Origin of the sequence: Mesorhizobium sp. B264B1B, from assembly GCF_020165765.1 — a bacterium.
In the GTDB taxonomy this organism is placed as follows: Bacteria; Pseudomonadota; Alphaproteobacteria; order Rhizobiales; family Rhizobiaceae; genus Mesorhizobium.
The window spans coordinates 57,672-113,860 of the sequence record NZ_JAIUIS010000001.1; the positions used below are offsets into that span (position 1 = coordinate 57,672).

Annotated in this window: 53 protein-coding genes and 1 other RNA gene (2 of these 54 cut by a window edge); 40 read left to right on the plus strand and 14 right to left on the minus strand. The window is 63.7% G+C overall.

The window, feature by feature from the left end; all coding sequences use genetic code 11:
* From ettA to LB547_RS00225, 3 genes are all read left to right on the plus strand, one after another.
* A protein-coding gene (gene ettA, locus LB547_RS00215; RefSeq protein ID WP_140495150.1) for an energy-dependent translational throttle protein EttA crosses the window boundary here: on the plus strand, positions 1-1,221 show its 3' portion. 429 nt of this gene lie to the left of the window's left edge; only the last 1,221 of its 1,650 coding nucleotides appear in the window; its start codon lies beyond the left edge, outside the window; the stop codon is at positions 1,219-1,221.
* Positions 1,222-1,336: 115 nt separating this feature from the next.
* The gene (gene tam, locus LB547_RS00220) at positions 1,337-2,119 is read left to right on the plus strand and encodes a trans-aconitate 2-methyltransferase (protein ID WP_224646765.1); all 783 of its coding nucleotides are present in this window, start codon (positions 1,337-1,339) and stop codon (positions 2,117-2,119) included.
* A gap of 221 nt (positions 2,120-2,340) precedes the next feature.
* Positions 2,341-3,462: a beta-ketoacyl-ACP synthase III gene (locus tag LB547_RS00225; RefSeq protein ID WP_140761242.1), complete on the plus strand. Its 1,122-nt coding sequence runs from the start codon at positions 2,341-2,343 to the stop codon at positions 3,460-3,462.
* A gap of 15 nt (positions 3,463-3,477) precedes the next feature.
* Here LB547_RS00225 and LB547_RS00230 read toward each other — a convergent pair whose 3' ends face one another.
* On the minus strand, positions 3,478-4,044 hold the full coding sequence (locus tag LB547_RS00230) for a methyltransferase family protein (RefSeq protein WP_140761239.1): 567 nt from the start codon (positions 4,042-4,044) through the stop codon (positions 3,478-3,480).
* 180 nt (positions 4,045-4,224) lie between these two features.
* Here LB547_RS00230 and LB547_RS00235 point away from each other — a divergent pair, with 180 nt between their 5' ends.
* The gene (locus tag LB547_RS00235; protein WP_140559511.1) at positions 4,225-4,851 is read left to right on the plus strand and encodes an MOSC domain-containing protein; all 627 of its coding nucleotides are present in this window, start codon (positions 4,225-4,227) and stop codon (positions 4,849-4,851) included.
* Positions 4,852-4,896: 45 nt separating this feature from the next.
* Here the strand turns inward: LB547_RS00235 and LB547_RS00240 are convergent, their stop codons facing one another.
* The 4 genes from LB547_RS00240 to tsaA form a co-directional block, all read right to left on the minus strand.
* Positions 4,897-5,736 (minus strand): SDR family oxidoreductase, encoded by an 840-nt coding sequence (locus LB547_RS00240; RefSeq protein WP_140761236.1) that lies wholly within the window; start codon positions 5,734-5,736, stop codon positions 4,897-4,899.
* Positions 5,737-5,871: 135 nt separating this feature from the next.
* Complete coding sequence (locus LB547_RS00245; protein ID WP_140559513.1) at positions 5,872-6,828, minus strand: aminotransferase class IV; 957 nt, start codon at positions 6,826-6,828, stop codon at positions 5,872-5,874.
* A 130-nt stretch (positions 6,829-6,958) separates the two neighbouring features.
* Complete coding sequence (locus tag LB547_RS00250; RefSeq protein ID WP_140495859.1) at positions 6,959-7,273, minus strand: DUF2293 domain-containing protein; 315 nt, start codon at positions 7,271-7,273, stop codon at positions 6,959-6,961.
* On the minus strand, positions 7,273-7,794 hold the full coding sequence (gene tsaA, locus LB547_RS00255; protein WP_140495164.1) for a tRNA (N6-threonylcarbamoyladenosine(37)-N6)-methyltransferase TrmO: 522 nt from the start codon (positions 7,792-7,794) through the stop codon (positions 7,273-7,275). The genes LB547_RS00250 and tsaA overlap by 1 nt, the downstream gene beginning before the upstream one ends.
* 178 nt (positions 7,795-7,972) lie before the next feature.
* On the opposite strand from tsaA, the gene LB547_RS00260 reads away from it, so the two are divergent.
* Positions 7,973-8,995 (plus strand): ArsR/SmtB family transcription factor, encoded by a 1,023-nt coding sequence (locus tag LB547_RS00260; protein WP_140495166.1) that lies wholly within the window; start codon positions 7,973-7,975, stop codon positions 8,993-8,995.
* On the plus strand, positions 8,995-9,912 hold the full coding sequence (gene metF, locus LB547_RS00265) for a methylenetetrahydrofolate reductase [NAD(P)H] (protein WP_140495168.1): 918 nt from the start codon (positions 8,995-8,997) through the stop codon (positions 9,910-9,912). The genes LB547_RS00260 and metF overlap by 1 nt, the downstream gene beginning before the upstream one ends.
* A 372-nt stretch (positions 9,913-10,284) precedes the next feature.
* On the opposite strand, the gene LB547_RS00270 is transcribed toward metF, so the two are convergent.
* The gene (locus LB547_RS00270) at positions 10,285-11,214 is read right to left on the minus strand and encodes a DMT family transporter (RefSeq protein ID WP_140761233.1); all 930 of its coding nucleotides are present in this window, start codon (positions 11,212-11,214) and stop codon (positions 10,285-10,287) included.
* A 207-nt stretch (positions 11,215-11,421) separates the two neighbouring features.
* On the opposite strand from LB547_RS00270, the gene LB547_RS00275 reads away from it, so the two are divergent.
* Positions 11,422-12,642 carry an alanine racemase gene (locus tag LB547_RS00275; RefSeq protein WP_140761230.1) on the plus strand — a complete coding sequence of 407 codons (1,221 nt, stop codon included), beginning with the start codon at positions 11,422-11,424 and terminating at the stop codon, positions 12,640-12,642.
* A 64-nt stretch (positions 12,643-12,706) separates the two neighbouring features.
* Here the strand turns inward: LB547_RS00275 and LB547_RS00280 are convergent, their stop codons facing one another.
* Both LB547_RS00280 and LB547_RS00285 read right to left on the minus strand, forming a co-directional pair.
* Positions 12,707-13,885, minus strand: a complete 1,179-nt coding sequence (locus LB547_RS00280) for a lytic murein transglycosylase (protein WP_140761227.1) — start codon at positions 13,883-13,885, stop codon at positions 12,707-12,709.
* A 186-nt stretch (positions 13,886-14,071) separates the two neighbouring features.
* A complete protein-coding gene (locus LB547_RS00285; RefSeq protein WP_140516622.1) occupies positions 14,072-14,866 on the minus strand; it encodes a GH25 family lysozyme in 795 nt (264 codons plus the stop codon).
* Between the two features lie 316 nt (positions 14,867-15,182).
* Between LB547_RS00285 and LB547_RS00290 the strand changes: the two genes are divergently transcribed.
* A complete protein-coding gene (locus tag LB547_RS00290) occupies positions 15,183-16,562 on the plus strand; it encodes a serine hydrolase domain-containing protein (protein ID WP_140521219.1) in 1,380 nt (459 codons plus the stop codon).
* 4 nt (positions 16,563-16,566) lie between these two features.
* On the opposite strand, the gene LB547_RS00295 is transcribed toward LB547_RS00290, so the two are convergent.
* Both LB547_RS00295 and LB547_RS00300 read right to left on the minus strand, forming a co-directional pair.
* Positions 16,567-17,232, minus strand: coding sequence for a class I SAM-dependent methyltransferase (locus LB547_RS00295; protein ID WP_140557525.1), 666 nt, complete (start codon positions 17,230-17,232; stop codon positions 16,567-16,569).
* The gene (locus LB547_RS00300) at positions 17,229-18,476 is read right to left on the minus strand and encodes a DUF3419 family protein (RefSeq protein WP_224518994.1); all 1,248 of its coding nucleotides are present in this window, start codon (positions 18,474-18,476) and stop codon (positions 17,229-17,231) included. Before LB547_RS00300 ends, LB547_RS00295 begins: the two co-directional genes overlap by 4 nt.
* A 235-nt stretch (positions 18,477-18,711) precedes the next feature.
* On the opposite strand from LB547_RS00300, the gene LB547_RS00305 reads away from it, so the two are divergent.
* The 7 genes from LB547_RS00305 (at position 18,712) to LB547_RS00335 (ending at position 22,701) form a co-directional block, all read left to right on the plus strand.
* Positions 18,712-18,921, plus strand: a complete 210-nt coding sequence (locus tag LB547_RS00305; RefSeq protein WP_140495184.1) for a hypothetical protein — start codon at positions 18,712-18,714, stop codon at positions 18,919-18,921.
* A gap of 152 nt (positions 18,922-19,073) precedes the next feature.
* Complete coding sequence (locus LB547_RS00310; protein ID WP_140761224.1) at positions 19,074-19,793, plus strand: J domain-containing protein; 720 nt, start codon at positions 19,074-19,076, stop codon at positions 19,791-19,793.
* On the plus strand, positions 19,790-20,545 hold the full coding sequence (locus tag LB547_RS00315; RefSeq protein ID WP_140761221.1) for an N-acetylmuramoyl-L-alanine amidase: 756 nt from the start codon (positions 19,790-19,792) through the stop codon (positions 20,543-20,545). Before LB547_RS00310 ends, LB547_RS00315 begins: the two co-directional genes overlap by 4 nt.
* Before the next feature lie 211 nt (positions 20,546-20,756).
* Positions 20,757-21,473 carry a lytic transglycosylase domain-containing protein gene (locus LB547_RS00320; RefSeq protein WP_140623121.1) on the plus strand — a complete coding sequence of 239 codons (717 nt, stop codon included), beginning with the start codon at positions 20,757-20,759 and terminating at the stop codon, positions 21,471-21,473.
* A gap of 65 nt (positions 21,474-21,538) precedes the next feature.
* Positions 21,539-21,948, plus strand: an RNA gene (gene rnpB / locus LB547_RS00325) — RNase P RNA component class A.
* A gap of 178 nt (positions 21,949-22,126) precedes the next feature.
* On the plus strand, positions 22,127-22,402 hold the full coding sequence (locus LB547_RS00330) for a type II toxin-antitoxin system ParD family antitoxin (RefSeq protein ID WP_140516612.1): 276 nt from the start codon (positions 22,127-22,129) through the stop codon (positions 22,400-22,402).
* Positions 22,399-22,701, plus strand: a complete 303-nt coding sequence (locus LB547_RS00335; RefSeq protein WP_140761218.1) for a type II toxin-antitoxin system RelE/ParE family toxin — start codon at positions 22,399-22,401, stop codon at positions 22,699-22,701. Before LB547_RS00330 ends, LB547_RS00335 begins: the two co-directional genes overlap by 4 nt.
* Positions 22,702-22,709: 8 nt before the next feature.
* Here the strand turns inward: LB547_RS00335 and LB547_RS00340 are convergent, their stop codons facing one another.
* Positions 22,710-23,825, minus strand: coding sequence for a cystathionine gamma-lyase (locus tag LB547_RS00340; RefSeq protein WP_140516714.1), 1,116 nt, complete (start codon positions 23,823-23,825; stop codon positions 22,710-22,712).
* Positions 23,826-24,233: 408 nt separating this feature from the next.
* On the opposite strand from LB547_RS00340, the gene mraZ reads away from it, so the two are divergent.
* The 23 genes from mraZ to LB547_RS00455 all read left to right on the plus strand — a co-directional run bounded on the left by mraZ (position 24,234) and on the right by LB547_RS00455 (position 51,466).
* The gene (gene mraZ, locus LB547_RS00345) at positions 24,234-24,692 is read left to right on the plus strand and encodes a division/cell wall cluster transcriptional repressor MraZ (RefSeq protein ID WP_140495198.1); all 459 of its coding nucleotides are present in this window, start codon (positions 24,234-24,236) and stop codon (positions 24,690-24,692) included.
* A complete protein-coding gene (gene rsmH / locus LB547_RS00350) occupies positions 24,689-25,720 on the plus strand; it encodes a 16S rRNA (cytosine(1402)-N(4))-methyltransferase RsmH (protein WP_140580014.1) in 1,032 nt (343 codons plus the stop codon). The genes mraZ and rsmH overlap by 4 nt, the downstream gene beginning before the upstream one ends.
* Positions 25,721-25,724: 4 nt before the next feature.
* Positions 25,725-26,120: a hypothetical protein gene (locus tag LB547_RS00355; RefSeq protein ID WP_140580013.1), complete on the plus strand. Its 396-nt coding sequence runs from the start codon at positions 25,725-25,727 to the stop codon at positions 26,118-26,120.
* Positions 26,117-27,826: a peptidoglycan D,D-transpeptidase FtsI family protein gene (locus LB547_RS00360; protein WP_140495205.1), complete on the plus strand. Its 1,710-nt coding sequence runs from the start codon at positions 26,117-26,119 to the stop codon at positions 27,824-27,826. The genes LB547_RS00355 and LB547_RS00360 overlap by 4 nt, the downstream gene beginning before the upstream one ends.
* 54 nt (positions 27,827-27,880) lie before the next feature.
* Positions 27,881-29,335: a UDP-N-acetylmuramoyl-L-alanyl-D-glutamate--2,6-diaminopimelate ligase gene (locus LB547_RS00365; protein WP_140630911.1), complete on the plus strand. Its 1,455-nt coding sequence runs from the start codon at positions 27,881-27,883 to the stop codon at positions 29,333-29,335.
* The gene (locus tag LB547_RS00370) at positions 29,332-30,813 is read left to right on the plus strand and encodes a UDP-N-acetylmuramoylalanyl-D-glutamyl-2,6-diaminopimelate--D-alanyl-D-alanine ligase (protein WP_140495209.1); all 1,482 of its coding nucleotides are present in this window, start codon (positions 29,332-29,334) and stop codon (positions 30,811-30,813) included. The genes LB547_RS00365 and LB547_RS00370 overlap by 4 nt, the downstream gene beginning before the upstream one ends.
* 24 nt (positions 30,814-30,837) lie before the next feature.
* A complete protein-coding gene (mraY, locus tag LB547_RS00375) occupies positions 30,838-31,920 on the plus strand; it encodes a phospho-N-acetylmuramoyl-pentapeptide-transferase (RefSeq protein ID WP_140495211.1) in 1,083 nt (360 codons plus the stop codon).
* A gap of 9 nt (positions 31,921-31,929) precedes the next feature.
* Positions 31,930-33,330, plus strand: a complete 1,401-nt coding sequence (murD, locus tag LB547_RS00380) for a UDP-N-acetylmuramoyl-L-alanine--D-glutamate ligase (protein ID WP_140495213.1) — start codon at positions 31,930-31,932, stop codon at positions 33,328-33,330.
* On the plus strand, positions 33,330-34,481 hold the full coding sequence (ftsW, locus tag LB547_RS00385; RefSeq protein WP_140516599.1) for a putative lipid II flippase FtsW: 1,152 nt from the start codon (positions 33,330-33,332) through the stop codon (positions 34,479-34,481). The genes murD and ftsW overlap by 1 nt, the downstream gene beginning before the upstream one ends.
* Position 34,482: 1 nt before the next feature.
* A complete protein-coding gene (murG, locus tag LB547_RS00390) occupies positions 34,483-35,610 on the plus strand; it encodes an undecaprenyldiphospho-muramoylpentapeptide beta-N-acetylglucosaminyltransferase (protein ID WP_140559522.1) in 1,128 nt (375 codons plus the stop codon).
* On the plus strand, positions 35,607-37,007 hold the full coding sequence (gene murC / locus LB547_RS00395; protein ID WP_140495219.1) for a UDP-N-acetylmuramate--L-alanine ligase: 1,401 nt from the start codon (positions 35,607-35,609) through the stop codon (positions 37,005-37,007). Before murG ends, murC begins: the two co-directional genes overlap by 4 nt.
* A complete protein-coding gene (gene murB / locus LB547_RS00400; protein ID WP_140495221.1) occupies positions 37,004-37,969 on the plus strand; it encodes a UDP-N-acetylmuramate dehydrogenase in 966 nt (321 codons plus the stop codon). Before murC ends, murB begins: the two co-directional genes overlap by 4 nt.
* Before the next feature lie 301 nt (positions 37,970-38,270).
* Positions 38,271-39,197, plus strand: a complete 927-nt coding sequence (locus tag LB547_RS00405) for a D-alanine--D-alanine ligase (RefSeq protein ID WP_140495223.1) — start codon at positions 38,271-38,273, stop codon at positions 39,195-39,197.
* Positions 39,185-40,126, plus strand: coding sequence for a cell division protein FtsQ/DivIB (locus LB547_RS00410; protein ID WP_140495225.1), 942 nt, complete (start codon positions 39,185-39,187; stop codon positions 40,124-40,126). Before LB547_RS00405 ends, LB547_RS00410 begins: the two co-directional genes overlap by 13 nt.
* Positions 40,123-41,430 (plus strand): cell division protein FtsA, encoded by a 1,308-nt coding sequence (ftsA, locus tag LB547_RS00415; RefSeq protein ID WP_140553117.1) that lies wholly within the window; start codon positions 40,123-40,125, stop codon positions 41,428-41,430. The genes LB547_RS00410 and ftsA overlap by 4 nt, the downstream gene beginning before the upstream one ends.
* Before the next feature lie 66 nt (positions 41,431-41,496).
* On the plus strand, positions 41,497-43,179 hold the full coding sequence (gene ftsZ, locus LB547_RS00420) for a cell division protein FtsZ (RefSeq protein ID WP_140495229.1): 1,683 nt from the start codon (positions 41,497-41,499) through the stop codon (positions 43,177-43,179).
* A gap of 283 nt (positions 43,180-43,462) precedes the next feature.
* A complete protein-coding gene (lpxC, locus tag LB547_RS00425) occupies positions 43,463-44,413 on the plus strand; it encodes a UDP-3-O-acyl-N-acetylglucosamine deacetylase (protein WP_140761215.1) in 951 nt (316 codons plus the stop codon).
* Positions 44,414-44,675: 262 nt separating this feature from the next.
* On the plus strand, positions 44,676-45,545 hold the full coding sequence (locus LB547_RS00430) for an outer membrane protein assembly factor BamD (protein ID WP_140495233.1): 870 nt from the start codon (positions 44,676-44,678) through the stop codon (positions 45,543-45,545).
* 13 nt (positions 45,546-45,558) lie between these two features.
* Positions 45,559-47,232, plus strand: a complete 1,674-nt coding sequence (recN, locus tag LB547_RS00435; protein ID WP_140761212.1) for a DNA repair protein RecN — start codon at positions 45,559-45,561, stop codon at positions 47,230-47,232.
* A gap of 211 nt (positions 47,233-47,443) precedes the next feature.
* Complete coding sequence (gene ligA, locus LB547_RS00440; protein WP_140559528.1) at positions 47,444-49,648, plus strand: NAD-dependent DNA ligase LigA; 2,205 nt, start codon at positions 47,444-47,446, stop codon at positions 49,646-49,648.
* Complete coding sequence (locus LB547_RS00445) at positions 49,648-50,340, plus strand: DUF2461 domain-containing protein (RefSeq protein ID WP_140521269.1); 693 nt, start codon at positions 49,648-49,650, stop codon at positions 50,338-50,340. The genes ligA and LB547_RS00445 overlap by 1 nt, the downstream gene beginning before the upstream one ends.
* A gap of 104 nt (positions 50,341-50,444) precedes the next feature.
* On the plus strand, positions 50,445-51,173 hold the full coding sequence (locus LB547_RS00450) for an AzlC family ABC transporter permease (RefSeq protein WP_140761209.1): 729 nt from the start codon (positions 50,445-50,447) through the stop codon (positions 51,171-51,173).
* Positions 51,170-51,466: an AzlD family protein gene (locus LB547_RS00455; protein WP_140761205.1), complete on the plus strand. Its 297-nt coding sequence runs from the start codon at positions 51,170-51,172 to the stop codon at positions 51,464-51,466. Before LB547_RS00450 ends, LB547_RS00455 begins: the two co-directional genes overlap by 4 nt.
* 46 nt (positions 51,467-51,512) lie before the next feature.
* Here the strand turns inward: LB547_RS00455 and LB547_RS00460 are convergent, their stop codons facing one another.
* From LB547_RS00460 to LB547_RS00470, 3 genes are all read right to left on the minus strand, one after another.
* Positions 51,513-53,357, minus strand: coding sequence for an aminopeptidase P family protein (locus tag LB547_RS00460; protein WP_140761202.1), 1,845 nt, complete (start codon positions 53,355-53,357; stop codon positions 51,513-51,515).
* Positions 53,358-53,443: 86 nt separating this feature from the next.
* Positions 53,444-54,316, minus strand: a complete 873-nt coding sequence (locus tag LB547_RS00465) for a 50S ribosomal protein L11 methyltransferase (RefSeq protein WP_140761199.1) — start codon at positions 54,314-54,316, stop codon at positions 53,444-53,446.
* Positions 54,317-54,326: 10 nt separating this feature from the next.
* Complete coding sequence (locus LB547_RS00470) at positions 54,327-54,905, minus strand: SCO family protein (RefSeq protein ID WP_140761196.1); 579 nt, start codon at positions 54,903-54,905, stop codon at positions 54,327-54,329.
* A 220-nt stretch (positions 54,906-55,125) separates the two neighbouring features.
* Between LB547_RS00470 and LB547_RS00475 the strand changes: the two genes are divergently transcribed.
* Together LB547_RS00475 and LB547_RS00480 are read left to right on the plus strand one after the other, a co-directional pair.
* On the plus strand, positions 55,126-55,629 hold the full coding sequence (locus LB547_RS00475) for a CreA family protein (RefSeq protein ID WP_181168350.1): 504 nt from the start codon (positions 55,126-55,128) through the stop codon (positions 55,627-55,629).
* A gap of 79 nt (positions 55,630-55,708) precedes the next feature.
* Positions 55,709-56,189, plus strand: the 5' portion of a protein-coding gene (locus LB547_RS00480; RefSeq protein ID WP_140670172.1) for a DapH/DapD/GlmU-related protein. 161 nt of this gene lie beyond the right edge of the window; only the first 481 of its 642 coding nucleotides appear in the window; its start codon is at positions 55,709-55,711; its stop codon lies off the right edge, out of view.

Consider the following 56,189-nt stretch of genomic DNA (forward strand, 5'->3'; position numbering starts at 1 on the left):
GCGCTGCAGTGCCCGCCGGCCGATTCCGAGGTGACCAATCTGTCAGGCGGCGAGCGCCGCCGCGTGGCGCTGTGCCGGCTGCTCCTGGAACAGCCCGACCTGCTTTTGCTCGACGAGCCGACCAACCATCTCGACGCCGAGACCACGGCGTGGCTGGAAAAGCACCTGCGCGACTATCCGGGCTCGGTGCTGATCATCACCCACGACCGCTACTTCCTCGACAACGTCACGGGATGGATCCTCGAGCTCGATCGCGGCCGTGGCATCCCTTACGAGGGCAACTACACCAAATATCTCGACGCCAAGGCCAAACGCCTGATCCAGGAAGGCCGCGAGGACGACGCCCGCCAGAAGTCGATCTGGCGCGAGCGCGAGTGGATCCAGTCCTCGCCGAAGGCGCGCCAGACCAAGTCCAAGGCCCGTATCAAGGCCTATGAGGAACTGGTCGAGCAGTCGCAGAACCGCAAGCCGACCGACACGCAGATCGTCATTCCGTCGGGCGAGCGCCTCGGCAATGTCGTCATCGAGGTTGAAGGGCTCACCAAGGGCTTCGGCGATGAGCTTTTGATCGAGGACCTGTCGTTCAGGCTGCCGCCGGGCGGCATTGTCGGCGTCATTGGCCCGAACGGCGCCGGCAAGACGACGCTGTTCAAGACCTTCACTGGCCAGGAAAAGCCTGATGCGGGGTCGATCCGCATCGGCGAGACGGTCAAGCTCGGCTATGTCGACCAGAGCCGTGACGCGCTGGACCCGAACAAGACGGTGTGGGAAGAAATCTCCGGTGGCGCCGAAGTCATCAAGCTTGGCAAGCACGAGGTCAACAGCCGCGCCTATTGCTCGTCCTTCAACTTCCGTGGCGGCGATCAGCAGCAGAAGGTCGGCAACCTTTCGGGCGGCCAACGCAACCGCGTGCATCTGGCCAAGATGCTCAAAGGCGGCGGCAATGTGCTTTTGCTCGACGAACCGACCAACGACCTCGACACCGAGACGCTGAGCGCACTCGAAGATGCGCTGGAAGCCTATGCCGGCTGCGCTGTCATCATCAGCCACGACCGCATGTTCCTCGATCGCATGGCGACCCACATGCTCGCCTTCGAGGGCGACGCGCATGTCGAATGGTTCGAAGGCAATTTCGAGGAGTATGAGAAGGACAAGCTTCGCCGCCTGGGCGCGGAGGCGGCGGCCCCGCACCGCATGACGCATAAGAGGCTGACGCGGTAAGGGCCGTTATTGCAGTGGCGGTTCCGGGTCGGCGACGACGGGATCGTCACCCAATTGGGATAGCCGGCTTGTCGCGCCGGTCATGGAAGGTGGCAACCGCCGCGAGGTCTTACCGTTGAACAGCCCAGCAAAGCCCGATTGGTCCGCCGCCCAATATTTGAAGTTCGAGGACGAGCGCACGCGTCCTGCGCGCGACTTGGTGGCGCAGGTGCCGGTCGACTTCCCCCGCAGGGTTGTCGACATAGGCTGCGGGCCGGGCAATTCGACGGAGCTTCTGGTCGCGCGCTGGCCGGATGCACAGGTGAGCGGCTTCGACACGTCTCCCGACATGATCGAGAAGGCTAGGGCACGCCTGCCCAATGTCAGCTTCGACCTTGCCGATGCCTCGACATGGGCGCCGGCTCAACCGGTCGATGTGATCTTCGCCAATGCCGTGTTCCAGTGGCTGCCGGAACATCCTGATGTCTTCCAGCGGCTGATGGGTTTTCTTGCGCCCGGCGGCGCGCTCGCCGTGCAGATGCCAGACAATATGGGCGAGGATTCCCACAGGCTGATGCGCGAGACCGCCGCCGAAATGCCGTTCGCAGCCAAGCTGAAAGGGGCGGCGCGCGCGCCGCTGCCGCCGGTGTCGTTCTACTATGATCTGTTGTCGCCGCTCTCGGACCGGCTCGACATCTGGCATACGATCTACAACCATCCGCTGGCCGACGCCGAGGCGATCGTCGAATGGGTGAAGTCGACGGGCTTGAAGCCTTTTGTCGACCCGCTCGATGCGGACGAGAAGATGCTGTTCCTCGAAAGCTACACGGCCAGGATCGCCAAGGCCTATGAGAAGACCGCAAATGGCAAGGTGCTGTTGCGTTTCCCGCGCATCTTCATTGTCGCCAAGCGGGCTTGAACGACCAACGTCGATGAGAAGCCGAGGCAGTTCGTGTGCAGCCGCGACGACGGCGCATGCTGGAACAACTCACAGACCAACACCAAACTGTGCGCATGGTGAGGGGACGCGGGAACCGGTTTAAGCTGGCATAAACCGGCTCAATGCGACAAGGGTTGCGCCGGGCCTCCCTTACGCCCACATCAAAGCCCCTGAACGCCTGCGGATGGGACGGACTGGACATGCATCGCGTCATCATCAGCGGTATCGGCGTCGAAATCCCCGAGCCTGAGATCAGCAATGAGGAACTGGTCGCCAGTTTCAACAGCTGGGTCGACACGGAAAACGCGCGCCGGTCGGGCACGGACCAGCCGCTGCTGCAGAAATCGGACAGCGATTTCATCGTCCACGCCTCGGGCGTGCGCAGCCGTCATGTGATCGAGCGCGAAGGCATACTCGACCCGACCCGTATGGCACCGCGCCTTCCGGCGCGGCCGGACGATGCGCTGTCGCTGGAGGCCGAGTTCGGCATCGCTTCGGCCCGCAAGGCGCTTGACCATGCCGGGTTGCTGCCCTCCGATATCGACCTAGTGATCTGCTCGGCCTCGCACCACCAGCGGCCCTATCCGGCGATCGCCATCGAGATGCAGCAGGCCCTGGGCACCAAGGGGGCGGGCTTCGACATGGGGCTCGGCTGTTCCTCCGCCGCGGCAGCATTGCACATGGCGGTCAATCTCGTGCGTGCGGGCGCCCACAAGCGCATCCTAGTGACGACGCCCGAGATCATCACCGGCCATCTCAATTTCCGCGACCGGCAGACGCATTTCATCTTCGGCGACGCCTCGGTGTCGATGGTGGTCGAAGGGCTGGCACTCGGCGAGAAACGGCCGGGACGTTTCGAAGTGCTCGACACGCGCATCTGGACGCAGATGTCGAACAACATCCGCACCAATCTCGGCTACCACACCCGCACCGCACAGGACGATCCCTACAGGATCGATCTGGAGGGCAATCTGATCAAGCAGGTCGGCAACAAGGTGTTCAAGGAAGTCACCGTCGCCGGGCACAAATTCATCGTGGAGTTCCTGGCCGAGCACGGCCTGACGCCGCAGGCGGTGCGACGTTTCTGGCTGCACCAGGCCAATGCGCGCATGAACGCCATGATCCTGAAACTCTCATTCGGCCACGAGGTCGATCATGACCGCGCGCCCATGGTGCTGGAGCGTCTCGGCAACACAGCGGGCGCCGGCGCCATCGTCGCGCTGTCGGAGAACCATGCCGACATGAAGGCGGGCGACTTCGGGCTGATCTGCGCTTTCGGCGCGGGGTATTCGATCGGCGGCGCGCTGCTGCGGATGCTGTAGGACGCGCTTGCCGCTTCAGGCCGGCGAAAAGGGAACGAGCATCGGCACGCGGCGCGCGTAATCGTCATAGGCGGGCCCAAGCTCGCCGCGCAGGAAACTTTCCTCCAGCCTCGCCTTGATGACGATCCCGACAAGCAGCAGGGCAGCGCCCGCGACGCCCCATACCGTGCCCTTGACGGCCGTGGTGGCGAGGACCGAAAGCAGCAGGCCCGTATAGATCGGATGACGGACAAGCGCGTAAGGGCCGGTGTCGATGATGCGATGATCGGCCTTGGCCGTTACCGTGCTGGACCACAGCCGGCCGAGATGCAGGCGGGCCCACCATGCAAAGGCGATGCCGATGGCGATCAGGGCGACGCAAATCCAGGCTTGGGTGAGCGTCGGCGTCCAGAGCCGAAGCCGACCCACATAGCCGTGCGCCGGAACGAACAGCAGGACGGTACCGGCGAGCCAGAGAACCCGATATCGCGCCTCCGCCCTGAAATCCGCCCGCTTGCGCACGGGATCCGCCCATGAAGCGGCAAGGATCCACGATACCAGCCAGAACAACCAGAGCGCGGCAACGGCGTGTCCCACCTGCATGACCCGAACCTCCTCCCGATCTGGCGCCCTCGTCTATGCCGGCCGCGCGGCGGCAATGCGGCGCGCTGAGGACGGCAACGGCGTTTCCGGTAAGAAAGTCGTGATCGGCATCAAACGGCGTGATCGGATCATCAGCGCTTTCGACTGGACCGCATTGCGCAGGGCCTCTAGACGAGACTGATGCAGGAAACCAACTTCGAGCTTTTTCCGGCGGACCTGACGGTCGACATCGTGCCGGGCCGCAAGCTGGCGGCAAGGGCGGTGGCGCTCTATGCCGCTCCGTTCGACCATTTCGAAACCAAGGCGGTCGAGAAATTGCAGATGGGCTTCGACGGCATAGCCGGCGATTTTCATGCCGGGATAGCGCGACGCTCCGGCGGGCGCGAACCCTGGTATCCGCGCGGCACCGAGATGCGCAACGAGAGGCAGTTGTCGCTGGTGGCGGCGGACGAACTCGCGCTGGTCGCCGAACGCATGGGCCTAGAGGAGATCAAGCCCGAGTGGATCGGCGCCAATTTGCTGATCGAAGGGGTGCCGCATCTTTCGATGTTGCCATCCGGCTCGCTGCTGTTCTTCCAGGGCGGCGTGACGATCAAGATCGATGCCCAGAACAAACCATGCCGCGTCGCCGGGCAATCGATCGCCGAGCATGTCCGGGCGGCGGACCATGACGCCACCGCGCTGCTCTTTCCGAAAGTGGCCAAGCGGCTGCGGGGCCTTGTAGGCTGGGTCGAGAAGCCCGGAATCGTCAGGTCCGGCGAGGAAATCTCCGTGCGGGTGCCCGAGCAGTGGATTTATCGCGCCTGACGAGGTAGCCACGCCGCTCGAAACGGCGTGGCTGAGCGACCCGGACTAGGCCTTGCGGTTCTTGTTGGCGCCTTGCGCCATGACCGAAACATGGTCCCACTTTTCCCAGGTGGCGATGCGGTTGGCGTATTCCTGCTTGATCATCGGCAGCCCGCCGTCGCCGAAGAATACTCTGAGAGGTGGCTCGGCCGCGTCGACGATGGCCAGCATCGCCGGTCCGGTGGCCTCGGGATCGCCGGCCACGGCGCGGCTGCGGCGCTCCGCCATGGCAGCGCGGACGGGCGCATAGGCGTCCAGCGCTTTGGAGACCTTGGCCGACGGACCGGCCCAGTCGGTGGAGAAGCCGCCGGGCTCGACCAGCGTGACATGGATGCCGAACTCCGCGACCTCGAGGCTCAGCGACTGGCTGAAGGCTTCCAGCGCCCATTTCGAGGCGTGGTAGAGGCCAAGCGAGGCGAAGGCATTGACGCCGCCGATCGACGAGATCTGGATGATGTGGCCGGAGCGCTGCGCCCGCATGATCGGCAAGGCGGCCTGGGTGACCCACAGCGCGCCGAACACATTGGTTTCGATCTGGTCGCGGGCTTCCTGCTCGCTGACCTCCTCGATGGCGCCGAAATGGCCATAGCCGGCATTGTTGACGACGACGTCGAGCCGGCCAAAGCGCTTGTGCGCCCCGGTGATTGCGGCATCGACGGCTTTCTTGTCGGTGACGTCGAGCTTTATCGCCGCGATGTTGTCGCCACACTTCTCGACGAGATCGGCGAGTGTGCCGGCATCGCGGGCGGTTGCCGCGACGCGGTCGCCGCGAGCGAGCGCGGCCTCGGCCCAGACCCGGCCAAAACCTTTCGACGATCCGGTGATGAACCAAACCTTGTTTGTCATGATGAAGTCCTTGCCCGTGCAAGCTGGAATTTTTTCAGAGATAAGTGGAGGCCTCTCCGCTTTGTGCCATATACGGTGCGTCCCGCGACTTTCCAGAGGCGGTGGCGGAATTATTTGGACGGGAGCGGCGACCGGTCAGGGGTAGCGTACAGCGCTCGACCAGGCCGGATCCTTATGCTTGTCCCAATAGAGCGCCATCAGTCGGCCGGTAATCGCGCCGGGCCTGCCGTCCGCGACTGGGCTGCCGTCGATCATCGTGACCGGCATGATGCCGCCGGCGGTAGAGGTGATGAAGACCTCGTCGGCCTCGCGCAATGCCGCGACACTGACGTCCGCCGGGGTGGCGAAGAGGCCTTCCAGCGCACAGAGATCGAAGACAGTGCGGCGGGTTATGCCGGGTAGCACGCCGATCGCCGGCGTCGAGAGCTTGTTGTCCTTGATACAGAAGACGTTGAAGCCCGGACCTTCGGCGACATTGCCATTGAAGTCGAGAATGAGCGCTGTCTCGGCGCCGCGGTCATAGGCATCGTAAAGGCCGCGCACCAGGTCGAGCCAGTGGTAGTTCTTGATCGCCGGGTCGATCGAGGCCGGCGGAATGCGCACCTTGTCGCTGATGGCGACATTGAGGCCGCGCTGTAACTGCTCGGGATTGGCGACCGAGCCGAACGGCACGGCAAACGCCATGAAGCGGTTGATCGCCTGGCGCGGATCGCGGCTGAAAGTAGGGGAAGCGCCGCGCGTGCACAGCATTTCGACATAGGCGGCGCTGTGTCCCGACAGTGCCACGCAATTGTGCAGGATCTCCGTCACGCCATCGCGGTCGAACGGGATCGTCATGCGCAATTTCTCCAGTCCGCCGAAGAAGCGGTCGAGATGCAGGTCAAGCCGGAAGAAGCAGCCGTTCCAGACATGCACCGTGTCGTAAGTAGCATCGGAATGCAGGAATCCCCAATCCAGCACCGAGATCTTGGCCTGCGACATCGGCAGGTACTGGCCGTCGAGGAAGGCGATGCCGTCGGGATAAGCATGCGGGTCGACGTGGCGGTCGCTCACCACAGGCAGCGGCCGTGTATCCTGTGCGGTCTGGCTCATCGGCACCTCCTTGCATCACAGGCTATCGGTGTCAGCAGAGGGCATAGAGCCAGTCATCCGGCGTCGTTCGTCCTCGAAGTGAAAAGCTGCCAGCCATGCTACCGAGCACCGTGCCGGACCGGCAACAGCTTCAATCATCCTCGTCGTCGGCGTCGAGCAGGCGGGTGGCGCGCCAGCGGGTAAGCACGACATTGGTCTGCTCGATGACGAAGAAACGCGCCGAGTCGCGGTCATAACCTTCGGCGAGCAGCTTTTCGTAGTCGGTATGGGCGTGGCGGATATGGGCAACCGTCGCCAGCCACACGGCAATGGTCGGCGGCAAGGTCTTCATGTGGACGGAGCCGGCATCCGCTCGGATCTTCTCCATATCGGCATAGGGCGCCAGCGGCAGAAGCGCGGTCAACGCCTTCGCGACGGCGCGGCGGCGGCCGGTCGGCGCCTTCATCATTCGTCGCGCCCTTCGATGGTCGCCTCGGCGAAGGCATCGGTCGATGCGAAATAGGGTTTTATGTCGACCACCGGGGTGCCGTCGAGCACGTCGATGGCGTCGATCTCGATGCGCCCGGTGGCGAGGTCGAGCGCAACCAGTTTCGCCACATGCAGGCCGATCGGGTTCGGTCGGGCAGGGGAGCGCAGACCGAATACACCTTTTGCTTCAGCCGCATGGCGCGGTTTCTGCACGATCAGAGTCCGCGGCGCCTGGTGGAGCCACGACAGGATGACGAGATGGCTGGCGCGCTCCAGCCCTTGCAGGCCGGCGCGGTAGGGTGGGTCGATCGTCAGTGCTGCCGGCTGTCGGGTCTCGCGCGCTGCGCGCATGTTTTTGGGGCAGGTTTCGCGCGTCGTCCATGGCGAGGCGATACGGCCGATGAAGACGACGCCGCCATCCGCCGGCATCAGCGCCGGATCGATCTCCAGCCTCTGCTCGCCCTCCCGTGCCTCGAACATCTCACGTCGCCCGGTCATTTTATCCATCTTTTTGTTGACGCATGTCTTGCCCTGAAACCGCTACACATTTTTAGGCAACATGCATCGAGAAATCACGCCTGCGGCATTTTCTTGTCCGGAAGCGACATAGCGCTTGCAAGGCTGCTAAAATCGACATAAACATATGTTTATATCTTTTTTCAAAGAGAATACGCTGATGCATGTCGCGCTCGACACCATGGTGGATACATTGAAGGCGGCGGCCGAATCGAGCCGCTTGCGCATACTGGCGCTGCTGTCGCGCGGTGATCTCACCGTGTCCGATCTTACCGAGATTCTCGGCCAGTCGCAGCCGCGCGTGTCACGCCACCTGAAGCTGCTCCTGGAGGCCGGGCTGATCGGCCGTTACCAGGAGGGGTCGTGGGCCTTCTTCCGGCTGTCGGATACGGATTCCGCGCGCGACTTCGTGCTGCGGCTGGTCGCCGGCATTCGCGGCGCCGATCCGCAGGTCGAGCGCGATCTCGAGCGGCTGGCCTCGGTCAAGCGCAAGCGGCAGGACCGCGCGGCGGAGTATTTTTCGCAGAACGCGGCAAGCTGGGACCATATCCGCTCCCTGCACGTGCCTGACCGTGCGGTCGAGGCAGCCCTCATGAAGCTCGTCGGCAAGCGGCCGTTCCAGTCGATGCTCGATCTCGGCACCGGCACCGGACGCCTCTTGGAGATATTCTCGCCGCTCTACCGGCGCGGCATCGGCATCGACATGTCGCGCGAGATGCTGACCGTCGCGCGCGCCAACCTCGACAAGGCCGGCGTCTCCAATGCTCAGGTGCGGCAGGGCGACATCTTCTCGCCGCCGGTCGAGCGCGACGCCTTCGATCTCGTCACCATCCATCAGGTGCTGCATTATCTCGATGATCCTGCGCGCGCCATCCATGAGGCGGCGCGGCTGCTGCGCCCTTCCGGACGGCTGGTGATCGTCGATTTCGCGCCGCATACCCTGGAATTCCTGCGCGACGAGCACGCGCATATGCGCCTCGGCTTTTCCGACCGGCAGATCGGCGAGTGGTTCTCCGAAGCGGGCCTTGATCTCGAAGATGCCCAGGAGTTCGAGCCGCGCGGCGGCACCGAGGCCAGGCTCACGGTCAAGCTCTGGCTTGGCCGCGACCGGCGCCTGCTGATCGCCGATCCTGCCAATGACAGCCAGCAGACCAAAGTGAGTTCGATAGGGGAAATCGCCTGATGAACCAGTTCCGCTTTTCCCGCCGCCCCGACATTGGCGACAAGGTCAGGGTTTCCTTCGAATTCTTCCCGCCAAAGTCGGACGAGATGGAAGCGAGGCTGTGGGACACGGTCACCCGACTGGAACCGCTGAAGCCGAAATTCGTCTCGGTGACCTATGGCGCCGGCGGTTCGACTCGGGAGCGCACGGCACGCACCGTAGGCCGCATCCTGAAGGAGACCAGCCTGACGCCGGCAGCGCACATGACCTGCGTCGACGCCCCGCGCCCTCAGGTCGATGCGGTGATCCAGGAATTCGCCGACATGGGTGTGAAGCGGTTCGTCGCCCTGCGCGGTGATCCGGCCGCGGGCGTCGGCACCGCCTATCGTCCGCACCCGGACGGCTATGCCAATGGCGCCGAGCTGGTCGGTGCGCTGAAGAGCGCCGGCGATTTCGACATCTCGGTCTCGGCCTATCCGGAAAAGCATCCGGAAAGCCCCGACTTCGCCACCGACATCGACATGCTGAAGCGCAAGGTCGATAATGGCGCGACGCGGGCGATCACCCAGTTCTTCTTCGACAACGATCTCTACGAGCGCTATGTCGAGCGCGCGCGTCGAGCCGGCATCTACATTCCGATCGTGCCGGGCATCCTGCCGGTGCACAATTTCACCCAGGTCGCCAATTTCTCGGCACGTTGCGGCGCGCTGGTGCCGGCATGGCTGGCCGAACGTTTCGATGGCCTGCAGAATGATCCGCAGACGCATGCGTTGGTCGCGTCGGCGGTGGCGGCCGAGCAGGTGCTGGACCTGGTCGAGCGGGGCGTGGGCGATTTCCACTTCTATACGATGAACCGGGCCGACCTCGTCTTTGCCGTCTGCCACATGATCGGCATCCGCTCGCATGAGGCGGAAGTGGCTGGCTCCGCAGCCGCCTGAACCGGGCTTGATTTGCAGAAAGGCCGGGTAAAAACCCGGCCTTTCAAACTGGTTGATTATTGGGTGCTGGTCTTCCCCGTTTTTGGCGGGTTCAGGGAAGAACGCCTATAATGAGGGCGCCGATGAATGCAAACGCAGCACAGATCATCAATGCGTTGATTGGCCTCGTAAGTCCCATGACATAGCCTCCTCTTAAAGAGCTATGGCCGGAGTCTAGGGTCATTTGTGCCACAGGCAAGCGGAAAATGTGCTGCATTGCGACGCGATTGTGGAGTTTGCGACCTCGTTTTCGCCGTTAGGCGTTGAAACTTCTAGGCAAAAACCAGATACGAACCTGTGAATAAATTATGGCGGCTTCGTGTCGTTGGCATGTCATGGCAGCGCTACCCTGCGGATGAACAGGCGCCCGTCTATGGTCACCAGGCCGAGACCGATCAGCATCATGCCGCCGATTTCGAACAATTCCAGCCGCTCGCCGAGGAACAGGAAACCGAGCAGCATGGCACTCACCGGCACGATCAGCGTCACCAGGGAGGCGTTGGTGGCGCCGGCCGAGGCGACGAGGTTGAAATAGAGGATATAGGCGAAGGCGGTGGACAGCAGCGCCAGCGCCAGCACCGCCGCCCAGACCGGCGGCGAGGCCGAGAACAGGCCCGCGGGACCGTGCGCAAGCAGCACCACCGGGATCATGATGATGGTCGAGGCGGTCAGCTGCCCGGTGGCAATGACCGGCGAGGGCACGCCCTTGAAGCGACGGGCGACCATCAGTGCGACGCCGTAGGACAACGATGCTCCGATCAGCGCGAATTTGGCCCAGACCGGGCCGCCGAGGCCGGCAACCAGGCCGGGGCCGATCATCACAGCCGTGCCGGCGACGCCAAGCGCAATGCCGGCCAGCTTGTTCCAGGAGAGCTTCTCGTCCGATGTCAGGGCGTTGGCGAGGATCAGCGTCCAGAACGGCGTGGTCGCATTGAGCACCGAGGCGACGCCGGCGCCAAGCTCAGTCTGGCCGGCGAAGATCAGCGAAAAAGGCACGACGTTGTTGGTGAAGGCCAGCAGGAAGAACAGTCCTGCATGAGGAAGGGCAAGGCGGAAGGATGGGCCGCGCAGGAAGAGATAGAGCTGTAAAGCGAGTGCCGCGATGGCGACGCGAAACAATACCAGCACCAGCGGGTGAAGCTCCGCCACGGCAATGCGGGCGAAGAAAAAGGAGCCGCCCCAGATCGCGCCGAGCAGCAGAAGCTGCGCCCAGTCCTTGAGCGCCATCGGTCCGCGCGGTGCTGATGTCGCGGCTATTGCCATGTGATGCGTCCTCCCCGGACGGCCGAATGCAGGCAGCCAGACAGAAGCCATATCGGGTTCGCAGGCAAGAACCACCCGAAACCTGCCCGATGGCCTGTCTCCCCTGACAAGCCTAGCGCCCTGCCGCCAGGCGCAAGAGACACAGAATTGTTTTCATTGGCCGCTAGCTTGGATTAATTGTGCGCAGGCTAGGTCAAGGATTCGTCCATGCAGCGATTCGAGAATGCCCGCGAGGCGGCACTGGCGCTTCGCCCGGACGATCCGGTCTACTGCTTCCGCCCGCAGGTGCTGAAGGCCGATGCCTTGCAATTCATGGGCATGTTCCCCGGCAAGACGGCCTATGCGGTCAAGACCAATGGCGAGCAGATCGTGCTGAAGACGCTGGTCGAGGCCGGTGTCTCCGCCTTCGACGTGGCCTCGCCCGGCGAGTTCGCCGCCGTGCGCGCGGTCTCGGCCGATGCCGAGATGCTCTACATGCATCCCGTCAAGGCGCAGTCGGACATCAAGCTGGCGCTGGAGAAATACGGCATCCGCGTCATTGCGCTCGACCACGAAGACGAGATCACCAAACTGACGCGGGTGGTCAGGGCACTCGACATTGACCCGGGCGCAATCAGCGTGTTCGTTCGAGTGCAGACCAAGGGCCATGCGGCCTACGAGCTGTCGAAGAAGTTCGGCGCCGGCCCAGCCTATGCGGTCGAGCTCGCCGAACGGCTGAACCGCACCGGCTACAAGGTCGGCCTGTGCTTCCATGTCGGCAGCCAGATCGAGGACCCCGACACCTACGAAAGGGCATTGGCTTCCGGCGACTGGGTGCGCAACCGGCTGACCTTCGACCTGGCCGGTCTCGATGTCGGCGGCGGTTTTCCGGCCGAATACGGGCATGATCCCAACCGCAAGCAAGTCGCGATGCCGTCGCTCGGCCAGATCATGTCGCGGCTTTCTGGAGACCTCAAGGAATACCAGTTCGACCAGATGCCGCTGGTGGCCGAGCCCGGCCGGGTGATCGTGGCGCGCTGCCTGTCGCTGATCGTGCGGGTGCTGTTGCGCAAGGGCAAGCGGCTCTACATCAATGACGGCATCTGGGCGTCGCTATCGGATTCATGGACCGGCAAGATCACGCTGCCGGCACGCTTCATTCCCGATCCGGCGATCCGCACGCGCAATGGCGACGAGAAGACCATCGTGCCGTTCAAGGTCTGCGGCGCGACCTGCGATTCCGTCGACATATTGTCGCGGCCGTTCTGGCTGCCGGAAACTGTCGACACCGGCGACTGGATCGAGATCGGCCACATCGGCGCCTATTCGCTGTCGCTGAGAACCCGTTTCAACGGCTTCTATCCCGACACTTTCGTCGAGGTGGCGACGTCCTTCGACGAGGGCGATGCACCGGTGGGTTTGGCGAGTCTGGAGACGATGGCGGATTAAGTAGTGAGTGATGAGTAGTGAAATGGGTCCGTCACTATTCCCTACTCACAGCTTCATTCCCTATTCACAGCTTCGCTAAAAGCTCCGGCGTCGGCCACCCGTCCACGGGCAGTCCCAGCCGCGTCTGCTCCTTGCGGATTGCTTCGCGGGTGTTGGTGCCCAGGATCCCGTCGACCGTGCCAACATCGTAGCCCTTGGCTTCCAGCTTGGTCTGCAAAGCCTTCATCTGCTCGTTGTTGAGGCCTGGTTCAGGATTGCGCGGGTCGATCGGTGGCGCGCCGGCAAGCCGCGCGGCAAGATTGGCCGCGGTCAGCGCGTAGGTGAAGGACTGGTTCCATTCGAGATAGACGTCGAAATTGTCGTAGGTGAGGAAGGCCGGGCCCTTGCGGCCCATGGGCAGCGCCAGCCCGGCCTTCAGGCCCTTGTCGACCAGCGGCGAGCCGTCGGGATTGGTGACGCCCCACTGCGCCCATTGCGTCAGCGGCAATTTGTTGGTGCGGCCCGTCTGGTCCCAAGGCATCTCGTCGGGCACGCGCACTTCCTGGATCCAGGGCTCGTCGCGCTTCCAGCCGCGCGACAGCACCTTGTTGGCCGTGGTCATAATCACGTCCGGCACGCTGCCCCGCAGGTCGATCTTGCCGTCACCGTCGCCATCGACGCCGCGGGCAAGATAATCCGAAGGCAGGATCTGCGTCTGGCCGATCTCGCCAGCCCAGGCGCCGTTGACGTCGGCCGGCAGCACGCCATGGTCGATCAATTCCAGTAACGGCACCAGCTGCTGCCGGAACAGTTGCGGGCGGCGGCAATCATGGGAAAGCGTCACCAGCGCGCTGAGCGTATGGAAATCGCCCTGCACGGCGCCGAAATCGGTCTCCAGCGCCCAGAAAGCGGTGATGACCGGCGCCTGGACGCCGAACTGCTGGTCGGCGCGGGCGAAGATATCGGCATATTTCTTCATGTTCGCCGCGCCCTGCTTCAGCCGGTAGGCCGAGATCATCCGGTTGGAGAACTCGATGAAGGTCTGGGTGAAGACGCCCTGCGCACGGTCGCGCGCCAGGGCCCTCTCGTCGAAGCTGGCATCCTCGAGCGCTTCGAGGCCGACAGGGCCGACACCCGCCGCCTTGGCTTCCGCTGCCACGCCCTGCTTCCAGGTTTCGAAGTCGCCGCCACATTCCTGCGCCATCGCCGGCAAGGCCGTGGCGCACAGGAACAGCACCGCGAGGGCTTGGGGACGCAGTCGCATAGACTTCCTTTCGACATTCAGGATTCCCGGGCGGCCTTGCTGTCCATCTGGATGCGCGTCGCCCCGGAATACCGGCGGTTGCACTCTTGGCCGCCGGCCGTGTCGAAAGCAGGCGGCAGGCCCGGTGTCAACGGGTGTTCTGCAGCAACCCTTCCTCCGGGCGGCTTGGCACCCGTTGACACGGTGTCAACGGGTGTTCTGCCTCAACCATTTGTCCCAGGCGGCTTGGCTGCCGTTGAAGACGTTTATATCGGACTTGCCGATCATGCCGGGAACGATGCCGGTTCCCGTATACTGCCAGAAGGTGAAGGGGTGGCTGCCATATTTCTGACGCGGGTGGCCGGCGACGGAGCGTAGCCAGTAGGGATAACCGCGGAAGGTCGACAGCTCGTTGTCTTCAAAGAAGTCTACCGACGTGTAGATGATCGGCTTCTTGCCGTAATGCCGCTCGACGATTTCGAGGAAGGTGGTCATCTCCGCGCGCACGGTGGCCGGGTCGGGGCGCAGCCTGCAGGTCGGCGATTTCGGGTTCCATTCCATGTCCAGCACCGGCGGCATGGCCGAACGGTCGACGGGGACGTTGCGGATGAACCAGCGCGCCTGTACCGCCGCCGGAGTGCAGAAATAGAAGAAATGATAGGCGGCACGAGGAACGCCGGCGGCTTTGGTGCGCGCCCAATGCTCGTTGAAATAATCATCGAAACGGTCGCCGCCCTCCGTCGCCTTGATGAAAGCGAAGGAAATACCGCTGGCCTTGGCGGTCGGCCAGTCGACCGAGGTCTGGTATTTTGAGACGTCGGTGCCGTGAACTGCGTAATTCCAGGGCGCGCCGCTGTCCCATTCATGCGGCTTGGAATCGGCGAAGCGGGGCGCGCGCACCGCAACCGAAGGGGTGCTGGATGGCGACAGTGGCGACAGATCCTCCACGGTCGAGCATGCGCCGAGCAGCGTCAGCATGAAAAGGGCCGCAAGACGGCGCATCACAACTCCCGAGCCGGTTGCAGCCGGTCGCTGATGGGTCTGTGCACTGATGGCCGGCGCTTGGTCTGGCCCCCGCCGGACGATCGCCCCACAGCATCGCCCGGTATATCGCCAAAACGCGCATTGTTTCGGCGCGCTTTGATTTTGTTTCCTGCCGTGATCCCAAAAACGCGGCGCGCTGTTGGGCGACATGCACCTGTGATCGCCGATCATGGTTGATATCTGGTTGACGACGCTCGACAAGGCCCATGATTTTGCGGAAGCAATGGCGGCAAATCGATGACATGGATCGAGCCTGGATTCGGGGGCGGGAAAGATGCGGATCATTGCCAAGATCGTCAAACGGCTGCTCGGCCTGGTGGTGCTGGCGGTCGTGGCGCTGTTTGGGTGGCTTTATTTCGCGCCGCCCGAACTGATCCGGGTCGGCTCGGGCTATTCAGCAAAGATCGTCTGCTCGAACGTTTTCGTCGCCGGGCGCGATGCCAACGAGGTGCTTGCCGTCGATGTGCAGGCGCCCGGTCATCCCTTGCTCAAGCTGATGCGGGTCTCGGTCGACAAGAACCGGGGCACAGTCTCCGCCGGCCTGCTTGGCTTCCTCGGCAAGAGCATCGCGGTTTTCCGCGACGGGCTGGGCTGCGCCTCGGTCCCGGATGGCGATGTCGGCAAGGCGCGGCGCACGGCGATCCATGTCGAACCCTCGGCGACAAGACAGGACGCGCTGTGGCCGGAAGGCGAGCGGGTCGAAGCCTCGCAGAACCCGGAGGTGGTGAAGATCGTCGACGATGCCGCCATGACCGGCGCCGGCATGCGCGCCGTGGTGGTGGTCAAGAACGGCCGCGTCGTGGCGGAACGCTATGGCGAGGGCTTTTCCGCCCGGACGCCGTTGCTCGGCTGGTCAATGACCAAGACGGTCAATGCCGCCATGGTCGGCACGCTGGTCAAGAACGGCAAGATGGCGATGACCAACCAGGGCCTTTTCGCGCCGTGGAAGGCCGATGGCCGCGCCGCGATCAGCCTTGCCGACATGATGGCGATGTCGAGCGGGCTGGAATTCAACGAAGACTATGGCGACGTCGCCGACGTGACGCGCATGCTCTATCTCGAACCCGACATGGCGGGCTTTGCCGAAGCCAAGCCGCTCACGGGCGAGGTGGGCAAGGTGTTCTCCTATTCGAGCGGAACGGCGGTGATGCTGTCGCGGCTCTGGCAGGATGCGGTCGGCGACAAGGCCAAGGCGTTGACGTGGCCGCGCACCGCGCTGTTCGAGCCGCTGGGCATGCACAGCGCCGTGCTCGAGACCGACGAACAGGGCACGTTCGTCGGCTCATCCTATCTCTACGCCACCGCCCATGACTGGGCCCGCTTCGGCCAGTTCCTGCTGCAGGGCGGGGTCTGGAACGGCAACCAGATACTGCCGGCCGGTTTCGTCGACTGGATGCGCGAACCTGCGTCGGCCTCGAAAGTCTACAGCAAGGGGCAATTGTGGATCGAGGCGCCGGGCGACGAGGAAAACCCCGGTGCCGGCGTGGCGGCGGGCCTGCCCAAGGACACCTATTGGATGGAGGGGCATGATGGGCAGACCGTCGCCATCATTCCATCCGAGCAATTAGTGGTGGTGCGGCTCGGCCTGACGCCGGCCAAGCTGGGCTACAGGCCGCAGACCATGGTCGGGGCATTGGTGAAGGCGCTGCGCTAGCCAATCAGCTGCTCGGCCGGACCACCGCCAGCCAGGCGTAGCCGCGATAAAGTGTGCGGAAACGGAAGGTTGCGCCGATTTTTCGCGATTCCGATTCCAGCACCTCGCGCAACATTTCACGGGGCGTGACGTGGAATTTTCTGAGCCAGCCGCGAAGCAGGGTCCGAAACCAGTCCGGCAGGCCTTCCTGCTGGCCGAAGTCGACGATGTGCAGGGAACCGCCCGGAGCGAGCGTTGCCAGCGCGGCGGAGACCGTCTTTTCCCAGCCTGGGATCATCGACAATGAATAGGAGACGAAGACACGGTCGAAGCTGTCGCGGCCGAACAGCGCCTTTACGTCGAACTCCGTGGCGTCGCCCCTTGCCAGCATGACGCGATCGGACAGGCCTTCGCGGGCAATCGCGGTGCCCGCGGTCTCCAGCATCTCTGCCGAAATGTCGAGGCCATAGAAGCGCGCGCCGGGAAAGCTGCGGGCGGCGAGGATGATGTTTCGCCCGGTGCCGCAGCCGAGCTCCAGCACCGTGCCGCCCGGCGGAACGTCCAGCCCTGATATCAGCCGGTCGCGGCCGAGCAGATAATATTTGCGGGTCAGGTCGTAGATGTGACGCTGCCAGCGGTAGACACCGTCCATCAGTTCGGCGTGATTGGCCGGCAGCTCGGTAGTGCTCATGAGGCGCGCTTCACGTACAGATGAAAGCCGCCATAGATTGCCGAGCGGTCGCGGGTGGAGAATTCGCGCGAGGCATCGCTCTCGTAGCTCCACTGGTCGAGCAGGGAAGCGGAGACGCGGCCCGGCAGCAGACTTGGCTCGGCCGCAGTGCGGAAGATGACACGCGCGCCGGCGGAGGCGGTGCGGGTGATTTCCGACCACAGCGCATTGAGCTGGTCGTCGGTCATCCAGTCCTGCGCGTCGAGCAGGATGAAACGGTCGACGGAACCCGCGTCCTTGCCTGCCAGGAATTCGATCAGATTGGCATGATGAATGGCGACGCGGTCTACATTGCCGCGAATGGCCTCATAGTTCTGCCTTTCAAGATAGGCGGGCAGGGCGGCTTCGCCGGGTTGGGGGTAGCGCCTGGCAAAGGCTTGCCAAGCGAAATAGTTGTTTTTCAATGGAAAATCGCAGGCGAGCTTTTCCAGCCGGGCTTTCAGCACACTGGCCATGGTGCCGTCGCCGGACGTGATGAGAGAGTCATATTGCGCCGGCGGGATGCCGAGGCCGAACAGCGAGGCCTTGCGCGAGGTCGCCCATTTCAAAAGCGGCTTTTCGAACACCGGGGCCAGCTCCTGGTGGAAGAAGCGGCGCTGCTCGCCAATGTTCCTGGCCTGCATGATGCCGGCGGGGTCGACGCCGAAGAATTTAGCCGTGCGGTGGCCCATGGCGATGAACAGGCCAAGCAGGCCGGTCTGGTAGAAATTGCGGTCGAAGACGGCGATGCGCCTGATGCCGCGCCAGTTGCGGCGCTCCCAATAGTGGCGGCTGACCGGATCGAGATGCGGCGCGATGAAGCGGTCGTAAGCCTGAGAATTGTGGTCGTTGCCGGCGGCACCGAAGAAGCGAAACAGGTCGCCCTGCGAAGGCAGGTGGCGCACCGCCTCCAGCTTCATGCGGTTCAGGGCTATGTGAGCGGCATTGAGATCGACGGCGTCGATCCTGGCCGGCGACCGGGTGAGATAGGCCAGGATATTGCAACCGCCGGAGGCAATAGTGACGACGCGGTGGCCTTCGCCAAGCTGCATTGCGTCCATGTCGACATCGGGATCTTCCCAGATCTGCGGATAGACCAGGCCCGAAAACAGGAAGGCGAACAGCCGTTCGGAAATTCCTGCCTTCGACAGGGGGCGGTTCTGGTAGACGGCTTTTCCAACTTCCTTGCCACGGCGAAAGATCAGATCTGCGGAAACGTCCGTCATGGCAAGGTGATTCCCCATTTGCTTTGCCGCAAGCGGGTAACGCCCGGCTATGACAGGTGGATGACAGCGATCCGCACAGGGGAGCGCAAAGCTGTTTCACCCCCGGGGAGGCGCAAGGGGAGGATGCGAGCGATGTTACATGCGGAAACGCATCGTTACGAAACCCATGGCTGAGTGATGCATTTCCTTCTCGACCGTTCACTGCAACGTGAGCGTGTGTTGAAGGAGAGATATCATGAAAAAACTCATTCTTGCGTCGGTGTCCGCGCTTGCGCTGCTCGGCGTCGCTGCATGCAGCGACAGCGGCACGGGGACGGATAACACCACCACCCAGAGCACCAATCCGCCGGCCGAGCAGCCTATGAAACCTGCGGCGCCCGCGGATAATTCGACCAAGCCTGCCGAGCCGGCTCCGGCAACGCCCGCTCCTGCGCCCGCGCAGTAGTCCATAGTACCTGTGTTCTGGTGAGGGCCGACGTCTTGTCGGCCTTTCGCCAGGCGGGTAGCGGTTCCGATACGAGATCGATTGCCGCCGGAGGTATGATGCAGGCCGTTATTGGCTTGATAGCGGGGACCGGTTGGCTCTAAGAAGCGGCCATGTCGATTTGGGACCGCCTCGGCGACTTCATCACGCGGATTTCGTCTTCAGCCTCGTCGGGCGTTGCCGACGTGGTCGAAGCCGTGCGCACCGTTTTTTCCGGCGATGCGGATTTGCGTCGTCGCGTCGCATTCTCGGTGGCGATGATTGCGCTCTCGGCCAAGATGGCCAAGGCCGACGGGGTCGTCACCCAGGATGAGATACGCGCCTTCCAGGAAATATTCGAGGTGCCGCCAAAGGAGACGCGCAACGTGGCGCGGCTCTATGATCTGGCCAAACGTGACGTTGCCGGCTTCGAGACCTATGCCGAGCGCATGGCGCAGCTTTGTGGCTCCGGCCATTCGAACTGCATGATGCTGGAGGATATACTCGACGGCCTGTTCCATATCGCCAAGGCCGACGGACTGATCCATGAGCGTGAAGGCCAGTTCCTGCACCGCATCGCCGAAATCTTCCGCATAGACGAGGTGCATTACGAGGCGATCCTCTCCAGGCACGTCAACCTTGGTGCGGCCGACCCCTATGTCGTGCTCGGCATCGAGCGCGGCAAGCCTTTCGAGGAGATCAGGAAACGTTACCGCAAGCTGGTTTCCGACAATCATCCCGACCGGCTGATCGCGCGCGGCCTGCCGCAGGAATTCATCAAGATCGCGACGACGAGGCTCGCGGCGATCAACACCGCCTACGAGATGATCGAGCGGGGCCTGCGGCACGCATGAGCGGCTTCCTGCCCGACGAGCCGAGCGCCGAGGTCAGGGTATCGCCGAATTTCGGGCCACGGCGCGAGACGCTGAAGCCCGAGATGATCGTGCTGCACTATACCGGCATGCCGACAGGCGCCGGGGCCGAGGCGTGGCTGTGCGACCCGGCCAGCGAAGTCTCCTCGCACTATCTGGTGCATGAGAACGGCCATATCGTGCAGATGGTCCGGGAAAGCGACCGCGCCTGGCATGCTGGGAAGAGTTCGTGGTTCGGACGCACCGACATCAACTCCTGTTCCGTCGGCATCGAGATCGTCAACCCGGGGCATTCATTGGGTTATCCCGGTTTTCCCAAGCGACAGATCGATGCGGTGATCGGCTTGTGTGCCGGAATTGCCAACCGGCATGCGATTGCCCCCCAGCGGGTGCTGGCGCACTCCGACGTGGCGCCGGGGCGCAAGATCGATCCGGGCGAGAAGTTTCCCTGGCGGGCCCTGTTCGAGGCCGGCGTCGGCCACTTGGTGGCGGCGGCACCGATCAGGCGCGGCGCCGTGCTGAAGACCGGCGACGCTGGCGCCGATGTCGAGGCGCTGCAATCGATGCTGGCGCTCTACGGCTATGGAGTCGAAATAACGGGTGTTTTCGACCAGCAGACGCGGGTCGTGGTCGAGGCTTTCCAGCGTCATTTCCGGCCACGCCGGATCGATGGAGTGGCGGACGGATCGACGATGCGCACGCTTCAACGGCTGCTCGCTTTCCACCCAACTTGACCCTGGGTCAGGATGCCGTCCAAGTAATGCTTTTCCGACATTAAGTTACAAACTGTCACTTAAAGTGACTTGCCCCGCCTTCATTGCGCGCAATTCGGGCTTCAAAGGGCGATCCGTACAGCTTGTCGGATGTCTAACCCCCCGGATGATCCGACATTAATCAAGCAATGCCGCGCGGAAATCTTCGCGCGTTCAGACAGAACAGGATCACATGCAGAAATTGACCGTTGTAACGGCAGCTCTTGCTGCCGGCGTAATGACTTTTGCCTTCGGGGCGGCGAGCGCCGCGCCGCTGAGCCCACGGGCCGATCAGGGGCTCGTCGCAGCGACCGCCAAGGGCAAGGCCATTTCGGCCAAAAGCAGCAAGGATGTGAGGGCGGCGAAGCGGTCTTCCGCGAAAGTGGAGAAGGCGAGCTGGACCAAGGCCAAGAAGCCGAGCACAAAACAGAAGACCAGACGAGGCCGCAAGGCCGTCGACAAAACGACGACGGCATCGATCGGGATCAAGGACGCAGCAGCCTCGACGGCAGCGGTGGCCAGTGGCGATCAGTATTCGGCCATCGTGGCGCGCTATGCCGCGAGCTATGGCGTGCCGGCGTCGCTCGCTCATGCCGTTATCAAGATCGAGAGCAACTATCGGCCGAACCTCGTCGGCGGCGCCGGCGAAATCGGCTTGATGCAGATCAAGCCGGCGACGGCGCGGATGATGGGCTATAGCGGCTCGGCCAATGGGCTTTTCAATCCGGACACCAACATCAAATACGGCATGAAGTATCTTGCCATGGCGCGGGATCTCGGCGGCGGCACGACGTGCGGCACGATCCTGAAATACAATGCCGGCCACGGCGCCACCCGGATGAACCCGGTTTCGGCCGCCTATTGCAGCAAGGTCAAGGTGCAACTGGCGGCTGTCGGATCGCCGGCGTGACAAGAACCGGTCGTAACCGGCTTTTTTGGTTGCGTTTTGTGGCGTGAACCCCTTTATACGCTTGGCCAGCTGGCCGGGCGGCCGCACCAGCAAAAGCCGAAAGGCCGCGGGTGAGGAAAGTCCGGGCTCCATGGAGACACGGTGCCGGCTAATGGCCGGCGGGGGCGACCCCAGGGAAAGTGCCACAGAAAGCAAACCGCCACGACTTGGCTTTGCCGGGTCGGGGCAAGGGTGAAAGGGTGGAGTAAGAGCCCACCGCGCGACTGGCAACAGGAGCGGCACGGTAAACCCCACCGGGAGCAAGACCGAATAGGGGCGGTGCGAGGGGAAACCCTCGAGGGCTGTTTCCGGCTCACCGTCCGGGTAGGTTGCGTGAGGCGCATGGCAATATGCGCCCAAGATGAATGGCCGCCACGTTCTCGCGCCGCAAGGGGCGAGGGCCATACAGAACCCGGCTTACAGGCCAGCTGGCAGTTTTTCTCCGCGATATCGAAAAGAGGCCTTTGCGATCAGCAGGTTGCGCCCTGGGGCGCGCCTGTTGATTCAACGGCTTTTTTGTCGCCTGCCAATCTGCATCCACGGCCGCAGGGGACTTTCTTGAATTCGGTACGATTAAATCGTACCATGCTTCAGCAAGTGGACGAGGAGCGGTCATGGGACAGGTCGATAAACGCAGCATCACCCTCTCGCCGGAACTGGCGGCGGCGGTCGACGATGTGGTCGCCGCTGGTGAATACGCTTCGGCTAGCGAGGTGATCCGCGATGCACTCCGGCAATGGAAGGATCGGCGCGACCTCTTCGGCTATACGGTCGAGGAGTTGCGGAGGCTAGTTCAGGAAGGGATCGACAGCGGGCCGGGACGATTTGAATCGATGGAGGAAATTAAGGCCGAAGCGCGGAGACGCTTGCGATCTGACGGCGCCGCATGAATTTGCTCTCTATCGTCCGGAACGCGCGCGCTGAAGACGATCTGATCACGATTTGGCTGCATATTGCGCGCGACAGCGAGGCTGCAGCCGACCGGCTGCTCGACCGCATCGAGGCACGGTGGCAGCAAGTGGCTACCTATCCTTTCTCAGGCGCGCCACGAGACGATATCGCACCGGGTGTTCGCCATCTAATAGTCGGCAATTATCTCACTCTGTATCGAGTTAGGGACGATGTGATCGAAATCCTTCGCGTGCTGCACGGCCATCGCAATGTCGAAGCCAATGACCTCGGTTCGTAATCGTCCGGTCAGTCGCCGATCCTGTCCAGCGACGCCTCGATCGCCGCCCAAAGCTCTTCAACTGGTTCGCAGCCGACCGAGAGGCGGACGAAGCCGGCTGGAACCGCATCGCCTCGTTTCGAACGCCGCTCGGCGGAGGTGTGGACGCCGCCGAAGGATGTCGCGGCCTGCATCAATTCGCAGTTGTTGATGAAATCCTCGGCCTTCTGCTCCGAAGCGAGTTCGAAGGAAACAAGGAAGCCGAAGCGTTCCATCTGGGCACGGGCAAGATTGTGCGAAGGATCGCCTTCCAGGCCGGGATAGCGCAGGCCCGTGATCGCCGGGTGACCTTGCAGGCGCCGCGCGATCACTTCCGCCGAGGAGCACATGCGGTCGAAGCGCACATCGAGCGTTTCGAGGCCACGATGCACAAGCCACGCTTCGAACGGCCCTGGAATGCCGCCGGACGTTTCGCGCCAATCCGTCACCGCGGCGATGATGTCGGCGTTGCGGCTCGCGACATGGCCGAACAGCACGTCGGAGTGGCCGTTGGGCGCCTTAGTGTCCGCGGCGATGACAATATCCGCGCCATGGTCGAGCGGGCGCTGGCCGAAAGGCGTCATGGTCGTATTATCAACGACAAGCAGTGCGCCCGCTTTGTGTGCGGCTGCGGCCACCGCCGCGATATCGCATATGTCCAGCCCCGGATTAGCTGGCGTCTCTACGAAAGCGAGACGATAGCCTTCGAAACCGCCATCGAGGAAGGTCGAGGTTGGCCTCACATCGTAGGCGATGCCGAGTGGTTTCAAGAAGCGTTCGGCCAGTGCCCTTGTCGTGTGATAGCCATCCGAAGGCAGAAGAATGCGGTCGCCGGTCTTGAGGACAGCGAAAAATGCCGCCGAAATCGCCGCCATTCCGGAAGGAAAGGCGACGCAGGGCGCGTCTTCCAGATGCGCCAGCATATGTTCTACCGCATCCCAGGTCGGATTGCTGAAACGGCCATACTGGTTGAAACCGGTGGCGTCGCCAGGCGCGTGAAAGATGGCAGCCATGGTGAGTGGCAGGGGGATGGAATCGCCGACGGCAAGTGCGTTGCGACGGAGGTGGGCAAGAGCCGCGGCGCGCGACCGTGCTGTTTCAGACATCGACATTCCAACCCTCTTGGTGACCCTGGACGTGTGGTGAGACGCTATGCCCGGCAACAGCTCGCGACAAGGCGCGTCCGGTTGGGCCAAGCGGCTCTAAACGCTTCGTTAGGCTTAATGATCCATAAAGACGAGACGTGTTTTCAAAGCCGCTTCCATCGGTCGCGACTGCATGTTGTGAAGCCTGTTCCCGTTGACGCCCATAACACCCCATGATATCCCATATCGATACCAAAGCCTTCGTTCCGCGTCAGAGTGAAGCGTACGCCAATCGGGCAGCCGCGGCGGCTGCGCGTTTGCCGGTTTTCGCCCCTGTCACGGAGGCGGGTTCAGGGCAGGGAACGCGTAGCGGTGGCGCGTGCAACACGACGAAGAGGGGTGCGGCGGCGCAAGCGGCCGTGACGTGTGATGGACCGGTTTCTGTCGAACACGGTGAGCAGGATCGATGCGAAGGGGCGGGTGTCTGTTCCTGCGCATTTTCGCGCCGTCGTTCAGAAACGCGGCTATTCGGATCTCTACGCGCTGCGTTGCCTGGATCTGCCGGCCATGGATGTCGGCGGGCCCGACCTGCTCGACCGCTACGAGCAGCGCATCGCGCTCGAGGATCCGTTCCAGCAGACGGCGGACGACATGTCGTTCTTCTGCCATGGCGACGGAACATTCCTGAAGCTGGACCAGGATGGTCGCATCACGATCAGCGACTTCATCCGCGAACATGCCGGCCTTTCGGCGGAAGTAGCCTTTGTCGGGCGCGGCAATTTCTTTCAGATCTGGGAGCCGGGACGGCTTGCGGCCTACGGAGCGCAGGCGCGGGCCCGGCTTTTGCAGCTTCGGCAGGGGACGAAGCCTGGGGAGCGACCGGAATGACGGTGGGCCACGGCGATGATATCAACGCCGTTGGCGGACCGGCCCGCCACATTCCGGTCCTCCTTGCCGAAGTGTTGCAGGCGCTCTCGCCAGCGGAAGGGGACGTCATCGTCGACGGCACGTTCGGCGCCGGCGGCTACACCAAGGCCATCCTGGCGGCCGGCGCGTCCGTGGTTGCCATTGATCGCGATCCGGATGCCATAGCGGCTGGTCGCAATCTCGAAGCCCAATCAGGCGGCCGCCTGCGATTGGTGCAGGCGCCATTCTCGATGCTGGATCAGCATGTCGAAAGTGCCCACGGCGTCGTGCTCGACATCGGCGTTTCCTCGATGCAGCTCGACCAGGCGGAGCGCGGGTTTTCGTTCCGCGCCGATGGGCCTCTCGACATGCGCATGGCGCAGGCGGGCCTCAGCGCCGCAGATGTCGTCAACAACTTCAAGCCGGGCGATCTTGCCCGCATCTTCGGCTTCCTCGGGGAGGAGCGCCACGCCGGGCGCATCGCGCGCATGATCGAAGCGCGTCGCGAAAAGCGTCCGTTCGAGCGCACGCTGGAGCTTGCCGACGCCATCGAGACGCATATCGGCCGGGCGCCGAAGGACAAGATCCATCCCGCCACCCGCGTCTTTCAGGCGCTGCGCATCTTCGTCAATGACGAGCTCGGTGAGTTGGCCAAGGCGCTGTTCGCCGCCGAGCGGGCGCTGAAGCCGGGCGGACGACTTGCCGTGGTGACATTCCATTCGCTGGAGGACCGCATCGTCAAGCGCTTCATTGCCGATCGCTCCGACGCCGCGAGCGGCTCGCGCCACATGCCGGAGGCACGGGCACGCAGTGCCACCTTCAGCAAGTCCGGCGGCGGCGTGACGCCGGGTGATGCCGAGACTGCGGCCAACCCGCGCGCCCGCTCGGCAAGGCTGCGCGCCGCCATCCGCACCGATGCGCCGGCGCGTGCCGTCGATTTTTCGATTTTCGGCCTTCCAAAACTTCCCGGCCCAAAACTTCCCGGCATCGAGCGGCCGGGGGAGAGGTAAGCACGTGTTTCGTTCCAGCGACATCGTCCTCATCGCCGTCATGGTCTCGGCGGCGGCCCTGACCTACAAAACCAAGCGCGAGGCCGAGGACCAACTGGCAGCCGTGCAGAAGATCCATGCTGAGATACGGTACGAGGAGGACACGATCGACCTGCTCAAGGCTGACTGGAGCCTGCTCACCCAGCCGTCGCGGCTACAGAAGCTCGCCGAACTCTACAAGTCGCAGCTTGAACTGGAGCCGGTCAGCGCGCACCAGATCGTCGGCCTCGGCGACCTGCCAGCCAAAGCCCTCGACATCCAGGACATCCTGAACGGGCGCCAAGGCGGCATGGCAGACAATTCCGGCAACACACCCTCGGACGGCAAGGATCCCATCGTGACCGGAGGCATCGCCCAATGATCGGCAAACTGCTGAAACGTCGCCCCAGGGCCAGCGAAGACGGTTCGATCGTGGTCGATGGCGCCCGCAAGGCGACCGGAGGCAAGGGCAAGGCGCGCATCGTCATGACGATGGCGGTGTTCTTCGGCATCTTCTCGATCATTTCCGGGCGGCTGGTCTATCTCGGCTTCCAGACCCCCGACATGTCGGGCGGCCCGCAGAGCCGGGTGACGGCCTCGCGGCCCGACATTGTCGATCGAAACGGCGAGGTGCTGGCGACGGACATCAAGACGGCATCGCTGTTTGCAGAGCCGCGCCGCATCGTCGACGCCGACGAGGCGATCGAAAAGCTGTCGACGGTGCTGCCGGAGATCGATTACGAGCAGACGTACCATAAGCTGAAGAGCGGCGCCGGCTTCGTCTGGTTGCAGCGGCAGCTGACCCCCAAGCAGCAGGCCGACATCATGCAGCTCGGCATTCCCGGTTTCGGCTTCCGCACCGAGAAGCGCCGTTTCTATCCCAGTGGTGAAACCTCGTCCTACATTGTCGGCCTGACCAATATCGACAATCAAGGCATCTCCGGCATGGAGAAATATATCGACGAGCAGGGTCTGAGCGACCTGCAGGCGTCGGGCCTGGCGGTGGCGAAGGATCTCAAGCCGGTGAAGCTCTCGATCGATCTGCGCGTCCAGCACGTGGTGCGCGACGAGATTGCCGCCGGCCTGGAGCGCTATCGCGCCATGGGCGCGGGCGCCGTCGTGCTCAACGTCAAGACCGGCGAAGTGGTGGCCATGGCCTCGGTGCCGGATTTTGATCCGAACAATCCCTACAATGCACAAGACAAGGACCGGCTGAACCGGATGTCGGCGGGGCTCTATGAGATGGGCTCGACCTTCAAGAGCTTCACATCAGCCATGGCGCTCGATTCCGGCAAGGCGACGATGGCGAGCCGCTTCGACGCTTCGCATCCAATCCGGGTCGGCCATCAGGCCATTCACGATTTCCACGGCAAGAACCGTGTGCTCTCGTTGCCGGAGGTGTTCCTCTATTCGTCCAACATCGGGTCGGCCAGGGAGGCCGAACTGGTCGGCATCGAGGCGCACCGCGAATTCCTGCATCGTCTTGGCATCTTGGACAAGATGCAGACCGAACTGCCGGAAGTCGCCCGTCCGACTGAACCGAAGGTCTGGAAACAGGTCAACTCGTTCACCATCGCCTTCGGTCATGGCGTGTCGACGACACCGTTGCAGGCGGCTGTCGGCTGCGCGGCGCTGATCAATGGCGGATATCTGATGGAGCCGACATTCCTGGTCCGCAGCCAGCAGGACGCGATGGCGGCGGCCAAGAAAGTGGTAGCCGACAAAACGGTCGAGGGCATGCGCTATCTCTACATGCTCAACGCCGAGAAGGGCTCGGCCAGAAATGCCAGGGTCCCCGGCTACCGCGTTGGCGGCAAGACCGGAACAGCCGAGAAGGTCATCAATGGCCGCTACTCGAAGGAGTTGAATTTCAATACGTTCGTCGCCGCATTCCCGATGGACGATCCGCAATATCTCGTGTTTACGATTGCCGATGCTCCGCACCCGGAAAAGCCGGGCATGACGGACGTCGCGGCCGCGAATGCCGGGGTCATGGCCGGCAATATCATCAGGCGTTCCGCGGCCATGCTTGGCGTGAAGCCAGATTTCAGCCATGAAAATGGTGCAACGCTGGTTTCCTATCAATGATTCTTAGGGCGCGCCGGCAACTGCGCGCTATTTTGTTGCGGTGAACGGAACTCGATGAAGCTCAAAAATCTAACCGGTATCCTGCCAGTCGAAGGAACAGCTTCCGTCGATCTGGAGGTTACCGGCATCTCTTCGGATTCCCGCCAGGTTAAACCCGGCGTCGTCTTTTTCGCGCTCGCTGGAAGCAAGGCGGATGGCGCCGTCTATGCCGCGGAGGCCGCCGCACGAGGGGCTGCCGCGATCGTCGCGGGCAAGGACAGCGCCCTTGGGGAACTGCCGGTCCCCGTGTTGACCGTCGATGACCCGCGCCTGGCGCTGGCCCTGAGCGCGGCCCGTTATTTCGGCAAACAGCCGCAGACGATGGTGGCCGTCACCGGCACCAGCGGCAAGACCTCGGTCGCCGCTTTCGTCAGGCAGATCTGGGAGCAGGCCGGCTTTGCCGCGGCCTCGATCGGCACCACCGGCGTGGTGGCGCCGGGCCGCAACGATTATGGCTCGCTGACGACGCCAGATCCCGTCGCCTTGCATCAGCTGTTGCTTGAACTGGCGGACGCCGGCGTCACCCATGCCTCCATGGAGGCCTCCAGCCATGGTCTCGACCAGCGCCGTCTCGACGGCGTCAGGCTGGCCGCCGGCGGCTTCACCAATCTCGGCCGCGACCACATGGACTACCATCCGACGGTCGAGGACTATCACCGGGCCAAGCTGCGTCTGTTTGATGCGCTGCTGCCGAAGGGCGCGCCGGCCGTGATCTTCGCCGACGATCCGTGGTCGGCGCCAACCATCCAGGCGGCGAAGGCCGCAAGGCTCGACGTGCTGACGGTCGGCCGCCACGGCGATTTCCTGACGCTGAAACGGGTCGAGCATGAGCGCCACCGCCAGCGTGCCGAGGTCGAGGCCGACGGGATGCTCTACGAGATCGACCTGCCGCTGGCCGGCGATTTCCAGATAGCCAACGCGCTGGTTTCGGCCGGGCTTGCCATCTCCACGGGAACGCCAGTCGCCAAAGCCTTGAAGGCGTTGGAGAAACTCAAGGGCGCACCCGGCCGGCTCGACCTTGTCGGGACGACTGCCAACGGCGCGCCGGTCTATGTCGATTATGCGCATAAGCCGGACGCGCTGGAAAACGTGCTTGCCTCGGTGCGCCCGTTCACCACCGGCCGGGTCATCGTCGTGTTCGGCTGCGGCGGCGACCGCGATCGCGGTAAGCGGCCGATCATGGGCGAGATCGCGACGCGGCTCGCCGACGTCGTCATCGTCACCGACGACAATCCTCGCTCGGAAGTGCCGGAGACGATCCGGGCCGCGATCCTTGCCGCCGCTCCCGGCGCGATCGAGATCGGTGACCGGCGCGCGGCGATCCACGAGGCCGTCGCCATGTTGCATGCCGGGGACACGCTGATCGTGGCCGGCAAGGGTCATGAGGAAGGCCAGACGATCGGCACCGAGACCCTGCATTTCTCCGACCACGAAGAAGTCCGTGCCGCGCTGCTGGAGCGTGCCGCATGAATTTGCTGTGGACATCCGAGACGCTGGTCGCCGCCATGGACGGACGACCGATCGGGCCGATGCCGGACGGCATATCGGGCATTTCGATCGACAGCCGCAGCCTTCAGCCGGGCGACGCCTTCTTCGCCATCAAGGGCGAGGCGATGGACGGCCATGATTTCGCGACCGCCGCCATCAAGGCCGGAGCCGGGGTGCTGGTCGTGGCCGAAGGCAAGCTGCCGTCGCTTGGCCGGCTGACGGCGCCGATGATCGTCGTCGAGGACGTGCTGGTGGCACTGGAAAAGCTCGGTGTCGCATCGCGTGACCGTTCCCAGGCCAAGATCATCGCGGTGACCGGTTCGGCGGGCAAGACGACCACCAAGGAAGCGCTGCGCCACGTGCTGTCGGCGGTCGGCAAGGTGCATGCCTCGGCGCAGTCGTTCAACAACCATTGGGGCGTGCCGCTCACCTTGGCGCGAATGCCGGCCGATTGCGACTATGCCGTGTTCGAGATCGGCATGAACCATCCCGACGAGATCAGGCCGCTGGTCAAGATGGTAAGGCCGCATGTCGCCATCGTCACCATGATCGCGGCGGCGCATCTCGGCTTCTTCCGCAATCTGGACGAGATCGCCAAGGCGAAGGCCGAGATTTTCGAAGGGCTGGAACCCGGCGGCGCGGCGATCCTCAACCGCGACGACGCGCGTTTCAAGCTTCTCGACAAGATGGCGCACGCCGCCGGCGTCGAGCATGTCTATGGGTTCGGCGAGAACGCGCGCTCAACCTTCAGACTGGTCAAATGCGAAGTCCATGCCGATCATTCCGACATTGCCGCCAGGATCGGCGGTCACGAGGTGACGGCTCGCATCGGCGCGCCCGGCCGCCACATGGTGCAGAACATTCTGGCGGTCCTCGGCGCGGCCCGTCTGGTCGGCGCCGATCTCGACAAGGTTGCCCTGGCGCTGGCCGATCTCTCGGCCGAGCGCGGCCGCGGCAAACGCTATGTGCTGCGTCATCCCGGTGGCTCGACTTCGAGCCATCCCGGTGGCCCGACTTCAAGCCACCCCGGTGGACCGATCACGCTGATCGACGAAAGCTACAACGCCAACCCCGCCTCGATGGCGGCCGCCATGGCGCTGCTCAACGCGACGCCGGTGACGGGCGAAGGCCGCCGCATCGCCGTGCTGGGCGATATGCTGGAGCTCGGCGAGTATTCGGCCAAGCTGCATGCTGCACTTGCCGGTCTCATCGTCGGCACCGGCACGCAGACCGTCTTTCTCGGCGGTCCGGAGATGCGGGCGCTGGCGGAAGCGCTGCCGGGCGAGATCAGGACAGAATACCGCGCCAACGTCGAGGAATTGAAGCCGGTTCTGTTTGCCGCACTGAAGCCAGGCGACGTGGTGATGATCAAATCGTCGAAGGGCATCGGCTTTGCAAAGCTGGTCGATGCGTTGCTGGGCAAGTTCCCGGCTGAAACGACAATCGGCAAACAGACCTAGGGTCAAGTCGGGGACGAAAAGCGCATGTTCACACTGCTCGTCGATTTCGCGGACAAGATCTCGGTCTTCAATGTCTTCCGCTACATCACTTTCCGCACGGGCGGGGCGCTGATCACCTCGGCGCTGATCGTCTTCATCTTCGGGCCGACCATCATAAATTCGCTCAGGTTGCGCCAGGGCAAGGGTCAGCCGATCCGCGCCGACGGGCCGCAGACCCATTTCAAGAAGGCCGGCACGCCGACCATGGGCGGCCTGATGATCCTGTCCGGCATCATCGGCTCATCGTTGCTATGGGCGAACCTGTCGAGCATCTATGTCTGGGTGGTGTTGCTGGTGACGCTGGGCTTCGGCTCGATCGGCTTCTACGACGACTATCTGAAGGTGACGAAGCAGTCGCATCTCGGCTTTTCCGGCAAAGCACGGCTGGCGCTCGAATTCGTCATCGCCGGCATCGCCGCCTGGGCGATCATGCATAATGGCCAGGCGCCGTTCTCCTCGTCGCTGACATTCCCCTTCGCCAAGGAATTCCTGATTAATCTCGGCTGGTTCTTCGTCCCGTTCTCCTGCTTCGTCATCGTGGGGGCGGGCAATGCGGTGAACCTCACCGACGGCCTGGATGGCCTGGCGATCGTACCGATCATGATCGCGGCGGCGTCCTTCGGCGTCATTGCCTATCTCTCCGGCAATGCGGTGTTCGCCGAGTATCTGCAGATCCATTTCGTGCCCGGCACCGGCGAACTGGCTGTTGTGCTAGGCGCGGTCATCGGCGCCGGCCTCGGCTTTCTCTGGTTCAACGCGCCGCCGGCGGCGATCTTCATGGGCGACACCGGCTCGCTGGCCATGGGCGGGCTGATCGGCACCGTTGCGGTCGCCACCAAGCACGAGATCGTGCTGGTCATCGTCGGCGGGCTGTTCGTGGTCGAGATCCTGTCCGTCATCATCCAGGTCGGCTACTTCAAGATGACCGGCAAGCGTGTGTTCCTAATGGCGCCGATCCATCACCACTTCGAAAAGCTCGGCTGGACCGAAAGCCAGGTGGTGATCCGCTTCTGGATCATCGCCGTCATCCTGGCGCTGGTCGGCCTTTCCACCCTCAAGCTCAGATAGGCGCGCCCCGTGATTCCCGCCGCATCCTTCGCAGGCAAGCGTGTTTCGCTCTTCGGGCTCGGCGGCTCGGGGATCGCGACCGCGCACGCGCTGATCGAGGGCGGGGCTGAGGTTCTGGCCTGGGACGACAATCCCGACAGTGTCGCCAAGGCGGCAGCCGCCGGGATTGCAACCGGCGACCTGCACACAGCCGACTGGGCGACGTTCTCCGCTTTCGTGCTGTCGCCCGGCGTGCCGCTGACGCATCCCAAACCGCACTGGACGGTGGAACTGGCGCGCGGTTCGGGTGTCGAGATCATCGGCGACGTCGAGCTTTTCTGCCGCGAGCGGACGCTCGGCGCGCCAGCCGCCCCGTTCATCGCCATCACCGGCACCAACGGCAAGTCGACGACCACGGCGCTGACGGCGCATATATTGAAGGCTTCCGGCCGCGATACGCAGATGGGCGGCAATATCGGCCGCGCCGTGATGACACTCGATCCGCCGCAACCCGACCGGCACTATGTCGTCGAATGCTCGTCCTACCAGATCGACCTCGCACCATCGATCAATCCGACGGCCGGCATCCTGCTCAATTTGACGCCGGATCACCTCGACCGTCACGGCACCATGCAGCATTACGCTTCGATCAAGGAGCGGCTGGTTGCCGGCAGCGAGACCGCGATCGTCGGCATCGACGATTCCTGGTGTGCGCAGATTGCCGAACGGCTGGAGCGGGCGGGGCGGCACGTCATCCGCATTTCGAAGCGGCTGCCGCTGACCGACGGCTATTTCGCCGATGGCACCAATTTGATGGAAGCGGTGCATGGCCGCTACAGCCGGGTCGCCTTCCTCGAAGGCATCGGCTCGCTGCGCGGGCAGCACAATGCGCAAAACGCGCTTGCCGCGGTGGCCGCCTGCCTCAAGGTCGGGCTCGACCTCGGCGAGATCCAGTCCGGACTGGAAAGCTTTCCGGGCCTGGCGCATCGCATGGAGCAGGTCGGCCGCAAGGACCACGTGCTGTTCGTCAACGATTCCAAGGCGACCAACGCCGATGCGGCGGCACCCGCCCTGTCGAGCTTTTCACGCATCTACTGGATCGCCGGCGGCCTGCCCAAGGAAGGCGGCATCGAGCCGCTGCGCGGCTTCTTCCCGCGTATCGCCAAGGCCTATCTGATCGGCGAGGCAGCGCCGGCCTTTTCGGCGACGCTGGGCGAGGCGGTGCCGTATGAGATATCGGGCACGCTTGCAGCCGCGGTCGAGCATGCCGCGCATGATGCGGCCAAGGACGATGGCGGCGAGGCGGTGGTGCTGTTGTCGCCGGCCTGCGCCAGTTTCGACCAATTTAAGAATTTCGAGGTCCGCGGCGAAGCCTTCAGGCAAGCTGCGAATGCTATCGAGGGCGTCAAACCCATCGGAGGGGCACGATAATGCAGAGCCGTCTCGACAAAAGCCCGGTTGCGACCTGGTGGTGGACCATCGATCGCTGGTTCCTGGCGGCGTTCCTGTCGCTGATGGGGCTGGGCATAGTTTTGTCCTTCGCCGCAAGTCCCGCGGTCGCCGAACGCATCGGCCTCGACAGTTTCCATTTCGCGACCAGGCAGATCATCTTCACCGTGCCGGCGCTCGGCGTGATGCTGGCGGTGTCCTTCCTCGATTCCAGAGAAATCCGGCGCATGGCGCTGATCATGCTGTGCCTGATGCTGGTGCTGATGGTGGCGGTGCTCTACATCGGCGTCGAGGTGAAAGGCGCGCGGCGCTGGGTGTCGCTTGCCGGCCTGTCGATCCAGCCCTCGGAGTTTTTGAAACCCGCCTTTGTCATCATGTGCGCCTGGCTGTTCGCCGAACACAAGCGCCAGCCCGACATTCCGGGCAATCTCTTCGCCATGTTGCTCTTGGTACTGGTCGTATCGCTGCTGGTGGCGCAGCCGGACCTCGGCCAGACCATGCTGACGACCGGCACCTGGGGCATCATGTTCTTCATGGCGGGGCTGCCATGGCTGTGGATCGTCGTGCTCGGAGCGGCCGGCGTCGGCGGCGTCTTTGCCGCCTATACGGTATTTCCGCACGTCGCCCTGCGTATCGACAAGTTCCTCACTGGCGAAGGCGACACGTTCCAGGTCGATATGGGCCGCGACGCATTGATCAATGGCGGCTGGTTCGGCGTCGGGCCGGGCGAGGGCACCGTCAAGCGGGTCATCCCCGACAGCCATGCCGATTTCGTCTTTTCGGTCGCGGGCGAGGAATTCGGATTGATCATGTGTTTCTTCATCATGTCCATCTTCGCCTTCATCGTGCTGCGCGGCCTCAACACGGCGCTGAAGGAGCATGACGATTTCACCCGCTATGCGGTCGGCGGCCTCGTCACCGTGTTCGGCCTGCAGGCAGTCATCAACATGTGCGTCAACCTGCAGCTGGTGCCGGCCAAGGGCATGACGCTGCCGTTCATCTCCTATGGCGGCTCTTCGCAGATTGCCATCGCCATCTCGATGGGAATGGTGCTGGCGCTGACGCGCAAGCGACCGGAAAAGCGCAAGCAGGTGGGCTTTGCCTTGCCACAGCGCGCCATGCCGGCGGAGTGACATGGCCAGAGGCGTTATCCTTCTCTCGGCGGGCGGAACCGGCGGACATCTGTTTCCGGCCGAGGCACTGGCGCATGAGTTGAACGCGCGTGGCTGGACGGTGCATCTGGCGACCGACGACCGCGCTGAGCGCTTTGCCGGCCACTTCCCGGCCGCCGCCATCCACCCGATCCAGTCCGCGACGCTGGGCTCCAAAAATCCTGTTGCCCTGCTTGGCGCTTTCTGGAAAATCTGGCGCGGCGTGCGCCAGGCGTCCGCCATCATCGGCAGGATCAAGCCCGACACCGTGGTCGGCTTTGGCGGCTATCCGACCTTGCCGCCGCTCTACGCCGCGACGCGGCGCAAGGTGCCGACGCTGATCCACGAGCAGAACGCGGTGATGGGACGCGCCAACCGGGCGCTGGCCAGCCGCGTCGATGCGATTGCCGGTGGCTTCCTGCCCCAAGACGAAAGCGCCGTCGGCGCCAAGACGGTGACGACAGGCAATCCGGTTCGCCCACAGGTGCTCGAAGCCGCAAAGACCGCCTACGTCGCCTCGGCCGGAGATGATCCCTTCCGCCTGCTGGTGTTCGGCGGCAGCCAGGGCGCGCAGTTCTTCTCCGATGCGGTGCCGGCGGCCGTCGCCTTGCTCCCCGACGCACTCCGCAAGCGGCTGGTGATCACGCAGCAGGCTCGGGCCGATGATGTCGGGCGGGTGAAGGCGGCCTATGCAGCGCTTGGCGTCGGTGTCGAGGTCTCGCCCTTCTTCAGCGACATGGCGGCGCGTATAGCGGCCGCACAGTTGGTGATGTCGCGCTCCGGCGCGTCGACCGTCTCGGAAATCGCGGTCATCGGGCGGCCGGCGCTGCTGGTGCCCTATCCCTATGCGCTCGATCACGACCAGGCCGCGAACGCAGCCGCTCTTGCGGCCGCCGGCGGTGGCGAAGTGGAACCGCAATCCTCACTTTCGCCCGAGCGCATCGCGGCGCTGATCGGCGCCCTGATGGCCGAGCCCGAACGGCTCACGGCAATGGCTGCGGCGGCGAAGTCGGTCGGCAAACCGGACGCCGCACGGTTGCTCGCCGATCTCACAGAGGCTATTGCGTCCCGCAAAACCGTTTCGGATTTTAAGAAGGGAACGCACGCATGAAGATGCCGCAGACCATAGGCCTCGTGCATTTCATCGGCATTGGCGGCATCGGCATGAGTGGCATCGCCGAAGTGCTGCACAATCTCGGCTACAAGGTGCAGGGATCCGACCAGGCCGACAGCGCCAATGTGCAGCGGCTGCGCGACAAGGGGATCGAATGCTTTGTCGGCCACAGGGAAGAAAACCTCGGCGATGCCGAAGTGGTGGTTGTCTCGACGGCTATCAAGAAATCCAACCCCGAACTGAAGGCGGCACGGGAGAAATTGCTGCCGATCGTGCGCCGCGCCGAAATGCTGGCCGAACTGATGCGCTTCCGCCAGGCAGTGGCGATCGGCGGCACGCACGGCAAGACGACGACGACCTCGATGGTAGCGACGCTGCTCGAAGCCGGCGGGCTCGACCCGACCGTCATCAATGGCGGCATCATCAACGCCTATGGCACCAATGCGCGCATGGGGGACGGCGAGTGGATGGTGGTCGAAGCCGACGAGAGCGACGGGACCTTCCTCAAGCTGCCGGCCGATATCGCCGTCGTCACCAATATCGATCCCGAACATCTCGATCACTACGGCAGTTTCGAGAAGGTGCGCGAAGCCTTCCGCCAGTTCGTCGAGAACGTGCCGTTCTACGGCTTCGGCGTCATGTGCACCGACCACCCGGAGGTGCAGGCGCTGGTCGGCCGAATCGAGGATCGCCGCGTCATCACCTATGGCGAGAACGCGCAGGCCGACGTGCGCTTCACCAACCATCGCATGGCCGGCGCGACCTCGGAATTCGACGTGGTGATCCGCGACCGCAAGGGACGCGGCCAGACGACGATATCGGATCTGCGCCTGCCGATGCCCGGCCGCCACAACGTTTCCAATGCGACGGCGGCGATCGCGGTGGCGCATGAGCTCGGTCTGTCGGCCGAGGCGATCAAGAAAGGCCTGTCGTCCTTCGCCGGCGTCAAGCGTCGCTTCACCCAAACCGGCTCCTGGAATGGCGTCGAAGTGTTCGACGATTACGGCCACCATCCGGTCGAGATCGCTGCGGTGCTGAAAGCCGCGCGCAGCGCCACCAAGGGCCGCGTCATCGCCATTGCCCAGCCGCACCGTTTTACCCGGCTGCATGATCTGTTCAATGAGTTCTCCGCCTGCTTCAACGACGCCGACACGGTGATGGTGGCGCCGGTCTACGCCGCCGGCGAGGAGCCGATCGAAGGCGTGACCTCGGATGCGCTGGTGTCGCGCATCCGCGCCGGGGGCCATCGCGACGCGCGCTACATCGAGGGTCCGGAAGCAATAGCGCCTGTTGTCCGTGATCTGGCCAGGCCCGGCGACTTCGTCGTCTTCCTCGGCGCCGGCAACATCACGCAATGGGCCTATGCGCTGCCCAAGGAGCTGGCCGTCTCATGATGCAGGGCCAGGCGCTGATCGACAGACTTGGCGGCCGGCTTGCCGGCCTGCGCGGCCGCATCACGCCGAATGCCGAGATGGACAAGATCACCTGGTTCCGCGCCGGAGGACTGGCCGAGGCGCTCTTTCAGCCAGCGGACGAGGCGGATCTCGCTGCTTTCCTGAAAGCGGTTCCCGAAGAGATACCGCTGACCATAGTCGGCGTCGGCTCGAACTTGCTTGTGCGCGATGGGGGTATTCCGGGTTTCGTCATAAGGCTGTCGGCCAAGGGGTTCGGTGAAACCGAAATTGTTTCGCCGACATCGATCAAGGCTGGCGCGGCCACGCCCGACAAGCGCATCGCCGCGGTGGCGCTGGAAGCCGGCATCGGCGGCTTCCATTTCTACCACGGCATACCGGGCGCCATCGGCGGGGCGCTGAGGATGAACGCCGGCGCCAATGGCGTCGAGACGCGCGAGCGCGTCGTCGAGGTGCGTGCGCTCGACCGCAAAGGCAACGTCCAGACGCTGAGCAATGCCGATATGGGCTATGCCTACCGGCACTCGTCGGCACCGTCCGGGCTGATCTTCACCTCGGCGATTTTCGAGGGCTTTGCCGAGGACAAGGCAGTGATCAAGGCGGCGATGGACGCGGTGCAGAACCATCGCGAGACGGTGCAGCCGATCCGCGAGAAGACCGGTGGCTCGACCTTCAAGAATCCTGAAGGCACCTCAGCCTGGAAAGAGATCGACAAGGCCGGGTGCCGCGGCCTGCTGATCGGCGGCGCGCAGATGTCGCCCATGCACTGCAATTTCATGATCAACACCGGGACAGCGACCGGCTACGAACTCGAATATCTCGGCGAAACGGTGCGCACGCGGGTGCTCGAACATTCCGGCATCCGGCTGCACTGGGAGATCAAGCGCATCGGGGACTTCCGCCCCGGACACGCCGTGCAGGAGTTTCTTGGACAGCTGCTCTAGCCGCGGTTGAAGTTCATGTGACGCATGAACTTCAACCGGTCCGGAACGACCGCGCGACCGTTGCTCCAAAGACTCAACAGCGCGGTTTTCGCATCCATTTTCTCAGAAAGTGAATCTCCCGGAATCATAAGCACTTGCCAGTGAATCAACTCTCTGATTCTCTGCTCCAAAGCGTTTCCTGATTTGAGTCGTTCGACGCGTTTCCCGCGTTTTCCGTCTGGGGGGCAACCTGCCGGGAGACTCGGACTCAATGTTGCGGAAATCTTGGTTTTTGATCCGCCGTGAGAGGGGATGACGGGGAATGAAAAACAAGCATGTGGCCGTCCTGCTGGGTGGTTTCTCGTCCGAGCGGCCCGTGTCCCTGTCTTCGGGGAAGGCCTGTGCCGATGTGCTTGAGACGGAAGGCTATCAAGTCACGCGCGTCGATGTCGGGCGCGACGTCGGCTCCGTGCTTGCCGATCTCAGGCCCGATGTCGCCTTCAATGCGCTGCATGGTCCTTTTGGCGAGGACGGCACCATTCAGGGCATTCTCGAATATCTCGGCATTCCCTACACCCATTCCGGCGTGCTCGCCTCGGCGCTTGCGATGAACAAGGAGCAGTCGAAGAAAGTCGTGAAATTGGCCGGTGTCCCCGTCGCCGAATCGAAGGTCGCCAATCGCTTCGCCATTCAGAACAACCATCCGATGAAGCCGCCTTATGTGGTGAAGCCGGTCAATGAGGGGTCGAGCTTCGGCGTCGTGATCGTGCATGAGGGGCAGTCGCATCCGCCGCAGGTCATCGGCTCGTCCGAGTGGAAATATGGCGATACCGTCATGGTCGAGCGTTACATCCATGGGCGCGAGCTGACCTGTGCCGTCATGGGCGACGTGGCGCTTGGCGTCTGCGAGATCATCCCGACGGGCCATTCGTTCTATGACTACGATTCAAAATATGTCGCGGGCGGATCAAAACACGAATGCCCCGCAAAAGTTTCACCGAATATTTACCAAAAAATACAGACACTGGCGCTCAAGGCTCACCAAGCTGTCGGCTGTCGGGGCGTTTCCCGGTCGGACTTCCGTTATGACGATCGTCACTCCGAAAATGGCGAGGTTGTATGGCTCGAGGTCAATACCCAGCCGGGCATGACGCCGACGTCTCTGGTGCCTGAAATCGCCGCCCAGGCAGGGCATTCGTTCGGCGATCTGTTGAGTTGGATGGTGGAGGACGCTTCGTGTCTGCGTTGAAATGGGGGCAGGGCAAGGGGAAGGGCGTGGCCGGGCCGGCGCTGTTCAGCCTGCCATTGTCGTTCGACCATTTCGTGCTGCCGCGCGTGCTTCGCCGCCCGGTGCGTATCCTGGCGCGTCTGGGCGAGGGCGAATTCCAGGCGCCGCGCTTCTCCGCCGCGATCATGTCGGCAGTGCTCATTGCTTCGAGCGGCGCCTATGGCGCCTATCTCGGCGGTCATGCCGACGGCATCGTCCAGAGCATCACTGCCCGGACCGGCTTTGCCGTCGACCAGGTCAAGGTGGTCGGCAATCGCCAGACGTCCGAGATCGATATTCTCGACAGGCTCGAGCTCGATGGCTGGACGTCGCTGATCGGCTTCGATGCCGAGGCGGCGCGGGAACGCATCGCCACCTTGCCCTGGATCGAGGTCGCCGCGGTGCGCAAGGTCTATCCGCACACGTTGGAGGTGCGCGTCGAGGAGCGTCAGGCGTTCGCACTTTGGCAGCAGGGCAGCGATCTCTCCGTCATCGAAAAAGACGGTGCCGTTATCGCGCCGTTCTCGGGTGGCAAGCAGGTGCTGCTGCCATTGCTGATCGGAGCCGGCGCGCCGGCCAAGGCGCCGGAATTCCTGGCGAAGATCGAAAAATACCCGGATCTCGCGACCCGCATCAGGGGCTATGTCCGTGTCGGCGATCGGCGCTGGGACCTGAAGCTCGACAACGGCATCACTGTCAAGCTTCCCGAGGATGGCGAGGATCAGGCACTCGCCGAACTCGTCGGCATGGACCATGACAAGGGGCTGTTGTCGCGCGACATCGCTGCCGTCGACATGCGGCTGTCCGACCGGCTGGTCGTGCAACTGACGCCGGAGGCGGCGACCCAGCGCGAAGCCGCGCTCAACGAGAAGCCGAAAATGCTGAAGCGCAAGCCGGAGACGAAGATATGAGCTGGCTTGGCGGTTCAGGCGATGCCTCGTCGCGCCGCTCCGGCACCTTGACGGTACTGGATGTCGGTTCGAACAAGGTCTGCTGCATGGTGGCGAAGCTGAAGCCGTGCGATGACGGCAAGCTGCTGCGCGGACGCTCGCACCGCATCCAGGTGATCGGCATCGGCCATCAGAAGTCGCAGGGCGTCAAATCGGGCGTCGTCATCGATCTCGATCGTGCCGAACATGCCATTCGTCTCTCCGTCGACGCCGCCGAGCGCATGGCCGGGCTGACGGTCGATTCGCTGATCGTGAACATGACCGCCGGCCGGCTGAAGAGCGAAGCTTTCTCGGCAACCATCAATCTCGGCGGCCATGAGGCCGACGAGGCCGACATCAAGCGGGTGCTCGGTGCCGGCGCCAAGCAGGCGCTGAAGACCGAGCGCGAGGTGGTCCATTCGCTCCCGGTCGGCTTCTCGCTCGACGCTGAGCGCGGCGTGCGCGATCCGCGCGGCATGGTCGGCGACACGCTTGGCGTCGACATGCATGTGCTGACCGGCGACGCCGCTCCGATGCGCAACCTGGAGCTCTCCATCAACCGCTCGCATCTTTCGGTCGAGCGCATGGTGGCGACGCCCTATGCCAGCGGGCTGGCGGCATTGGTCGACGACGAACTGGAACTGGGCGCCGCCTGCATCGATATGGGCGGCGGCACGACGACGATCTCGGTGTTTTCGGAAGGCAAGTTCGTCCATGGCGACGCCATCGCCATCGGCGGCAACCACGTCACGCTGGACATGGCCAAGGGACTGTCCACCTCGCTCGATGCCGCCGAACGGCTGAAGGTGATGCACGGTTCGGCGTTGCCCGGCAGCGCCGATGACCGCGACCTGGTCTCGATCCAGCCGATCGGCGACGAGGGCGAAGTGCCGCTCCAGATTCCGCGCTCCGTCATGACGCGCATCGTGCGTGCCCGCATCGACGAGACGCTCGAGCTTTTGCGCGACCGGCTGAACAAGTCCGGCTACGGCAATGCGGTGGGCAAGCGCGTGGTGCTGACCGGCGGCGCCAGCCAGCTTGCCGGCCTGCCGGAAGCGGCGCGCCGCATCCTGGGGCGCAATGTGCGCATCGGCCGCCCGCTTGGCGTGGCGGGCCTGCCCGAAGCGGCGAAGGGGCCGGCCTTCTCGGCGGCCGTCGGCTTGTTGATCTATCCGCAGATGGCGAGCTTCGAGAGCCATCCGGCGAAAGGAATTTCCGGTCTCAGGATGACCGGAACGGGCGGAAAACTGCATCGCATGAGTCAGTGGTTGAGAGACAGTTTCTAATTGACGGGGACAGCCCCATAAGTGGCCGCGGCGGCGAAGCGGCAGGAAAGGCAAAGGACGGAGACAATGACCATCAATCTGCAAAAGCCGGACATCACCGAGCTTAAGCCACGCATCACCGTGTTCGGCGTCGGCGGCGGCGGCGGCAACGCCGTCAACAACATGATCACCGCCGGTCTGCGCGGCGTCGAGTTCGTTGTCGCCAACACCGACGCGCAGGCGCTGACCATGTCGAAAGCCGACCGGCTGATCCAGCTCGGCGCGCATGTCACCGAGGGGCTGGGCGCCGGATCCCAGCCTGAAGTGGGCCGCGCGGCAGCGGAAGAATGCATCGACGAGATCATCGATCACCTGTCCAACACCCATATGTGCTTCGTCACCGCGGGCATGGGCGGCGGCACGGGCACGGGAGCGGCGCCGGTCGTGGCGCGCGCCGCCCGCGAGAAGGGCATCCTCACTGTCGGCGTCGTCACCAAGCCGTTCCATTTCGAAGGCCAGCGCCGCATGAAGACGGCGGATTTCGGCATCGAGGAGCTGCAGAAATGCGTCGACACGTTGATCGTCATCCCTAACCAGAACCTGTTCCGGCTGGCCAATGACAAGACCACCTTCGCCGACGCGTTCGCCATGGCTGACCAGGTTCTCTATTCGGGTGTAGCCTGCATCACCGACCTGATGGTCAAGGAAGGCCTGATCAATCTCGACTTCGCCGACGTTCGTTCGGTGATGCGCGAGATGGGCAAGGCGATGATGGGCACCGGCGAGGCATCGGGCGAGGGCCGCGCGATGGCGGCCGCGGAAGCCGCGATCGCCAACCCGCTGCTCGACGAGACCTCGATGAAGGGCGCCAAGGGCCTGCTGATCTCGATCACCGGCGGCCGCGACCTGACGCTGTTCGAAGTCGACGAAGCGGCGACCCGCATCCGCGAGGAGGTCGACCAGGACGCCAACATCATCCTGGGCGCCACTTTCGACGAGGAGCTCGAAGGCGTCATCCGCGTCTCGGTTGTCGCCACCGGCATCGACAAGTCGGCGGCCGAAATCGCCGCCGCGCCGATCTCGATCCGCACCGCGCCGCAGAAGCCGGCCGCCCGCCCGGCCGTTGCCGCGGCGGAAAGCCGCCCCGCGCCGGTCCAGCAGGCTGCGTTCGAGCCGCGCGCCGCCGATCCGGTCGCGGAAGCGATCCAACTGGCCGAAGCAAACGCCGCGGCGATGGCACAAGCCCGTCCGGCGCCAATTGCCCATGCGGATGATTTCCGTCCGCAGAGCAAGATCTTCCAGGCTCCGCCGGCGCAGCCGCAACCGATGGTGCAGCCCGTGGTCCAGCAGATGCAGCCGGCGCCTCAGCCGCGCGAGATCCTGCGCGAAGTCCAGCAGCCGGTCGCGATGGCTCCCCAGCGCATGCCGCGCGTCGAGGACTTTCCGCCTGTCGTGAAGGCCGAGGTCGACGCCAAGAGCCGCCCGGCCGACCATGAGAACAGCGGACCGATGGGGCTCTTGAAGCGTCTGACCAACGGCCTGACGCGCCGCGAGGAAGAGCCTGCACGCCTGCAGCCGGCGCAGCCGCGCGAGCCCAAGCTGCGTCAGGCCGCACCGGAAGTGCGCCGTCTGGCAAGCCAGGACGCGCAGCTCTACGCGCCTCGTCGCGGCCAGCTCGACGACCAAGGCCGCCTGACGCCGCAGGCCAGGGCGACTCAGGAGGACGACCAGCTGGAAATTCCGGCGTTCCTGCGTCGCCAGGCCAACTGAGCGGTTAACGGGCTGTAACAATTGTTAACAGGCAAGCAAGGAATTGCTTGCCTGTTAACGTTTAAAAGAATGGAAATTCAAGCACTTAAGAGGCTGTCCATACGTCGGTTGCGGTTACAAAGAGTAAGAAACCGTGATTTGGACTATCCCTGACGGGACATTATCTTCATTGCCTACCGTCGTCGGTTTGCCGGGATTTCGGGGGAAGTGACCTGGCCTGCCGATTTTTACAAGAGAGCCGCGCCCCTCGGGCTGGAGAAGCGGACCTAGGCATTTTGGGCTTATGGGGATTGTCTTGCACGACTATCAGACGACAGTGAAGACGCGCGCGTCGCTTACGGGCACCGGCGTTCACAGCGGCAAGGAAGTTTCCATCAGCTTTCTCCCGGCGGATGCCGACACCGGCATCGTTTTCCAGCTTTTCAGTGAGAACGGGCAAGGTCGCGAGTTCCGCGCCCTGTTTTCCGAGATCGGCGCAACCGACCTGTGCACCATGCTCGGTGATCCCTCTGGCGAGCACATCGCCACGGTCGAGCACATCATGGCGGCGCTGTTCGGGCTCGGCATCGACAATGTCATCATCGAGATCGACGGCCATGAGCTCCCTATCCTCGACGGCAGCGCCATGGCGTTCGTCGAGGCCATAGACCAGGCCGGCATCGAAACGCTGTCGGTCAAGCGGCGCTACATCCGGATCGTCAAGCCGGTCCGCATCGAGAACGGCGCCTCCTGGGCTGAGTTCAGGCCCTATGACGGCACTCGCTTCGAGGTCGAGATCGATTTCGAAAGCCCGGCGATCGGCCGGCAGCTGTTCGCGTCCGACATCAATGCGGACATTTTCCGCCGCGACATCGCGCGCGCCCGCACCTTCGGCTTCATGAAGGACGTCGAGCGGCTGTGGGCCGCCGGCTATGCGCTGGGATCCTCGCTTGAGAATTCGCTGGTCATCGGTGACGACAACCGCGTCATCAACATGGGCGGCTTGCGCTACCCCAACGAGTTCGTACGCCATAAGACGCTGGACGCCATGGGCGACCTGGCACTGGCCGGGGCCCGCTTCATCGGCTGCTTCCGCTCCTATCGTGGCGGCCATAGGCTGAATGCGGCCGCCTTGCGGCGCGTGCTGTCGGACCGTACCGCGTTCGAGATCGTCGAAACGACCCGCCGCGAGCGCGGCCGTGCGGCCGAGATGAGCGCCGTCAACGCGCCTCTCTATGCGCCCTGGATGATCTGAGTCGCCGCCACTTTCCGGATACCATCGCAGCTCGCTGGTGTTGCATGAATGCATCATTTGCCGGCGAAATCGCAGGGATGCTCCGGCGCGGCCCGGCCGCCACAAAAATGTTCGATTGCCTAGACATAGCGTTGCCGGGCAAGGCGGTTATGGTTTATGGCTGCTGCCTTCGATAGTGCATGTCGCCTGGAAGTGGGGACCAGTTTTGGGGAAACGATATGCAACAGGCACTGAAATAACGCCGAAAGGGCGCAGTCCAATCATGTTCTTCAAGCGAGTCGGTCAATTGAAAGCGCCGCAGCGGTCCGTTTTCCTGGCGCTTTCGGTGGTTGTTCCATCGCTCTTCCTGTCTGCTTGCATGTCGTCGGAAAAAGATATCGACCTCTCGACCTATGTCGATCAGACCGAACCGGCCGACGTTCTCTACAACCAAGGGCTCGCCAATCTGAATGCCGGACGCCTCGACGAGGCGAGCAAGAAGTTCGACGCGGTCGACCGCCAGCATCCTTATTCGGAGTGGGCCCGCAAATCGATGGTGATGGGCGCGTTCGCCGACTATCGCAAGGGCAGCTACGACGAAGCGATCTCGTCGGCCAAGCGTTATCTGACGCTGTATCCGTCAACGGATGACGCGGCTTATGCGCAGTACATCATCGGCCTTAGCTACTACCGCCAGATCAAGGACGTGACGCAGGATCAGAAGGAAGCGCGCCAGACCGTGCAGACCATGCAGGATCTCGTGACGCGCTGGCCTAATTCAGAATATGTCGATGACGCCAAGGAAAAGATCCGCTTCGCCAACGACCAGCTCGCCGGCAAGGAGATGCAGATCGGCCGCTATTATCTCGAACGCCGCGAATACATCGCCGCGGTCAAGCGCTTCCGCAATGTGGTCGAGAATTATTCCAACACCCGCCACGTCGAGGAGGCGCTGGCGCGCCTGACCGAGAGCTATTATGCGATGGGCCTGACTTCGGAGGCGCAGACCGCCGCCGCCGTTCTCGGCACCAATTATCCCGACAGCCCATGGTACAAGGATTCCTACAAGCTCCTGCAGAGCAACGGGCTTGCGCCGCGCGAGAATGCCGGCTCTTGGATATCCAAGGCCGGGAAACTGATCACCGGCGCCTGATGCAGGCGTAACGATGCTTTCCAGGCTGTCGATCCGCGATATCGTCCTGATCGAGAAGCTGGATATCGACTTCCAGCCCGGTCTCTCGGTGCTGACGGGCGAGACCGGCGCCGGAAAATCCATCCTGCTCGACGCTCTGTCCTTGGCGCTTGGGGCTCGCGGTGACGCTTCCCTGGTGCGCCACGGCGCGGCACAGGGCCAGGTGATTGCCGTGTTCGACGTGCCGCCCAACCATCCGGTGCGCGCGCTGCTCGCCGAGAACGCCATCGAGGACGACGGCGACATCATCCTGCGCCGCTTGCAGACGGCAGACGGCCGCACCCGCGTCTTCGTCAACGACCAGCCGTCCAGTGTGACGCTGATGCGCGAAGTCGGCCGCGCGCTGGTCGAGATCCACGGCCAGCATGACGAACGCGCCCTTGTCGATCCCGGCGCGCACCGCGACGTGCTCGACGCCTTCGGCGGCCATCTCGGCGCCGTCCGGTCGACGGGCGAGGCCTGGCGGCACTGGCGTGCCTGCGAGCAGGAGCTTTCGCGCCATCGTGCCAAGGTGGCGGCGGCGGCGCGCGAAGCGGACTACCTGCGCGCAGCGGTCACGGAGCTGACCAAGCTCGATCCGCAGCCGGGTGAGGAGACGGAGCTTGCCGACTTGCGCGCCCACATGATGCGGGCCGAGAAGATCGCCTCCGAAATCCACGACGCGCAGGACGTGCTTTCGGGTCCATCCTCGCCCTTGCCGCAACTGGCCAGCCTGCTCAGGCGGTTGCAGCGCAAGGCCGGCGAGGCCCCCGGGCTGCTCGACGAAGTGGTCAAGTCGCTGGATGAGGCGATGCTGTCGCTCGACGCGGCGCAGTCGGGTGTCGAGGCGGCTTTGCGCGCCACCGAATATGATCCACAGCGGCTGGAAAAGGCGGAAGAGCGATTGTTTTCGCTGCGCGCGGCATCGCGCAAGCACAGCGTTGCCGTCGATGATTTGGCGCAATTGCGCGACACGATGGTTGCCGATCTTGCCGATCTCGATGCCGGCGAGGAGCGCCTTCATGGGCTGGAAAAGCAGGCGGCCGCAGCGCGCGAAGCCTATGATATCGCCGCCGCGCAGTTGTCCTCGCTTCGCCATGCCGCGACGGTCGGGCTGACCAAGGCGGTGATGGCCGAACTGCCGGCGCTTAAGCTCGAACGCGCCGCCTTCATCGTCGAGATGAAGAGCGAGGCCGAGAGCCGCATGGAAGAGGGCATCGACCAGATCGAGTTCTGGGTGCGCACCAATCCCGGCACCCGGCCCGGGCCGATGATGAAGGTTGCTTCCGGCGGCGAGCTTTCGCGCTTCCTGCTGGCGCTGAAGGTGGCGCTGGCCGACCGGGGCTCGGCGCCAACGCTGGTCTTCGATGAAATCGACACAGGGGTGGGCGGCGCCGTCGCGGATGCCATCGGCCAGCGGCTGGCAAGATTGTCCAGGCGCGTGCAGGTGCTCTCGGTCACTCATGCGCCGCAGGTGGCGGCCCGCGCGGCGACGCACTTCCTGATCTCCAAATCCGGCAGCACCGACAAGGTCGCGACCGGTATCGCCGAAATGGACCGGGCGGCGCGCCAGGAAGAGATCGCGCGCATGCTGGCCGGCGCCACCATCACCGACGAAGCGCGCGCGGCCGCCGAAAGATTGCTGCGGGAGAATACGGCGGCTGCCTGAAAGCTCGTTTCCCGTGAAGGCGAGTCAGGATATGGCTGCATCCTGCTGTTCAGGAATGATTTTTTCGCAGGCCGGCTCCCTCCTGCCAAATCCTGATTTATAGTGGCGCCCAACCAAAGTGCGCCGCGCCTTGGTTATTGTTTTGCGCATGTCGTTGCCCCAAAATCGCACCATATTTTGGGCGGCGTGCATTGGTCAGGGAAGCCGTGCGATGTCTGAAAGACCAGTCGATTCACTCAGTGAGAGCGAAGCCGAAGCGGAGCTGAAGCGCCTGGCGCAGGAGATCGCGGAGCACGACCGCCGCTACCATACCGAGGACGCGCCTGTTATCACCGACGCCGCCTATGATGCGCTGACCCGGCGCAACCTCGCCATCGAGCAGCGCTTTCCCGCCCTGGTGCGCGAGGATTCGCCATCGCGCAGGGTCGGTGCCGCGCCGGCGGAAGGCTTTGCCAAGGTGCGTCATGCCGTGCCCATGCTCAGCCTCGCCAAGGCCTATACCGACGAGGACGTCGCCGATTTCATCGAACGCGGCCGGCGCTTCTTCGACCGCGACAAGGATCTCGACATCGCCTTCACGGCCGAACCGAAGATCGACGGCCTGTCGGCCTCGCTACGTTACGAGAACGGCGTGTTCGTGCAGGGCGCAACGCGCGGCGATGGCGCTGTCGGCGAAGACATCACCGCCAATCTGAGGACCATCGCCGATATTCCCGGCAGGCTGAAAGGCTCGGGCTGGCCCGAAATCATCGAGATACGCGGCGAGGTCTACATGACCTATGCCGAATTCGAGGCGCTGAAGCAGCGCTCAGCGGCCGCCGGCGGCCAGGACTATGTCAATCCGCGCAATACGGCGGCTGGGTCGCTGCGCCAGAAGGATCCATCGGTCACCGCCAGCCGGAACCTCAAATTCTTTGCCTATGCCTGGGGCTACACGACAGCCGACCCCGCTCCGACACAATACGATTCGGTGCAGAAATTCGCGGAATGGGGCTTCAAAGTCAGCCCGCTGATGGTGCGGGCGAGGTCGGTCGGCGAACTGATCGCGCATTATCACCGCATCGAGGAACAGCGTTCTTCCTTGGGCTACGACATCGACGGCGTCGTCTACAAGGTCGACCAGCTGGAGTTGCAGCGCCGGTGGGGCTTTGTCACCGGCGAACCGCGCTGGGCCATCGCGCACAAATTTCCGGCCGAACAAGCGATGACGACCGTGCAGAAGATCGACATCCAGGTCGGGCGCACCGGCACGCTGGCGCCGGTGGCGAGGCTTGCGCCAGTGACAGTCGGGGGCGTCGTGGTCGAGAACGTCACGCTGCACAACGAAGACTATATCAAGGGTTTCGACAGCAACGGCCAGCCGATCCGCGACGGCATCGACGTGCGCATCGGCGACACCGTGGTGATCCAGCGGGCAGGGGATGTCATCCCGCAGATCGTCAGTGTCGTCGTCGACAAGCGTCCGCCGGATGCCGTGCCTTACGAATTCCCACATACTTGCCCGATCTGCGGCTCGCCGGCGACGCGCGAAATCAACGAGAAGACCGGCAAGGAGGATTCCCGCAGGCGTTGCACGGGCGAACTGATCTGCCCCGCGCAAGCCGTGGAAGGGCTGCGCCACTTCGTGTCGCGCGGGGCCATGGATATCGAGGGACTAGGCGCGGAAAACATCGACCTGTTCTTCAATGCGGGCCTGGTCAAGACGGCCGCCGACATCTTCACGCTCAGGGATCGGCGTCCCGCCGTCACCAAGGCGCTGGCCGAGCGGCGCGAGGAGCAGGCGAGGCAGCGCGAGGCGGCGTCGGGCAAGACGCGCAAGAACGTGCGCAGCGTCGAGGACCGCAACTATGAAGGGTTGGACAAGCTCTTTGCGGCGATCGATTCGCGCCGCGAACCCGAGCTCGACCGCTTCATCTTTGCGCTTGGGATCCGCCATATCGGCGAAACGACGGCGGCCGTGCTTGCCCGGACGTTTTCGACAATCGAGGAACTGATCCGCGTCGGCAAGGAGACCGCGGCGGCTGACGATCCGCATAGTGTGTTCCCGTCGATCAACGGCATCGGCGATACGGTGATCAACGCGCTGGCCGATTTCTTCGGCAATGAGCGCAATGACGACGTGCTTGAGGCGTTGCTTAAACAGGTCAGGCCGAAGCCGTATGTCGTCACCGTCTCGGCCGACAGCGTGGTCGCGGGCAAGACCGTCGTGTTCACGGGCTCGCTGGAAAAGATGACGCGTTCCGAAGCCAAGGCGATGGCCGAACGGCTGGGCGCCAAGGTGGCGGGCTCGGTTTCGGCCAAGACCGATCTGGTAGTGGCGGGGCCCGGCGCCGGCTCGAAACTCAAGCTTGCCAGTGAACTCGGCATCGAGGTCATAGACGAGGACGCGTGGCTGCAGCGGATCGGCAAGGCATGATGTCAGGCGAATTCAAGGGGTTCGGCCAAAAGGCTATTCCGTTCCTGAAGGCACTTGATTTCCACCAGAGTCGCGAGTGGTTCGTAGAGAATCGCGACCTGTTCGAACAGGAATTGCGCGATCCGCTGGGCGATCTGGTGGAGACGCTCACACGCCGTTTCGGCGAGGCCGGGCTCGGCCTCAAGGGCGACCGCAAGAAATCACTGTTCCGGATCAACCGGGACGTGCGCTTCGCCAAGGACAAGCGGCCTTACAACCGGCATCTGTCGGCGATCCTGTCGCCCGACGGCACCAAGATGGAGCAGGGCGTGTTCTATGTCCACGTTGGGCTGGAACGCTGCTTCGCCGACATTGCCTGGTGGCAGCCCGCCCCGGAACTGTTGCTCGCCATGCGCAAGGCCATCGCGGCAAGGCCGGACAGGTTCCGCGCCCTGGTGGGCGCCTTGAAGAAGAACGGTCTGGAATTCGAGACGGAGGGCCGCATGAAGCGCACGCCGCGGGGCTTCGAGCATGTCGGCGATTCCGATCTGGCCGAGGCCATCCGCAACCGTCATTTCTACGTCCAGCATGTCATCGATCCGGCGGGGATCCACACGGCGGCGCTGGTCGACGAGCTGGTCGATTTCACCATGCGCGCCAAGCCGCTGCTCGACTGGGGCAGGGCGATAGAGGGCAAGGTGGCGCAGGGCTAGGATTGGTCCTCGCAATCATTTCCGCTGATTGTTGGGCTCAACCGAATTCGTGTGACAAGGTGGGCCACGCTACCTAGATCAGGCCATTCTCCTGGGAGTTATCAATGGTGTCGGACGCAATCTCCGGGCACGGCGCAAAGAGCGATTTCTGGCAAGGCGTGCGGCTTTCCATGCCCGTTGTGGTGGCGTCGGCGCCGTTCGCGGTGCTGTTCGGGGCGCTGGCCGTCGACAATGGCTTCTCGGTGTTCGAAGCCTTCCTGATGAGTGCGCTGATCTTCGGCGGCGCCAGCCAGATGGTCGGCATCGAGCTGTTCGGCCAGCATGTCGCGCCGTGGCTGGTCGTGCTGTCGATCTTCGCCGTCAATTTTCGCCATGTGCTCTATTCCGCCGGTATTGGCCGGCGCATAGCGCACTGGCCCGTGGTCAGCCAAGCGCTCGGCTTCTTCATCCTCACCGATCCGCAATTCGCCGTCGCCGAGGCGAGGGCGCAGTCCGGCGAGACGGTCGGCTTCGCCTGGTATCTCGGGCTCGGCCTGCCGGTCTATGTATTCTGGGTGATCGAAAGCGCGCTCGGCGCGGTGTTCGGCAAGCTTATCCCCGACACGCATGCGCTGGGCATCGATTTTCTGCTGCCGATCTATTTCCTTGGCCTGGTGATGGGCTTCCGCAAGCGGCCGTTGTGGCTGCCGGTGGTCGTCGCCAGTGCTTGCGCCTCGATTGTCGCCTACAAGACGGTAGGTTCGCCCTGGCACGTCTCGATCGGCGCCATCGCCGGCGTGCTGCTGGCCGTCATCCTGCCGCCGCACCACTCAGGCGTGAAGGCACGGCCATGAGCACGACGTTCTGGATCATCATCGCCGGCTCAATCGCCACATATCTTACGCGGATCGGCGGGCATCTGGTCATCTCGCGCTTCGACAATATCCATCCGCGCGTCGAGGCCGGCCTCAACGCGGTGCCGGCGGCGGTGCTGACGACATTGGTGGCGCCGGAACTGTTGAATGCCGGACCGACGGAATGGGCGGCATTGGTTGTCACCGCCATGGTTTCGCTGCGCGGCGGGCTGATGGCGATGTTTTTGGCTGGTGCGGCGACGCTGATCCTGGCGCGGCAGTTCGTGGGGTAGAGTTCCGGGCGCGATCGTTCGAACGCTGTCGCCGCCTTAGACGCACTCAAATCTTAGCGCCATGCGGTAACGGCGCCGTTGCCTTTTCCAGCCAGGCCAGCGTCTCGCCGTCGAGCATCGGGCCGATCTCGGCCAGCACGCGGGCGTGGTAGGTGTCGAGCCAATGCAGCTCGTCGCGGGTCAACAAATCCGAGCGCACCAGCCTGACATCGATCGGCGCCAGGGTCAGCGTCTCGAAACCGTGCATGGCGATGTCGCCGCCGTCGATCTGCTCGGCCGGCGTCACCAGGATGAGGTTCTCGATGCGGATGCCGTAAGAACCTTCCTTGTAATAGCCCGGCTCGTTGGACAGCATCATGCCTTCGAGCAGCTTTTCGGTGCCCGTGCGGGCGATGCGTTGCGGGCCTTCGTGCACCGCCAGATAAGAGCCGACGCCATGGCCGGTGCCGTGGGCGAAGTCGCAGCCGTGCTTCCACAGCGCTATGCGGGCGACGGCGTCGATTTCCGAGCCGCGCGTGCCGGCGGGGAAACGCAGCGTGGAAATGCCGATCATGCCTTTCAGCACGAGCGTGAAGCGTTCGCGCATTTCCTCGGTCGGCTGGCCGATCGGCACGGTGCGGGTGATGTCGGTGGTGCCGTCCTGATATTGGGCGCCGGAATCGAGCAGGAACAGCTCGCCGGCCTGGAGCTTGCGGCTGGTGGCGCGTGAGACGCGGTAGTGCATGATGGCGCCGTTCGGGCCGGCGCCCGAAATGGTGTCGAAGGAGACGTCGCGCAGCGGCATTTGCGTTTCCTCGCCGGTCTGCCGGCGCGTCTCTTCCAGCCGGGTGACGACCGCGATCTCGTCGAGCGAGCCGGGCTTCTGGCGGTCGAGCCAGCACAAAAGCTTCGCCACCGCCGCGCCATCGCGCCGATGCGCGGCGCGCGAGCCGTTGATCTCGGCCTGGTTCTTGGTGGCGCGCGGGATGCGGGCCGGGTCGGGAGCGGCAATCACCTCGCCGCCATTGTCCTCGACCAGCATGCGCAGCCTGTAGGCGGCCGAAACGGGGTCTAGCGCGATTTTCGCGCCGCTCTTGGCCAGCGCCACGACCGCGGCCTCGAATTCACCGGGCTCATGGGGCTCGGCAAGCTGGGTGAGATACGCCGCAACCTGGCGCGAGAATTTTCGGCTGTCCATGAATAGCCGGTGCCGTCCGTCGGCGGCGAGGACAGCGAAGCCGAGCGCCAGCGGCGTGTGCGGTACGTCGCCGCCACGGATGTTGAAGGCCCAGGCAATCGAGGAGGGATCCGTCAGCACCGCATGGGTGGCGCCCTCCTTGCCGATCGCCGCCGCCAGCCGCGCCAGCTTGTCCTTGGCGAGCTCGCCGGCAAAACCGATGGGATGGAGTTCGACAGGAGCGACCGGTGCATCCGGCTGATCCTTCCAGATTATGTCGATCGGGTTCGCCTCGAGCGGCACCAGCACGGCGCCGGTCTTTTCGGCCGAGGCCCGCAGCGCCTTGACCTCGCCGATCGTGTGCAGCCAGGGGTCGAAGCCGAGCCGCGCGCCCTTGCCGAGGTTATCCTTGAGCCAATTTGCAGGCGGATTGTCGACCAGGCTCTCGATCGAGAAGATACCGAGATCAACCTCGCCGCGCACCTGCAGCGTGTACCGTCCGTCGACGAAGATGAAGGCGCGGTCGCGCAGGATGATGGCAACGCCGGCGGAGCCGCTGAAGCCGGTCAGCCATTTTAGCCGCGCCGAGCGGTCGGCGACATATTCGCCCTGATGCTCGTCGGCGCGGGGAACGACAAATCCATCCAGGCCGTTTTCCGCCAGCCATTGGCGCAGCAGCGCCACGCGCGGTCTGCCGACGGCCGGATTGCCAGTGGAATCAAAGGTCTGGAACATGGTGGCGTCTCCCTCGGATAGTGCCCGACCGTAGCGCATGGAGCTGGAAACCGGAATCGATTTCAGCAGGGCCAGACGGGGCTGCGTCACCGTTTGAGATGGATCGTCACCCAGCCTTCGCGGTGCAGCGTTCTGACATGGCGAAAGCTCTGGCCGACATAGGCGGACATCACCGCGTCGCGCTGCCGGTCGAGGATGCCTGACAGCACCAGCGAGCCGCCGAGGCTGATGTGTCGCGCCATTTCCGACGCAAGCCGCATCAGCGGCCGCGCCAATATGTTGGCGACGATCAGGTCGAAAGGCGCACGCCTGGCAAAGATCGGATGGTGGAATCCGGGCGCGGTCACCGTCTCCACCAGCGCCTTTACGTGGTTGAGCCGCGCATTGGCGGCGGCAACGCTTACCGCCACCGGATCGATGTCGGTCGCCAGCACGGGAATATGGAAGAGCTTGGCCACAGCGATGGCCAGCACCGCGCTGCCGGTGCCGAGGTCGAGCGCGTTGCGCGGCCGCTCGCGCCGCGTCACCTTTTCCAGCATTTCCAGGCATCCGGCGGTGGTGCCGTGGTGGCCGGTGCCGAAGGCCAGCCCCGCTTCGATCTCGATGGCAAGCTCGCCACTGTGGCGTTTGCGGCGATCATGCGCGCCATGCACGAAGAAACGGCCGGCACGCACCGGTTTCAGCCCTTCCAGCGACCGCGCCACCCAGTCGATATCGGGCAAGGTCTCGCGCTCGACCGGCCTGGACAGGGCTAGCCCTGCCAGAACGTCCTTCACCCGCGCCTCGACCGCATCGACATCGCCGTCGGCATAGAGAGAGACTTCATGAATGTCCGCGTCCTCATCGACCTCCAGCACGGCGATCGGCAAGCCTTCGTCCTCGAAGGCGGCATCGAGGGCGGCGAAAATTTTGGTGGATTCGATCTTGCCGGCGGTGAAATGGAGCCGCGTCTGGGTCATGGATTTCGCATCAGCCCTTGGCCGCGAGGCGTTTGAGCTTTTCCACGGCGGTGTCGGCGCTTTCGCCATAGGCGATCGTGCCGGCGAAATCGCCCTTGCCGTTGAGCAGCAGCACCGAGGCGGTATGGTCCATCGTGTAGTCGCCGTCGCCGGTGTCGACCTTCTTCCAGTAGATGCCGAAGGACTTCGCCATGGCGTGGACCTTGTCCGGGTCGCCCGATATGCCGGTGATGCGGTCAGAGAAATTGCTGACATAGGCGTTCATGACCGCGGGGGTGTCGCGCTCCGGATCGACCGAGACGAAATAGGCATGCAGGTTCTTGCCGTCGTCGCCAAGCGTCTTCAGCCAGCCGGACAGTTCGAACAGCGTGGTCGGGCAGACCTCTGGGCAATGGGTGAAGCCGAAGAAGACGACGCTGGGGTGGCCCCGGAAGGCGGCCTCGGTGATCGGCGTGCCTTTCTGGTCGACCAGCGCAAAGGCGGCACCGAAAGGCTCGCCGCCATAGTGGCCGCGATACCAGTCGAAGGTCAGCCAGCCTATGCCGGCCGCCATCAGGACGAGAATGCCGACCAGTATTGAGCGCATCATCCGCAGGATTCCGTCTTGTAATTTCATCGGCATGCCGGCCATGGCCAGGCAGCCCTCGGTTCGGCGAACAGTCTTAGCGGTTCGACCGGGTACACGCAAAGGTGCCGCGTTGACGCAACCGGCCATGACCTATGCCGGCGTTTTGATCGGGGCCGCCGGCTTGCAATGCAACGTCCTTCGCCCCACCTGAGACCGGCAAACTTGAACCTCGGAGGCTATCTTGCAACGACTGATTGGGCGAAATCTGATCGGCGGCGCCCTGGCCGCGTGCGTTGTCCTTGGCGCCGGTGCCGCAGTCGCCGATGAAGTCGGCAAGGTCGGCGTCGACTGGCTCGGCAACGACATCATCGTCGAAGCGATCAAGGACCCGAAGGTGGACGGCGTCACCTGCCACGTGTCCTATTTCGACCGCGGCATCATCGACCGCCTGCACAAGGGCAACTGGTTCGAGGATCCTTCCGATTCCTCGATTTCGTGCCGCCAGACCGGTCCGATCACCATCGGCGACATCGACATGAGCGAAGGCGGCGAGGAGGTGTTCAAGCAAGGCATCAGCCTGATCTGGAAGAAGCAGGTGGTGAACCGCATCTACGACAAGGCCAACGAGACGCTGATCTACCTCTCGCATTCGCGCCAGGTGCAGAACGGCTCGGCCAAGATGTCGGTCACCACCGTGCCGCTCTACGGCCAGAACGTGGTGTGGACGAAGGGCAAGCCGAAATAGATGTTCTTTCGTGCAATTGACCTGACCGACAATTGCTCCCGGCTTGCGGGAGCTATTGCCCTGACGTAAAGCCGCCCGCATGGACCGTTCCGAAAATCTCGTGCTGAAAGATCCTGAGCCGCGTATCCATCCGACGGCGGAGCTGAAAGCATGCAAGCTCGGTCGCTACGCCTCGATCGGCGAGCGGGTGGTGCTGCGCGAAGTGAGCGTCGGCGATTTTTCCTATTTCGACCGGCACGCCGAGGCGATCTACACGAACATCGGCAAATTCTGCTCGATTGCCGCCAACAGCCGCATCAATGCGCTGGATCATCCGATCGAGCGGCTGACCCAGCACAAGGTCAGCTACCGGCCCAACGAATATTTCCGCTGGCTGGGCGTCGATGCCGCATTCCGCGAACGGCGCCAGGCGAAGGCCGTGAGCATCGGCCATGACGTGTGGATCGGCCACGGCGCCGTCATCATGCCCGGCCTCACCATCGGCAATGGCGCCGTCATCGGTGCCAATGCCGTCGTCACGCATGACGTGCCGCCCTATACGATCGTCGCCGGGGTGCCGG

What these genes read in the sequence shown, in the direction of transcription:
- LB547_RS00225 (WP_140761242.1), top strand. Translation starts at nt 2,341, where the DNA reads ATGCATCGCGTCATCATCAGCGGTATCGGCGTCGAAATCCCCGAGCCT.
- LB547_RS00230 (WP_140761239.1), bottom strand. Translation starts at nt 4,044, where the DNA reads ATGCAGGTGGGACACGCCGTTGCCGCGCTCTGGTTGTTCTGGCTGGTA.
- LB547_RS00235 (WP_140559511.1), top strand. Translation starts at nt 4,225, where the DNA reads ATGCAGGAAACCAACTTCGAGCTTTTTCCGGCGGACCTGACGGTCGAC.
- LB547_RS00240 (WP_140761236.1), bottom strand. Translation starts at nt 5,736, where the DNA reads ATGACAAACAAGGTTTGGTTCATCACCGGATCGTCGAAAGGTTTTGGC.
- LB547_RS00245 (WP_140559513.1), bottom strand. Translation starts at nt 6,828, where the DNA reads ATGAGCCAGACCGCACAGGATACACGGCCGCTGCCTGTGGTGAGCGAC.
- LB547_RS00250 (WP_140495859.1), bottom strand. Translation starts at nt 7,273, where the DNA reads ATGAAGGCGCCGACCGGCCGCCGCCGCGCCGTCGCGAAGGCGTTGACC.
- tsaA (WP_140495164.1), bottom strand. Translation starts at nt 7,794, where the DNA reads ATGACCGGGCGACGTGAGATGTTCGAGGCACGGGAGGGCGAGCAGAGG.
- LB547_RS00260 (WP_140495166.1), top strand. Translation starts at nt 7,973, where the DNA reads ATGCATGTCGCGCTCGACACCATGGTGGATACATTGAAGGCGGCGGCC.
- metF (WP_140495168.1), top strand. Translation starts at nt 8,995, where the DNA reads ATGAACCAGTTCCGCTTTTCCCGCCGCCCCGACATTGGCGACAAGGTC.
- LB547_RS00270 (WP_140761233.1), bottom strand. Translation starts at nt 11,214, where the DNA reads ATGGCAATAGCCGCGACATCAGCACCGCGCGGACCGATGGCGCTCAAG.
- LB547_RS00275 (WP_140761230.1), top strand. Translation starts at nt 11,422, where the DNA reads ATGCAGCGATTCGAGAATGCCCGCGAGGCGGCACTGGCGCTTCGCCCG.
- LB547_RS00280 (WP_140761227.1), bottom strand. Translation starts at nt 13,885, where the DNA reads ATGCGACTGCGTCCCCAAGCCCTCGCGGTGCTGTTCCTGTGCGCCACG.
- LB547_RS00285 (WP_140516622.1), bottom strand. Translation starts at nt 14,866, where the DNA reads ATGCGCCGTCTTGCGGCCCTTTTCATGCTGACGCTGCTCGGCGCATGC.
- LB547_RS00290 (WP_140521219.1), top strand. Translation starts at nt 15,183, where the DNA reads ATGCGGATCATTGCCAAGATCGTCAAACGGCTGCTCGGCCTGGTGGTG.
- LB547_RS00295 (WP_140557525.1), bottom strand. Translation starts at nt 17,232, where the DNA reads ATGAGCACTACCGAGCTGCCGGCCAATCACGCCGAACTGATGGACGGT.
- LB547_RS00300 (WP_224518994.1), bottom strand. Translation starts at nt 18,476, where the DNA reads ATGACGGACGTTTCCGCAGATCTGATCTTTCGCCGTGGCAAGGAAGTT.
- LB547_RS00305 (WP_140495184.1), top strand. Translation starts at nt 18,712, where the DNA reads ATGAAAAAACTCATTCTTGCGTCGGTGTCCGCGCTTGCGCTGCTCGGC.
- LB547_RS00310 (WP_140761224.1), top strand. Translation starts at nt 19,074, where the DNA reads ATGTCGATTTGGGACCGCCTCGGCGACTTCATCACGCGGATTTCGTCT.
- LB547_RS00315 (WP_140761221.1), top strand. Translation starts at nt 19,790, where the DNA reads ATGAGCGGCTTCCTGCCCGACGAGCCGAGCGCCGAGGTCAGGGTATCG.
- LB547_RS00320 (WP_140623121.1), top strand. Translation starts at nt 20,757, where the DNA reads ATGCAGAAATTGACCGTTGTAACGGCAGCTCTTGCTGCCGGCGTAATG.
- LB547_RS00330 (WP_140516612.1), top strand. Translation starts at nt 22,127, where the DNA reads ATGGGACAGGTCGATAAACGCAGCATCACCCTCTCGCCGGAACTGGCG.
- LB547_RS00335 (WP_140761218.1), top strand. Translation starts at nt 22,399, where the DNA reads ATGAATTTGCTCTCTATCGTCCGGAACGCGCGCGCTGAAGACGATCTG.
- LB547_RS00340 (WP_140516714.1), bottom strand. Translation starts at nt 23,825, where the DNA reads ATGTCTGAAACAGCACGGTCGCGCGCCGCGGCTCTTGCCCACCTCCGT.
- mraZ (WP_140495198.1), top strand. Translation starts at nt 24,234, where the DNA reads ATGGACCGGTTTCTGTCGAACACGGTGAGCAGGATCGATGCGAAGGGG.
- rsmH (WP_140580014.1), top strand. Translation starts at nt 24,689, where the DNA reads ATGACGGTGGGCCACGGCGATGATATCAACGCCGTTGGCGGACCGGCC.
- LB547_RS00360 (WP_140495205.1), top strand. Translation starts at nt 26,117, where the DNA reads ATGATCGGCAAACTGCTGAAACGTCGCCCCAGGGCCAGCGAAGACGGT.
- LB547_RS00365 (WP_140630911.1), top strand. Translation starts at nt 27,881, where the DNA reads ATGAAGCTCAAAAATCTAACCGGTATCCTGCCAGTCGAAGGAACAGCT.
- LB547_RS00370 (WP_140495209.1), top strand. Translation starts at nt 29,332, where the DNA reads ATGAATTTGCTGTGGACATCCGAGACGCTGGTCGCCGCCATGGACGGA.
- mraY (WP_140495211.1), top strand. Translation starts at nt 30,838, where the DNA reads ATGTTCACACTGCTCGTCGATTTCGCGGACAAGATCTCGGTCTTCAAT.
- ftsW (WP_140516599.1), top strand. Translation starts at nt 33,330, where the DNA reads ATGCAGAGCCGTCTCGACAAAAGCCCGGTTGCGACCTGGTGGTGGACC.
- murG (WP_140559522.1), top strand. Translation starts at nt 34,483, where the DNA reads ATGGCCAGAGGCGTTATCCTTCTCTCGGCGGGCGGAACCGGCGGACAT.
- murC (WP_140495219.1), top strand. Translation starts at nt 35,607, where the DNA reads ATGAAGATGCCGCAGACCATAGGCCTCGTGCATTTCATCGGCATTGGC.
- murB (WP_140495221.1), top strand. Translation starts at nt 37,004, where the DNA reads ATGATGCAGGGCCAGGCGCTGATCGACAGACTTGGCGGCCGGCTTGCC.
- LB547_RS00405 (WP_140495223.1), top strand. Translation starts at nt 38,271, where the DNA reads ATGAAAAACAAGCATGTGGCCGTCCTGCTGGGTGGTTTCTCGTCCGAG.
- ftsA (WP_140553117.1), top strand. Translation starts at nt 40,123, where the DNA reads ATGAGCTGGCTTGGCGGTTCAGGCGATGCCTCGTCGCGCCGCTCCGGC.
- ftsZ (WP_140495229.1), top strand. Translation starts at nt 41,497, where the DNA reads ATGACCATCAATCTGCAAAAGCCGGACATCACCGAGCTTAAGCCACGC.
- lpxC (WP_140761215.1), top strand. Translation starts at nt 43,463, where the DNA reads ATGGGGATTGTCTTGCACGACTATCAGACGACAGTGAAGACGCGCGCG.
- LB547_RS00430 (WP_140495233.1), top strand. Translation starts at nt 44,676, where the DNA reads ATGTTCTTCAAGCGAGTCGGTCAATTGAAAGCGCCGCAGCGGTCCGTT.
- recN (WP_140761212.1), top strand. Translation starts at nt 45,559, where the DNA reads ATGCTTTCCAGGCTGTCGATCCGCGATATCGTCCTGATCGAGAAGCTG.
- ligA (WP_140559528.1), top strand. Translation starts at nt 47,444, where the DNA reads ATGTCTGAAAGACCAGTCGATTCACTCAGTGAGAGCGAAGCCGAAGCG.
- LB547_RS00445 (WP_140521269.1), top strand. Translation starts at nt 49,648, where the DNA reads ATGTCAGGCGAATTCAAGGGGTTCGGCCAAAAGGCTATTCCGTTCCTG.
- LB547_RS00450 (WP_140761209.1), top strand. Translation starts at nt 50,445, where the DNA reads ATGGTGTCGGACGCAATCTCCGGGCACGGCGCAAAGAGCGATTTCTGG.
- LB547_RS00455 (WP_140761205.1), top strand. Translation starts at nt 51,170, where the DNA reads ATGAGCACGACGTTCTGGATCATCATCGCCGGCTCAATCGCCACATAT.
- LB547_RS00460 (WP_140761202.1), bottom strand. Translation starts at nt 53,357, where the DNA reads ATGTTCCAGACCTTTGATTCCACTGGCAATCCGGCCGTCGGCAGACCG.
- LB547_RS00465 (WP_140761199.1), bottom strand. Translation starts at nt 54,316, where the DNA reads ATGACCCAGACGCGGCTCCATTTCACCGCCGGCAAGATCGAATCCACC.
- LB547_RS00470 (WP_140761196.1), bottom strand. Translation starts at nt 54,905, where the DNA reads ATGATGCGCTCAATACTGGTCGGCATTCTCGTCCTGATGGCGGCCGGC.